Below are 55367 nucleotides of genomic sequence, written 5' to 3'. Positions count from 1 at the left end.
CAAGCGATATCTCGTGGCCTTCGTCGACGCGGACAACCACGCCTCGCTCAAGGGTGTGGAACGGGCGGGGCTCACCCCTTGGTCGATCCGAACAAAGCGGCAGTTCGGCTTCGGGCTCTTTCGGACCGTTCGGTTCGATCCCGTCGCGGCGCCGGCCGCTCCGGGGGTCCTGCCGGCACCGGAAGGCGGGACCGCAACGGTCGGTGATCGGGACGGCGCCGGCTCGACCGGGCAAGGCTGATCGCGACCACCGACGCTCGGCCGAGCCCGTCCTGACCGTTCGGCGCACCTCCGCACATCCATCCCTCGGTACAGAGGCCAACCAGTTTCGTGACGGCAATCGACACCATCCACGCGCTGATCCACAGGATCACGGGTCTCGATTATCCGCACGGCCACTGGTGGGTCGTGACCGATGCCGTGCTCATCTTCATCGTCGCGCCCGTCTGGACCGCGTGGCTGGCGACCCGCGCGATGCTGCGTCGGTACGGCAGGTCGAAGGCGACCCAGTCGGGGGCGGCAAGATCCGCGCAGCCTTCCCGAGCCGTCCCGTCGCTCGGGTGGCGGCTCCGGGGCGGGGGCAGTCTCTCGGGCCGTCGCCTGGAGACGTACGTGCTCGGTGCCACCCTGGGCATCCAGGTTCGCCTGCTCCTCCTATCCATCGCGACGCTGCCGGCGGCCTGGCTCATCCTTGAGATCCCCAAGCACATCATCAACCATACGCTCGCCGGCACCCGGAACGACGGGCATCCCGGCATGACGTTCCTGGGTCTCCCGCTCGGCCGCACGGAACTCCTGTTCGCGCTGTGCGCCAGCTATTTCGCCGTCCTCACCTTGAACGGGCTCGTGAAGTACGCCGCGAACCGTGTGCGCGGACGTGTGAACGAGCGCATCGTGCGCCGCCTGCGCCTGGCCGTCCTGCGGCGCGCGCGCACGGAGCGGACGGACGACCGCCGCACCGTCCTCGCGGCTGTGGCGGTGCAGGAGGTCGAGCCCATCGGCTACTTCGGGGGCAGCCTCGTCGCCGTTCCGATCGTGCAGGGCGGGGTGCTCCTCACGAGCGTCGCCTTCCTCCTGCTCCAGGACGTCGCCCTCGGCCTCGCCGCGCTCATCATGCTTCCGGTGCAGCTCACGATCCTGCCCCGCCTCCAGAAGCGCGTGAACCTGAAGGTCCGGCAGCGCGTCCTCGCGACGCGAACGCTGGGCGCGCTCGTCACCGCACCGATGCGCGGCCCCCCGTCGGGACATCCCTCACGCGCCGCCGAGCCCGGGCCCGCCGCATCGGACCTGCGGCAGGGGATGATGCACGTCGAGGAACTCGAACGGGTGCGCGTCGCGATCAACAACATGAAGGGCGGCATTAAGAGCCTGTACAACTACACCTCCAACCTCACGCCATTCTTCTTCTTCGTGATCGGCGGCTACCTGGTCGTCCAAGGACGTCTCTCCCTGGGGGCGCTGGTCGCGGCGCTCGCGGCCTACAAGGAGATCGCACCCGCGCTTCGGGAGCTGTTCGACTTCGCCCAGGACTGGTCCGACGCGAACGCACGTTTCGCGGAGGTCACGCGGGCCCTCGGGCATCCCGCCGCCGTCGAACCGGGCGGCGCGAGGCCGAACGTGGCGCGAGAGGCCGCCGAGGGGGCGGGATCTGACGCCGTGCGTCCCCACGACCACGAACGGTCCGGCCTCACTCCTCATCAGGTACCGACGGCGGCGCAGATGCCCGGGCGCGCGATGATGACGGCCCTGGTCGCGACGCCGGGCTTCCTGCCGATCGCCTTCCCGATGCGTGCGCGCGCAGAGTTGCGACGCCCGCTCACCAGGGTCGAGAGCGGCAGCCTCGTATCGACAACCCTGCCGACGCTCGTCGTAATGCCCGCCGCGCCATCGCCTACTGCCGGAGAGCGCGCGATCAGCTGGCCGCGATGGGGCCGCCGCTGGCCGCCACGCTGCCCGAGCTGACGCCGGGCTCTGGACGCAACAGCGCGGCCTCTGCCACGGAGAGACCAGCGAAGCGTCAAACGGGGCTCACCGCGGTCACGGCGCGGCTCTGGGCCGAGCACGTGGCCCGGATCCGCACCATCGAGGCACGAACCAGCCGGATCATGGGAGGAGGCTGAGGCTCTCGGCGGGGCTGCCCGTGTTTCCGGTGCTCTCCGCGGCGCTCGTGAAAGACGGTCCGCCTTCAGGTGGCAAAAAGCCGTGGGAAGGGAGACGAACGTGAGCAAGAAACTCATGCGACTGCAGGGTGCGACCGGCGGCCCGAAGCGGCCGGGCAAACGCCGGCGCGTCCGTGCGTTCGTCGCGCGCAAAGCCGCGCGAGATTTCTATCGCTTCATGCTGATGCTGGGTGTTCTCGGGGCGATTTACAGCTGCCTGCAAGTATACGCCTTTCTGGATTAGAGACCCTGTTCCCGCTCGATTACGGATCTTCCGCGACCGATCACCCGAATGAACTCAGCGCCTCAGCGGACGAATACGCCAGTTCCTTCTGCTCCTCTGTACAACCGGCTTCGGAGCGAGGTGCACGGCGTCACGCTCAGGACCTCCGAGGCCTTCCTGCGAGGCCTTGGGACTGTCCTGAGCGGCCCCGTGGTCGTCTCAAGCGATCGCCGCCACGTCTGCAGCTCCCGATCGGAGATCAGGGCCTTACGCGAACATCTTCGCGCAAAACCAGAACTGCCGTGCCACTTCATCTGAGCTGCCAAAGCGAAGATGTTTCGTGCCCAAATCTCATCGGCATCATAGTATGAATAGCAGCAGCCCTATTTCTCCTTCTTGATCTTCATCTTGACTTCTTTTATGCTCTTTTCATTCTCCTCCATGGTCTTGCGCGCTTCCTTGCGCACATCCTCATCCTTGATGTGCTTGAGCGCGATCTCGGACATGTCGACCGCCCCCTGATGGTGGGCCGCCATGCTTCGCAGCCAAGCGAGATCCGGATCGGACTCCATCATCGCGTCCATCATCGCCTTGTTCATCTTGTCCATGGCGGCCATGGACTCCTTCTGCATGGGCGTCATGTTCTTCATGTCCGACCCTTTGCTCATGTCCATGCCTTTCATGTCCGACATCGATCCGCCCTGACCCTGCTGGGCCACGGCTGGAACGAGGCTCGAGGCCGACAGAAGAAGGGCAAGCAGCGCGGTTCGCATCGGGATCATGAGGGCTCTCGCTATCGTGGATGACCAGCGCTAAACCCCGCACGATCGAGAAGGTTCGGCATGTCCCCCGCCAGATGTCGCCTCATGCGTGCCGATCCGGGTGCCTGGTCCGCGTCGACAGTACAGGAGCGGCGCCCAGCAGCTGCCGGATCGCGCCAGGTCGCCAAGCCGCAGCTTGAGGATCAGGTCGGCTGGGCCAACGGGGCTTGGCGGCTGCCGCTCGGCATCCTCTGCGCCAGCCTCGCCGGAGCTGTGCCGGCCGTCGCACAGAGCGTCACGCTCGACCTCGGCGCGGGCGGCGCTTCTGAGAGGGCGCTCCAGCTCGTCGCGCTGATCACGGTCCTGTCCCTGGCCCCATCCGTCCTGGTGGTCGTGACCTGCTACACCCGGATCGTCGTCGTGTTCTCGATCCTGCGCTCGGCCCTGAGCACCCAGGCCACCCCACCGAACGCCGTCCTGGTGGTGCTCGCCCTGTTCCTCACCGCCTTCGTCATGGCGCCGACCGGCCGCGAGGCCTACCGCGCCGGGATCGAGCCCCTGCTTGCCGGCGAGATCACGCAGGGCCAAGCCTTTGAGCGCGCGTCTGCCCCCTTCAAGACCTTCATGTTGAAGAACGTGCGCGAGAAGGATCTGAAGGTCTTCATCGATGTGGCCAAGATGCCCACGCCCGCGGGCCCGGAGCAACTCGGTCTCGAGATCGTCACCCCGGCCTTCATGATCTCGGAGCTGAACCGCGCCTTCGAGATCGGCTTCCTGCTGTTCGTCCCGTTCATGATCATCGACCTGACGGTAGCGTCTGTCCTGATGGCGCTCGGCATGATGATGATGCCGCCATCCACCGTCGCGCTGCCGCTCAAGCTTATCTTCTTCGTGCTCGTGGACGGCTGGGCGCTGCTCACCGGCTCGCTGGTGCAGAGCTACATGGGTTAGGGTGAGCACCCTGAGCCCGCGAGCAGAGCAAGCGCGCACACGCCCTGCTCGCGGGGATGGCCGCGGCCCAGGAGATCGGGCGCGGTCTGTCCTGAGGTGAGCGGGTCCTCACATATTGTGGTTCATCCTGCCGCGGCTCATCCCGCGCATGCCGCCGTGGCCCATACCGCCCATCCGGCTGCCGTGGCCCATGCCGCGCATGCGGCTGCCGTGGCCCATGCCGCGCATGCTGCCGCGGCGCATATGCTCGCGCACCTGGACCAGACCGGTCTCTGGCGCCGCGATACCGGCCTGAGCGGGAAGGGGGGCGGCCGAAGCCGGTGCGAGTGCTGCAAACGTGGTCAGGGTGGCCGCCAGAGCGAGCATCTTCATGGGTCAGGTCCTTGGACGGGGATACCCCGCCTGGGTTCGCTCGGGACGAGCAAGGCGGACAACGTCCCACCCTCCGCTTCGTTCAGATCCGGATCGGGGGAGCTCAGCGGCCCGCATCAGGTCTCGTAGAAAGGCCGCCCCGAGGAGGGCGGCCTTCGAGAGGTCGGTGACCGATCAGTGATGCTCGCTGGCACCGTGCGAGGTCTCGTGACTTCCCTCGTGACTTCCCTCGCGACGCTCCTCGGCATGGCCACCGTGATCGCCGTGGGTGTCCTCCACCACGCGGTGCTCCACGGGCCCGTGGTGGCCGTCGTGAACGCCAACGCCGCCCGGTCCAACCTCGATGACCTGAGCTGAGGCGGCCACCGGCGCCAGGGCGAACGCGGAAGCGACCAGGAAGGCAGCCCCAAACAGGGTCTTGTGCATCGTGTCGAACTCCTCTGCAGTCTTGCGGCAGCAGGAACGCGCAAGCCCTCTAGAGGGATCCGGCCAGAGCGAGTCTGCGGTTAATAACCGTCGCCGTCGTAGGCAGCATAGCCGTATCCGGCGCCGTACGGGTAGGAATAGGCCGGGGCCGCCAGGGCGCCGAATGCGACCCCGCCGATCAGGCCGGCCGCGAGGGCGCCGCCGCCATAGTAACCGTAGTGGCCGTGACCATAGCCGTGATGGCCGCCATAGCCTCCATGCCCGTAGTAGCCGCCGTGACCGCCGTAGCCGTGACCGCCGCCGTAGAAGCCATGGCCGCCATAGCCTCCATGCCCGTAGTAGCCGCCGTGCCCACCGTAGCCGTGGCCGCCGCCGTAGAAGCCATGCCCGCCATAGCCTCTATGACCGTAGTAGCTGCCGTGACCACCGTAGCCGTGGCCGCCGCCGTAGAAGCCGTGACCGCCTCCATGATGGCCGAAGCCCTGCGCAACGGCTGGGCTGGCGCTCACCGTGAGACCTGCGCCGAGGCTCAAAGCGGTCAGGGCCGCAGCGAGAAGCTTCGTTCTGTATCGCGTGCTCATGATCGTCTCCCATCACCGAGCGTGCCCGGCTCTGCCTCGGTCTGACCCCGAACACGGGGTCGCGTGCTTGAATGACGCGCGAGCGGGCCTACCCGATCCATGCCGCCGAGCGTCGCAGCTCCGCACCGCGGAACCGGGCCGAGGCCAGCCGCACGCGATCGGCCGTCGCTGGGTCGACGCGTTCCGAGGGCCTCAGGGTTTGGTCCTGTCCATCGGCACCTTGCTCATGTCCATGGCTTGCATCCCGATGGTGCGGCGGCGCGCGCGCACTTCCATCGCCAGGGTGCGCCCGTCGCGGGTGCCGCGGGTGCTCGCGGTCGAGGCCGCGACGGCCCCGTTCCCCGCGGCTGCAACCGCACCCCCGTCAACCTTGTGGGCGACGGTGCCGGGCGGGTTCTTGTACCAACCCGGATCCCGGTAGTCGCCTCGCGCCAAGCCTTCGCGCACCTTCACGACCGAGAACATGCCGCCCATCTCGACCGAGCCGAACGGCCCCTCGCCGGTCATCATCGGCAGCGTGTTGTCCGGTGTCGGCATCCGCATCTCGGTCATGGCCGCGCCGCCGGTCGACCCCATGGGCATGAAGCCCGGCACGAGCTGCCCGACCTTCTTAGCGATCTCCGTCTGGTCGACGCCGATGTACGTGCGCACCGAGTGGCCCATGGCGTTCATGGTGTGATGCGACTTGTGGCAGTGGATCGCCCAATCGCCGGGCGCGTCGGCCTCGAACTCGAAGGCCCGCATCGCCCCGACCGGCAGGTCAATGGTCACTTCCGGCCAGCGCGCGCTCTCCCGGACCCAGCCGCCGTCAGTGCCGGTCACCTCGAAGCTGTAGCCGTGCATGTGGATCGGGTGGTTCGTCATGGACAGGTTGCCCATGCGCACGCGCACCCGGTCGCCCTTGGCGACCACCAGCGGGTCGATGCCGGGGAATGCCCGCGAGTTCCAGGTCCAGATGTTGAAGTCCGTCATGGTGGCGACCTTCGGCACGTAGGCGCCGGGGTCGATGTCGTAGGCGCCCGTGAGAAAGATGAAGTCGCGGTCGACCCGCATGAAGGCCGGGTCCTTCGGATGCACCACGAAGGAGCCCATCATGCCCATCGCCATCTGGAAGGTCTCGTCGGCGTGGGGGTGGTACATGAAGGTGCCGCTCTTCCGCAGCACGTACTCGTAGGCGAAGGTCTCGCCGGGCTTGATCGTCGGCTGCGAGAGGCCGCCGACCCCGTCCATGCCCGACGGCAGGATCAGGCCGTGCCAGTGCACGGTGGTGTGCTCGGGCAGGCGGTTGGTGACGAAGATGCGGACCTTGTCGCCCTCGACCGCCTCGACGGTCGGCCCCGGCGACTGGCCGTTGTAGCCCCAAAGCCGGGCGATCATGCCGGGAGCGATCTCGCGCTCGACCGGCTCGGCGACGAGGTGGAACTCCTTCCAGCCATCTTCGGTCATGCGCCACGGCAGGGTCCAGCCGTTGAGCGTCACCACCGGATTGTAGTCCGGGCCGGTTCTGGGTGGGAGCGGTGGCTGCGTCGTCGCCTCGGTCATGGTCGCCGCCTCCGGAATGGAGGCAGCCCAGGACCGGCCGCGCACGGCCGTGGTGCCGACCAGGACGGCGCCTGCCGTGCCCAGGAGCTCGCGCCGGTTCATTCACATTCTCCTCTGCACAGCCTCAATGGGAGCAAGTCCCCGGGGCAGCGTCGGATCCAGCGGCACGGCACCGCAACACCGGTCCGTCCGGATAGGGCGCACTGCACCGCATCGCGCGGGTACCCGGCTCGGCGCGCCAGACCTCGTCCAAGCGTACTGAGAAGCGTGCTAGTGGGCGCGTGGAACAGGCCTGAGCGCCGCCCGTTCCGCTTGAGCGAGCGTGCGTTCAGCGCAGCATGAGGATCGAGCCGGAGGAGGTCGGGATGACAGTGCGGAGAGGGCTTGTCCTCGCGGCCGTGGCTTGGCTCGGGACGGGGTCGCTGGTTCTGGCCCAGGCCGGTGGTGCGGGCGGAGCTGGCGGGGGAGCCAGCGGTGCGGCAGGTGGCGGAGCCGGTGGAGGTGCGGGCCTGGGAGGGGGCGGCGCCGGGGCAGGATCCCTGGGTAGCGGCCCAGGCTCGACCGGTGCGGGCTCGGGAAATGGAATGAGGGGCGGTGGCACGGCCGCACCCGGTACGGCCGGAGCAGGCCGCGGCGGAGCGGGGGGCGGGGGGGCCGATACGAGCGGTGCCACCGGTGTGCCCGGTGGGCTCGGCAGCACGTCCGCGCCCGCCGGGCGCTGACGGTGGGAGGGTCTCAAACCGGGCGGCCGATGCTCAGACGGCGTCAGCCGTGCCGCCTGTAGGCCTGGATGACGGTGCTTGGCTGGAGGGGAGACATGATCAGGAGCATGGCTTTGGGGCTTGCTGCGGTGGCCGGTCTGGTGGCTGGAGCGGCGCATGCACAGGATCAGTTGACGCCGGCGGAGGCGCGGGTCGGCGCGTTCCGCAACATCACCGCGACGGGGGAGACGAAACCGCCGGGCGAGCCGCTCGGACCGCGCGAGGGCACCTCACCGCAGTTGCGTGAGGAGCACCATAACATCGACCAGCGCGTGCTCAGAAGCATCTGCACCGGTGCTCCAGGTTGTCAGGACACCTTGCGCTAGGGTGTGAAAGGTGGCTCGGGGGATCTCTGCACAGTGGGGCTGAGTAGAGTTTCTGCCTGAATGCCGTTCTCAGACATCGACTCACGTCATGCAGGCCCGGATAAGGCGACCGACACGGAGCGCTAACCTTAACGCTCCCTCAACCCCGATGTGAGACGCCTCAGTCCGAACCTCACCGGGTTTGCGGACGAGAGTTGAACGATGTCGGCGAGAGCGCATTTCCTGCTCGCTTGCGGCCTGCTGAGCGCGATCGGGCCGGGAGCGGCACAGGCCGCCGACCTCCTACCGGCCGCACCCCTACCCGAACTGCGCGGGACTGTGACACCGGACATCGAGGTCTCGGGCTTCTATCTGCGCGGGGACATCGGCTTCAGCAATCAATCCGTGGAGCGGCTCTCGAACAGTCTGGACGCACTCGGTACGATCGAGAAAGTCAGCCTCGGTTTCGCGGGCGCACCGCTGGCTGGCCTTGGGGCCGGCTACCAGTTCAACCGCTGGTTCCGGGCCGACGTGACGGGCGAGTACCGCAGCGCCGCCACGTTCACCGGCCTGGAGCGCTACCGCGATGCCAGCCTGCCCCTCGGCTACGGCACCGATGAGTACACCGCAACCAAGCGCGACGTGGTGGTCCTCGCCAACGCCTACATCGACCTTGGAACCTACTACGGTCTGACTCCCTTCCTGGGAGCCGGTATCGGTGCGGTCAGCACCAGTATCGACAATTTCAAGGATACGAACGTCGTCACGCAGGGCCTCGCCTACGCGAAGTCCGGCACGAAGGCGAACCTCGCCTGGGCGCTCCATGCGGGCCTGGGCTACACGATCAGTCCGAACCTGAAGCTCGAATTCGCCTACCGCTACCTGAACCTCGGTGACGCGCGGACCGGCACGGTCTACACCTATGCCGGCCAGTGCGGATCGTGCGAGGCTTTGACATTCAAGGCCGTCGAGTCGCACGACGTGAAGCTCGGCCTGCGCTGGCTGTTGGCTGCGCCGGCGATGCCGGTTGAGCAGGTGCCGCTCGTGCGCAAGTACTAGCGGCTTCCTGGGCTGGATTACGACTCAGCCTGCATCCGCGTTGCGCGGCCTGTGACAAGACCACGAACCAAACTTCGCCACGCGCAGACCTGCGTGTGCCAAGATGAAGGAGAACGCGATGAGGCTCTCTGCCATTCCGCTGATACTGACCCTAGCCCTCGCACCCACTGCCGGGTTCGCCCACGGCGAGGCCCCGCATGCCGCGCACGGCGGCCTGATGCAGGAGGCGCAGGAGCTTTGGGTGGAACTCGTCGTGAAGGGCGCTGACGTGGCCGTCTACGTCACGGACGAGGCCCGCAAGCCCGTCCCGGCGACCCAGGTCTCGGGCACCGCTACCGTGCTCGTTGGCGGCCAGAGCTACAAGGTCGAGCTGAGCGCGACGGGAGGCGATGGCGTTCAAGGCAGGCTGCCGGCTCCGGTCACCGGAAGCGTCATGGCCACCGTGGCGTTGAAGGTCGGCGGCAAAGCGGTCTCGGCTCGCTTCACCAGCAAGGCGTGAAGGGACGTGCACAGGTCTGCGGAGAGCCGTTCCGCGATCCGGAGCGCACGAACACCTGACGGTTTGATCGCGCGCCGACCACCCTACTTGTGACTGTGCCCCGCCGGGGGCGTCTGCGCGCTCCCGGCACCCGCAGCTCCAGCCGTATGGCCGTCCGTCGACTGGGCCGCACTCCCAGCGTCGTCCATGTTCATCGCGCCGTGGTCCATGCCGCCGTGGCTGCCCGCCGCCTGAGCCTGCATCCACAGATCGTTGTAGTCGCTGTCCGACATTCCCGGCAGCTTCTGCAGGAAAGCGACCGTGGCCCAGAGCATCGCGTCGCCATCGCTCTCCATCGACGGCATGCCGCTCATCTTGATGCCGTGCTTCAGGATCCAGAACAGCTCGCCTGGTGTATAGCGGCTCGCAACATCCGTCAGACTGGGAGGGCGCGGATACATGCCCTCGGCCAGTTCGCTCTGCTTGGCGCCGGGCGCACCGTGACACGTGGCACAATGCTCGGAGAAGTGCCCGACGGCCATGACGACCTTTGCCTGCTCATCGTAGCCGGCCGGCGGCGCAAGCCCAGCCGCGTGCACCTGGATCGAGCGCACCCGCGCCGTGTCCAGCACCCAGTAGGTCGCGGGCCAATGCGGGTCTGTTGCCGCCACGTTGAACAGACCTGCGTAGATCACTGCGGCGGCGACCACGACAGACAGGACGCCGGCCGACAGCAGGGTGACGAGGACGGTCTTGACGGTTCTCATGCCGTCGTAGAGCGCATCTGGTTCGACCGCCGTCAAGAGCACCGACGGTGCGACCCTTCGTTCGGAGCAGGCGTGATCTCACGGTCAGAATAGGAGCCGGTAAGCGAGGTATGCGACTGCAAGCAGAGCGAGGATCGCCGTAACGCGCGCGATCCTTGAGGAGGCTTTCTTTTGCGGGACCTCTTCGTCGCAGTCGTACCACAGGGGATTGTCGCCATTCATCGGCTTATCTCCGGATCGCCGACGCCGACGACCATGACAGAGCCGGCTCAGTGCTCCGTGTGTCGCGGCGGTGTCCAACGTATCCGCATACCCCTAACGGGATCTCTCGATGCTTGGTGAGCAGTTCACCATCGAGGTGCCCTACCGCTTCGGTGATGCCGGTGAGACGCAGCAGGGCGAGTTCCGCTCGCAGCTCCTCTACAACTTCAACACCGAGGACCTGGCGGTACCGGCCTTCGCCCTGCTGGGGGCGTGTATCAGCCGTTCGGCTATCAGAATGGCGGGACTGAGACGGAACTCAGGTTCCTGGCAACGAAGTCGCTCGGCACGTCCGACGCGAGCGGATCGGATCCCTACTCCTACGTGCCGCGCCGCCTTCACTTCAATGCATCCTGGTTCCACAACTACGATCCGCTGAACGGGCCCGACGCCGAGCGGCGCGACCGCTACAGGGTTGGCGTCGCCTATAGCCAGCCGCTCACAAACGACCTGCTGCTTGTCGCCGACGTGTACCGCGAGACGGACCGGGCGCGCGGCAGAACCACCAACCTTGCGGAGCTCGGCGTACGCTACCAGCTCACGCCGCAGACGGTGCTGACGGGCGGGGCTGGTGTCGGGTTCGGGGGGGATCGCAGCCAGGACTTCCGGGTCACGGTCGGGTTCCAGCGCACCCTGAGCAATCCGGCCGTCTATCCCTACCTCGTCAAACCGACGGAGCGCTTTGGACAGCCCTGATCGGCCATGTCGCAAACGCGCACGCGCTTATACGGCCAAGCTGTGGCAGGATCGGTTCATGCCGATCCGGCCCGAGCACCGCTTCTTCTACCCGATCGACTGGCCGCAGCTCTCGGCCGTGATCCGCTTCCGGCGCGCCGGCGGTCGCTGTGAGGGCTGCAAGCGCCCGCACGGTCGGACCGTGTTCCATCTCGGCGAGGGTCGCTGGTGGGATGTCGAGGTGGGCGCCTGGCGTGACGGGCGAGGCCGCCTCACGCGCGCGGCCGTCGGTGTCGACGATGTGTTCGGGCGCGTGCGCAGGACGCGGGTCGTGCTGGCGACCGCCCATCGCGACCACGACACCAGCAACAATGCGGGAGCCAACCTCACGGCCTTCTGTCAGCGCTGCCATATGATCCATGACCGGCCCGAACACCGGCGACGACGCTGGCTGACCCTGTTCCGGCGCAAAGCGCTCGGGGATCTGTTTCGAGGACCCTATACTTGAAGGGACGCGCCGGCTGCACGTGAACGGGTAGAACACGGCAACCGGCGCGCTCGCGAGCGGGAGCGTGAGGGCGCTCGACCGTCGCGATGGGCGACAGAAGAGGAACGCCGGCAAGAGAATTTGGATCCTCGTCCGTCACTAAGCGTCGTCAGACTCTTGGGCTTTCCGCGGTCGGCCAGCGCGCTTCGGCTTCTCCGCAACGGTCTCCGCGACCGCTCCAGCCTCCGGAGCCGTTTTCCGGCGATGTTGTCCGAGACCGAAGCCTTTGGCGAATGCCGAGCGCCGCTCAGAGTAGCTGGCAGCAACCATGGGGTAATCGTGCGGCAGGCCCCATTTCTCGCGGTAGGTCTCGGGGGTAAGCCCCAGCACTGTGAGGTGACGCTTGAGCGTCTTGTAGGGCTTGCCGTCCTCGAACGAGATCAGCGCCTCGTGCGTGATCGACTTCCGGATCTGCGCGGGGCTCTGTTTCTCAACTGCCGCAGCAGCCGGTGCACCAGCGCCGCCGAGGGCGGCAAGCGCCGCGTGCGTGCGAGCGATCAATGCGGGCAGCTCTGACGCCGGGACGTTGTTGTGTGCCACGTAGGCGGAGACGAGCTCTGCTGCCAAGTTGGTGTAGTCGACGGCCTCGGCCCTGATCGTTCCTGTGTTCTCGTCCACGACGCACCTGTTTCAAAGGAAGAGAGAAACCTCCATTATCGCGGGCAAAGACGCAATCACCGCCCTGACGCAGCATTTCCAGCGCCTCGACGTGCGTGCCGCGCTGGTTGGCATGGATGCCGACGCACTCGGCGTCGTGATAATCGACGGCGATGAACACCGCCTTGAAGTTGGTTTTGGCCAAACGCTCAGTTGCGTAGCGATGGCGTTGCGGATCATGACCCATCCGGGCCCGGAGGCGCAAGCTCGGCCCGTTTGCCTAACGAGCCGTGAACTTCACATACGGTGCGGCAGGTCTCAATGCCACGAAACGCGCTCGAACGTTATTGCGTGACGACGAGCACGCTCTAAGCACGCCGTCCACCCCCTTGCGGAAGGAGAGGTCGCGCCGAGCCTCTCGCGTTAAGCCGAGCACCCCCTCAGGTGAGGCGTTCCTTCGGCGGCAGCCGATCGACCTTCACGGTGCGCGACCGAAGGAACTGCAGGTCCAGGAGACCAACCATGGGACTGCCCCCGTCCCGGGCACCTTGCCCGCTCATGCTGGAGTTGATTGCCCTTCTGGAGTGTGCGCCGTACCCTGTTGAGAATATGCAGCGGAGACAGTTGCTTTGCCAGCTTTGGGCTCTCGAACAGAAGGCCCTCGACACAGGTGCTGAGGCTGGCACCCTCTGTGACATCCGGACAGCACAAAGGCTTGTACACACGGTCACAGGAGCGCCGGGCGAGCGTCCGTGCTGCGTGCAGTGACCGGTTTTCACGGCCTGTCGATCATCGCACCCGGAAGTTTTCCTGATCTTCCGTCGCGCTTGACCGATTTGCAGTCTAACGTACTCCTTGCAACACTGGAAGCATGGCTTTGCTACCCAGGATGGCCGCATCGTCTCGGTGGCCGTGATCGTAGCGGTGGGCGTGAACACCGACGGCCGCAGGGAAGTGCTGGGCATGGATGTCGGCCCGTCCGAGGCCGAGACATTCTGGACAGCCTTCCTCCGTAAGCTGGCGCGCCGGGGCCTGCGTGGTGTCAAGCTGGTGATCTCGGACGCGCATGAGGGCATCAAGGCGTCGGTGGCCAAGGTGATGAACGCGGCTTGGCAGAGTTGGCGCCTTATGGCTCACGAATACCATCAGGAACGCGGCAGCACGCAGGCCGTCGAAGCCGAGGATGCGCTGATCCCGAGAGGCCATGCTCACGTTCTTCTGACCCTCAGACCGCTGAGGTCAAAACACGAGCGAAAAAATCTCTCATCGGCAAGAATCTTGTGCCCGGCAGCCTCCTAGAGCGTGTTATGCACCTGTCATAAGTCGTTCGGCCTGTTTCAGCATGAGACAGACGAAGGCGACCATATGAAGTCCTGCCAGCGTGCTGGCATAACGCTCGTAATCCTTGACCAGGCGCCGACAGCGCGTCGCCCAGGCGAAGGACCGCTCCACCACCCAGCGACGCGGCAGCAGGATAAACCCGCGTTTGGCCTCGGGCGCCTTGACCACCTCCAGGGCGATACCGTGCGCCTGGGCCGCGTCCGCCGCCCGCGCGCCGGTGTAGCCCTGATCGACGAAGCCCATCTCGACGCTTCCGTCCGTCTCCGCTTGCACAGCGCCGGTCAGGCGATCGACCTCGCCGCGATCGTCGGCATCGGCCGGGGTGACATGCAGCGCCACCACGTGGCCTGGCGTGTCCACCGCCAGATGCACCTTCGAACCGCGCTTGCGCTTGGCCCCGTCGTAGCCCGCCCGCTCGCCGCTCTCGGGCGAGGACCGCAGCGTCCGGCTGTCCAGGATCACCGCAGACGGCTCCGGCTTGCGATCCCCTGCCATGCGTAGAACCGCCCGTAGATCCCCGGCCACATCGGTGAAGCACTCCGCAGCCAGCCAGCGCTGCATCTGCTGGTACACCGCCGCCCACGGCGGCAGGTCGTGCGGCATGAACCGCCACGGCGCCCCCGTCTTCACGATGAACCGCAAGCCGTTGAACACCTCGCGCAGGTCGTGGTCACGCTGGCCCGAACTCTCCCGCAGCAGCGCCAGATACGGCGCAACCAGCGCCCATTCCTCATCGGACACGTCAGAGGGATAGCCGGCACGACCTGCGCTCATGCCCAAAAACGCAAACCTCACCCATTCAGTTCATAACAGCCTCTAGCACTACGTGGGCACTTTGAGGTCAGACGGCAGCTGGAAGCAGCTCTGACAGTGTGGACATCGAACGGGCGGGATCAGGGCGGCAAACAGCCGTCCAATGATGGACTGCCGCACGGCGGGCAGGCTCGGTGACGGCGGCGGACCCGGCAAGCGGACCGTCATTTTTTCCCCGCTCCGTCCGACGATGCTCGGACAGACGCAGGTGCTGCAGGTAGGCGTAGGCGATGCACGTCATCAGCGCGTGCCGATGCAGCCCCGTCCAGGAGCGGCCCTCAAAATGGTCGAGGCCGAGTTCCTCCTTCAGCTGCTGGTGGGCCTGCTCGCAGACCCAGCGGGCCTTGATCGTGCCGGCCAGCGCCCGCCGGGTTGTCCGGGGCGGCAGGTTGGACAGGTAGTACTTGCGCTCGCCGGACGCGCGCCACTCGCCCACCAGCCAGACCTCCGCGCCCGGCAGATGGCGGTTGTTGCCCCAGACTGGGCCGTCGCCCACCCGCACCCGGATCATGGCGAACCGGGCCGTGAGCTTGCCCCTCGTGCCCAGGCGCCAGGTCACGCGCCGCCAGGCGAGATCTGCCAGAACCGCCTCGGCGTCCTGCGGCTCCTGGTCCGGCACGGGCTTGCGCGCCCGGCCCGTTGGCGACACCAGCTGCACGTCGGCGGGGTAGACCTTCTGGGTCTTGGCGATGCCGACCGCCCATCTCAGACCACGCGCGTCGAGGCCATGCCGGAAGGCGGCGCTGCTGCCATAGCCCGCGTCGGCGAGCACCACACCGAAGCGCAGGCTCTCAGCCCGCAGGCGGTCGAGTTCGGAGAGCGCGATCTCACCCTTGCTCCGCGGCGCGACCACCGCCTCCGGCACGCCAGCTCGCGCACACCGCTCCGGGACGCTCGTCCACTCATCGGGCAGGAACAGGCGCAAGGCGACCGGCACGGGCACCTCGTCGCGCGCCAGGGTGAGGGAGACCAGCGCCTGGCAGTTCGCCTTCTTGCCGAGCGCCCCGCAGTACTGGCGCGCCACGCCGACCGAGAGCGTGCCCTTCTTCGGCAGCGCCGTGTCGTCGATGACCAGGTACGCGTCCGGCCCACCGACCAGCCGGTCTGCTTCGCGGGCCAACGCGGTCCAGAGTGGGCCGTCGTCCCAGGCCGGGCTGGCAACGAAGTGCTGGAGTTGATCGTGCCCGGAGAGGCCGAGGCGGGCTGCCATCGGCTGCAGGCTCTTGCGCTCACCCGGACCGAGCAGGCCGCGCAGATAGAGCGGCGCCCAGCGTCGGCGCTTCTTGTGCCCCATCGCGGAGAGGAACGGCGTCAGCCACGCATCGAGACCCGGATCGGACAAAGCTTGCGCCATCGTTGCCTCCCGCCGCCGCAACGAAGGATTTAACGCACCGGACCGATCAGAGTGCCCAGGTAGTGCTAGAAGCGTAGCCCTCATGCATTAGTGAAACTCTTGTTCGTGATCAGCTTGCGCCCTGTTGCCAACCGATAGAGAAGCTTGACGGCGCGCGTCGGGGTTGGCCAGCGGACGCGGCGAGCGAGCATGAGGGCGTTGCGCACGGGAGCGGCAACCGTGTTGCGGGTCCGGCGGAGGCGGTGGAACGCTGTTTTCGGCTCTACACGCCTGTAGCAGATCGGCGAGATCCCGAGCCTCTTCACCTTCACGAAGCCGCAGGCTTGCAGGCGGCAATCGAGATCAATCGCGCTGCCATAGAGGTGCCACGCGCTCGTCTCCGCGCTTTGGTCACGGACGTCGAAGTTGGTGAACAGGAGACCGCTCGGCTTGAGAGCACGGTGCAGATCCCGCGCCGTAACGTCGAAGTCGGGAACATGGACGAGTGTGTCGAGTGCCGTAATGCAGTCGTACGCGGAAAACGGCAGAGCACCCATATTGAGGTCGATGAACTCCGCGCGATCACCGTGCCGGTCGAGACGCCAGCGGGCAAAATCCAGCAACGGACGCGACACATCCGCCAACGTCGTGATGTAACCACACCGTGCAAAGAGCTGGCTCGTTACGCCAATACCTGAACCAAAATCCAGATGCTGGCGTCCGTCATTGTTCTCCGCCGCGAAACCCGCGGCCATCACCGCTGCCGGGAAGGCATGCCCCGTGGCCTGCAGATAGGCGTACCACATCAGGTCAAACGACCAGGACTGAATGCTGTTGTAGAAATCCCGGAGGCCGTCTGGGCTGGAACGATCTCCGGCCTTCCACTCCTGAACGCTCAGTTCTTCCCAGTGCAGGCAGCGCTCAGTGCATTCCTCAGGGGACATTTTGTAAAATGCGGACAGGTCGTTGAGGATCGAGGTCCGAACATCCTTCCCGTCTCTTGTCAGGCATTTGCGGAAGACATCCATGCCCTGACCACGCCAAGCCGCCTTGTGCTCGGGGGACCACGCATGGCCATCAGGAGGCGGTAGAAGCGCGGGGTCGACATGAAGGCCCTGCGCGGCCTGGATCGGGATCAGCAGGGTGTCGAGGAACCTTTTGAAGCTAGCCCCACGATTAGCAACGATCGGATACATTTCTGATACCCTTTTGGTTGCGGCGGAGTCTAACTACTTAAGAATTAAATAAAACTCAAGCGATCAATATGTATACAACGTCCGTCAAAATCAGTATATTATGAAAATAAACTTTCATTATGAATACTAACCTATCGTACTATAGCGTGCGGATTTGCTGCTTCCAAGGCCGTTAATTTGTGTGGGGCTGGCATGAGAACCGACGACCTGCTGCAGAGGCTGAGTAATCACACTCCAGGCCGGGGACACGGTCGTGGCGAAGGTCGGGGACGGCATCAATGACGCTCTGGCGCTGGCGGCCGCCGATGTCGGCATCGCGAGGGGGGCGGCACCGACGTCGCGCTGGAGACTGCTGTAGCGCCCTCGGTTTGTGTGTGACGCGATCAAACTGCGGTGATCACCTGCACCTTGATGTAGAGCGACTTACGCTGCCAGGAAGTCGGCCTTCCAGTTCATCACAACGGCCAGGAATGGGGGTCCGCTGGTCCCATCAGACAACACGGGGGCAGCCACATGAGTTCTGGCGCAGCCTCCTGCCCGAAGCCGTTGCCACTGAGCCATGGACGGAACGCTGGAACCGTACCCGGTGTGGGTATGTTAGCCCGGCACGCGCCTGATCTGCCCGAGCGGGCTTGTTCCTCGCACAGGGCTGGTCCGAGCTCCCGAAACAACGCGAGCGAGCCTATGCACCAGATGAGCCACGACATGCAGTCTTGCATCGATGAGTGCCTGCGCTGCTATCAGACCTGCCTCGGCATGGCCTCGAACCACTGCTTACCGACCGGCGGCAAGCACGCCGAGCCGGAGCATCTGCGCCTGATGCTGGCTTGCGCCGAGATCTGCCGGACGTCGGCGCACTTCATGCTGCTCGGCACGGCACACCACAAGCACACCTGCGCCGAGTGCGCCGACGTCTGCGAGGATTGCGCCCGCAGCTGCGAGGACGTGGGCGACATGCAGCACTGCGTCGAGGCCTGCCGGCGGTGCGCGGAAAGCTGCCGCAAGATGGCAGCTTGAGTCCAGTAGCTCGCCGCGCACCCATAATCCACTAGGAGGATCTACATGCGCATTCTGACGACCATATCTGGCGTTCTGCTCGCGTCGACGCTTACAGGTGCTGCCCTTGCCCAGGCGCCTGCCGCGATCAATCGGGCTGGCTCGACGGATCCGGTGGTCACCCGCCTCCCGGACACGACGGGCGGCGACCGCGACGTGGTCATTTCTCGCGGTCCGACCGGTGCGTCCACCATCCAGACCGACTCCGCCGCTGCCGGCAATGCCGAGCAGCTTACGCGCCGGATCCCGCAAGGCGGCGGAGGGAGCGGTCGCTGATCGGCAGTCCCTGGAAGGAACCGCTCAACCCCTGACGCCGAGCGGCGTCAGAGGGCTTTCGGGCGGGATAACATGGTACGCGCAGCAACGCGTCGTCATCTGGAACAGCGGTACCGGATCCTCCGCCGCCCGGGAGAGGCCCGGATCGGAATTCTGGCCGGAACCCACTATTGTGTCCGTAGTCAGATTAGGCGGCGCTGCGGAGTTTCTCGATCCACGCGCCAGCGCGATCAGTGAGCGGGAGTAAGATGACGCAAATGGCCGCCCGCAAGGCCGTCCTCTATCGGATGGTCATGCCACAGCACACCTGTCCCTACGGCCTAAAGGCCAAGGACCTGCTCGAACGGCAGAGCTTCGAGGTCGAGGATCATCTGCTGACCACGCGGGAGGAGACCGACCGCTTCAAGGCCGAGCATCAGGTCAAGAGCACGCCCCAGACCTTCATCAACGGCGAGCGGGTCGGCGGCTTCGACGACCTCCAGCGCCATTTCGACAAGGCCGCGAACGACCCGAACGCCACGACCTACACGCCGGTGATCGCGGTGTTCTCGATGACGGCGCTCATGGCGCTCGCGGCGAGCCACGCCGCCTACGGCACGCCGTTGACGACGCGCGCGGCCGAGTGGTTCATCGCCTTCAGCATGTGCGTGCTCGCCCTCCTGAAGCTGCAGGACGTGGAGAGCTTCTCGTCGATGTTCCTGGGCTACGACCTGCTAGCCCGGCGCTGGGTCCGTTACGCCTATGCCTACCCGTTCCTCGAAGGCATCGCCGGCGTGCTCATGGTGGCCGGCGCCCTGAACTGGCTGTCGATCCCCGTGGCCCTGTTCATCGGTACGGTCGGCGCGGGATCGGTGTTTAAGGCGGTCTACCTGGACAAGCGCGAGATCAAATGCGCCTGCGTCGGTGGGCCGAGCAAGGTGCCGCTCGGCTTCGTCTCGCTCACCGAGAACCTGATGATGGTCGCCATGGCCGTCTGGATGCTGGTACACGCAGCATAAGCAGCCGAGGATTTTAGCCCTGAGCGGGGGAGGCAGCGGGGATGATATCAAGCCCGCCACGACCCCCGTTCCGCACTGCTGAGTACAGATTAGCGACACAGAGCTGGAACAGCGTGACCGAGAACCGTCTGTAACGCACTCAGCGGGCCGCGTTTCCAGGCTGGTTGCGGATTGTGCGCTGGAACTGATCGCACCGTGCTTCTGCAACGGAATCGTTTCCACCCGCTCCGTTGGCCCGAACCTGCCTGCACCGTGACAGCATTTCCTGCTGCGTGCTTCCCTCCACCGCCCTGACGCCGAAGCCCCTCAGACCAGGCTCAAGTGGAGCCACGCCTGCAGCGGGGTCGGGCGGCGGTCGATCTTGGCTCCGGGCCACAACCGGAACTGCGATGAGCATGAGACCGGCGAGAGAGCTGCGTACACAAGAGCGCCATCTCGGCCATTTGCGCCGTGGGGTAGCCTCGAGGAGGTGAGTGGCTTTCGTCGAGCCGATCAGAACCATGTTTGCAACCCTGCGACGAAGCGCACGTCATCGGTCTTGTTGCCGTCCTCTTTCCGGAGGTGGGCAGTCTCGCCAAAGAAGCGCTGATAGGTCACACCAATGTAGGGCGAGAACTTACGGGTGAAATCATACCGAAGGCGCAGACCCGTATCGACGTCCGACAGGCCTGCCCCAACACCACGTGCATAATCGGTCTTCGTATACCAATTTGTCTCGAACTGTGGCTGGAGCACCAAGCGCTGAGTTAAATAAAGATCATAGAAGGCGTTCGTCTTCAGCGCGAAATGGCCCCCATCGCTGGCGTAGACCGTGCCCTCCACGTTCCAGAAGCCGGGCGCCAGACCCTGAACGCCGAACGCCGCCCAAGTCCGGTTACGGGCACTATCGATGTCAGACCGCACACCGACCTGCATATCGAAGTAGGTGGTCAGCGGGCGCGTATAGAGTAGCTCGTGGTCACCGTCGGAAACCCGGCCCTTTCCCTCGGCGTTATAGCGCCCTTCGGACTTCAGCCAGAGCTTGTTGTAGTCATCACCGATCCAGGCTTGACCGTCCCAGCGGAAGTACGATCCGCTGCCGATCCGGCCCTCCAGTTGATTGACGAAGCCGTGGACGTAGGTCCGGTCGTCACTGATAGGGTTGCCGTACGGGGCCGCTCCTCCGAGCGTTTCAGCGCCTAGCTGGGTTGCCCAAAGGCCCGTCGATTGCGCCGAAGCTGATGTGGCCGAGGCGGCCTGCCAGACCAAGGCTGCGAGGACGGCGGGGGCACCCGCACGAATGAAGCGGAACATCTCAAGCTCCACGCGGCAGGACGCGCAAGGTCCGGAACATCCCGGCCTCGAAATGGTAGAGAATGTGACAGTGTAGCGGCCACTGGCCGGTCGCAAGCGGCGTCACGAGTAGAGACAAGCTCTCCGACGGTTTGACGTTGATCGTGTGCAAATAGGGACGGTGCTCGCCCTGGCCATTTTCCAGCTCCATCCACATTCCATGGAGATGGATGGGATGGCTCATCATCGTGTCGTTGATCATGCGCAAGCGGAACCGCTCGCCGAGTGTCACGTCGATCGGACCGACCTCGGTATACTTCTTGCCGTCGAAACCCCACATGAAGCGGTTCATATTGCCCGTCAGGCGCAGCACGATTTCCCGACTGGGCGGTCGCTTGTCCAGCCCCGGCCGGACGGAACGCAGGTCCTTAAGGGTCAGGACCCGCCGATTGAGGTGGTTCAGGCCATCCCCCGGGATCCCCAGCCGGTCTGTCAGGGTCTTGGCGACAAATTGCTGCTCGATCCCGGGCTCCGCCTTCGCTTCTGGGGGGCGCTTGACATGCTTCTGATGGCCGGGGAGCCTGCTCAGGTCTCCGACGATCTCCGCTGAGCGTGCACCGTCGAGCCCGCCGATCCGGGTATGATCACGTGACGACGCGCCGATCTGGTTCGGCTTCATGCCGGGCATGCCCATGTCGGTCATGGTGCGCATGGGGCGGTCATCCATCTCGGGAATAGGTGCTTCCATCCCGTCGCGCGGGGCGAGGGTCGCGCGCGCGAACCCGCTCCGGCCCATGCTTTGGGCAAAGATCGTGTAGGCCTGATCGTCCTTCGGCTGCACGATGACGTCGTAGGTCTCGGCAACCCCGATCCGGAACTCGTCGACCTTCACCGGAACCACATCGTTCCCATGAACGTGGACGACATCCATGGAGAGGCCGGGGATCCGGATATCGTAGTAGGAAACCGCGGATGCATTGATAAAGCGAAGCCTGACCCGCTCGCCAGGCCTGAACAAGGCTGTCCAGTTCGCCGCCGGGGAATGCCCATTCACGAGGTAGGTGTAGGTATACGCCGTCGGCGCCTCGATCCCGGTCGGATCCATGCGCATGTCGGCCCATTGCAGGCGCTCGTCTATCGTCGTGGACAGGCCACTCTGTTCGGCATCGGCGAAGAACGTGCCAAGCAGCCGCCGCTTGAAATTGTACATCTCGGGCTGCTGCTTGAAGTTATTGGCGATGACCTGCGGATCCTCGTCGGTCCAGTCGCTCAGGACCACCACGTAGTCGCGGTCTGCCTGGATCAGCGACCGTCCCCGCGGCTCGATGATGAGCGCGCCGTAAGCTCCCTTCTGTTCCTGGTAGCCCATGTGGCTGTGGTACCAGTATGTCCCACTCTGGACGACCGGGAAGCGGTAGGTGAAGGTTTCGCCGGATGGGATGCCGGGAAATTCCAGGCCTGGCACGCCATCCATGGGATTGGGGAGAATGATGCCGTGCCAATGGAAGCCGGTCATCTCCGGCATCTTGTTGGTGAGATTGATGGTGACGACATCACCTTCGCGCCAGCGAAGCACGGGACCTGGAACACCACCGTTGATGGCATTGGCCCAACTTGGGGTTCCGCTCTTGTTGACGATTTGGCGGCCCACCGTCAGATCGAAATGGTTGCCGCGCAGAACTGTCTGCTCACCCGGGTTGGTCAGAGCCCAAGCGGCGCGGCTTTTTGCTCCGGCAGCCAAGCCGGCAATCCCGCCCGCGAGTCCCAGGACAAACCTACGGCGGTTCAGTCCCGCCACCTGGCTGGGCTTTGCTGATCCATACGAATTCATGGCCGCCTCCCTTTACGGGTAGGGGGTATGATACGGCCTATCGAGTCAAGGCGACCGGAGGGCAGCGGTTCGCCAAAAGCCGATGGTGTCACATTCATGCCGCAAGCGCGGCTCGCGGCCGCGGCTGCTCCCTGCCCCGCACAGGGGAGACCTCACGCCGAGTTCATGGAGGCGGCTGCGGCTTACAGCCAAGCCGTCCTGCTTCTCCCGTTCGCTTGCGAAGGGACGAAGCAGCAGCCTCTGGACTAAAGACTGGCAATCGGCCTTGTCTCAGCTGGTTCGTCCGAGATTGGTCATCAGACGCCCAATCTCGTCGGTGAGATGCTGACGCTCGGCGTCAGACAGGTCGCCGGACATACTCGCCTCCACGCAGGCCCGGAGGTGGTCCCGTAGCATGTCGATCTGCACCCGGCGCAGCGCCGCTATGGCGGCCTCGATTTGGTGGACAATATCGCCGCAATAACGGCCATTCTCGATCATCTGCTGCAGGCCGCGTACTTGGCCCTCGATCCGGCGCAGTCTCGGGATCTGGCCGGTGTGGTCGACCGGGACGCCTCCATGGTATTCTTCGGAATTAGACATCTGCTACGCCCTGACACCTCTCCGCGAGGTAGCGCCGGAGAAGCTCGTCCGGAGCCGTATCCTCGGACGGTAGGTTTAGCTGAAGTCGGCGGTCGGGTATCCTCATCTCAAGCCGCCGCGGGCGTTCCGGGAGGATGGCGATCCGGCCTCCATCGTTGCAGCCGAGCGTGCCGCGGCTTTTACTCGCTGAAGAATACTCTGACCGTCGCCCCGAGGACGTGCGTCGAGTCGCTGCGCTATCGTCCGCCGCCTTCAGCAGACCGAGCCCGCGCGAGTTCGAGGGTCGCGTCGAGAAGCCGGCTTTCTGCTGCGTGCGCGAGATGGTGCGTGCGGAACTCTCTCAACACAGTGTGGCCGAAGCCGACGTCAGTCAGTTCCAGGCATAGCAGATATCTCCTCTCGATCCGCGTGCGGACCGCGTCGGCGGCTTGCCGATCGGTCAGCCCCTCCATGACCTGCGGGAGGGTCGCGAGTGCCAGCCGGACCGGCGCCTCTGCGGGCCGGCCTCCGGCCGGGAACAGATCGGCAAAGCCGCAATCCTCAACGACCCTGTGCAGGTCTTCGTAGAGACGCATACTATGCATTGACGTGGCCGGCCGGCTTTGGACCGGGCTGATTGACAGGATCAGCCAGAACCAGAGGAGTTGGCGATGAGGCGAGGACAGAGGCCGGTCGCGTAGCAGGTGGTGCTGACGCTGCGTCAGATTGAGGTGCAAACCAGTCGCGACAAGAGCATTGCGGTCGCCTGCAAGGAGGCCGAGATCTCCGAGCAGAGCTACTATCGCTGGCGCAAGGAGTATGGCGGCCTACAAGTCGATCAGACACGATAGATGAAGGATCTTGAGCGTGAAAATGCTCGGCTTCGCCGGACAGTAGCCGATTTGTCTTGGAGAAGCATGTGTTCAAGGGCGTAGCAGCAGGAAATTTGTTCTCTATCCGGGGCCCATTATTTAAATTCATTCCGAGCGCACCCCGGTTCGTCGCGTGAACGGTCCTGTGGAGCTCTTGCTTCTCTCCGAGGTCGGCTGGTGCCGCCTCGTGATGGGACCGTACATCTATGTTCGGCCCGATATGGGCATGCCCCAGGGGTCAATTAGCTGTTGGTAGCCAACGTCATTGGCTCGCCGAGGCGGACCTTAGCTAGGAGAGCCGCGAGGTTCCGCCGCAGGACCGGCTCGGGCCAGCGCACAATCGCAAAGCTTATCGCCAACATGGTCCCGCATGAGGTCACGAGAGCCGCGAGGGGGCCGAAGCCCAGGGCCGTCACGAGGAAATGCGTCAGGGCCGCGCCGTTGACGTTGTGGGTTAGGTAGAGCGGGTAGGTCATCAGCCCGGCCGTCCTGACGAGGCGGCAGGTCCGGTCGCCGGCATGCGCGCACAGCCAAGCGTTCCACCGCACGCTGGCCGCCATCGCGAGGATGCAGACCGCGAAGAGCAGACACGGCACGAGCGGCGTCTGAGCGCCGGCCCGGCCCATCTGGCCGAGGAAGTCACGGCTGCTGTCGCTGATCTCGATGAGCCCCGCCCCGAGGCACAGGGCGATCATCGCGAGCCGGCCGGGGGTCACCGCCTTGGTCAGGACCAGCCAAAGGAAGACGCCGAGGCTGAAGAAGCAGCCGTGCCGGAGCAGCGTCAGCTGGGCGAGGCGGCTGCCGGCGACGTCGGCGAGGTTCGGCGCGAGCAGCGTCACCCACCAGAACAGGGCGCTGATCGTGCCGATCGCCGCGCAGACGGCGCCGATTCGCCGAAAGCTCTGCGTGCAAAGAAGCGCGAAAACGAGGGCGTAGAAGCTGATCTCGACCCCGAGCGTCCAGTAGACGCCATCGATCCAAGGCTCGAACGGCCAGAACAGGACGCTGTCGAGATAGGCGTGCAGGATGTACCGGCCCGAGCCCATCCGCCCGATGGCCAGGGAGATCAGCAAGGTCAGTGTGGCGCACAGCCACACGGCCGGGACGAGCCGAAGGATGCGGCTGCGCAGGAACGACGGTGGGGTCGTGTGAGCTGCGGAATACGCGATGACGAAGCCCGAGATGACGAAGAACAGCTCGACGCCGACCCAGCCGAACCAGGTCCAGGCAAACAATCCGGGGTACTGGGCGGCGCCCGCGAAAGCGCGGCCCGCCGTCGAGGACGGGGCCTGCCATGCATAGGCGGCAAGGTGGAACATCATCACCAACGCCGCAGCCAGGAAGCGCGCCACATCGAGGCCGAGCATCTGCGCATGAGACTTGAATTTGTGTTCGCCACCTTGGTGAGGCATCGAAGCTTCCATGATGGGACAGGCAAGGTTTTATACGCTCAGAGACACTGTAATCCGCCGTGCCGATCCTGTGTGACTTATGAGAATTAGACGTTCGTTGAAGGGATTTACATCTTTCGGGGGATGGCTTTCTCGGATCAGAGCAGCATCGCGTTGATCCGGCTGACCGTTAGGGCATGCCGCCGACCTATGTGCCGGGGTCGGTGCGGTTTGGGTATGCGAACGTAAACCGGCCCTGCCGGTCCGTTATGAGTGCGCCTTTAGCAGACCCCAGTCGTCCGAGATGCCATCAGCGAAGGATCGCTTGCCGTGGCATTGCGGACCTTCAGGCAGGGTCCGGCGCTACCGTGAGCACGATGGGCGGCGATTGCGTTTCATCCGTTCCTCGCGGGTAGCAGGTTGCGCGCTCACGCGACAAGCAATATCCAATAAGCAAGTGCAGGTCTGTTGGTCTCGTTCGATTGTGAGACCGGGAATGACTAGCGGAGTTCGGAGCCGGTGGGCACACTTAGTCAGCACTTACGCGCCATGATGACAGAACATCCGCTTAACGCGGTAGCTGCTGCAGAGAGGATAGGGATCCATCGTCGCACGCTGAGCCGCTGGTTGCAGTCCGAGGGCACGAGTTTCAAGCGCATTGCCGACGAAGCTCGGTTCGGCGTCGCGAAGCAGTTGTTGGCGGATACCAATATGAGCTTGGCGGAGATCTCGGCTGCGCTGGGGTTCTCTGAGCCGGCCGCGTTCACGCACGCCTTCCGGCGCTGGACTGGCACTACGCCAAGCTCATGGCGGGAGAAGCTCTTGGAGGTTGAACGGCCTTGTTCCTCGGAACGTACAGACGGTACCCGTCTTCCTCAGCGCCACCGGTCGCGTAACCGAGGGCGCAACCGCGCCGGCCTGATAAACGTGCAGGCGCGATCCGGTAAGGCGTAAGTGCGCCGACCAAGCCGGTACGCTTTGGGTATGCCCTCAGTGAACCGCGTCCGGTCTGGTTCAGGAAGTGGCGTTTCATCGTTCAACACAGACCGACACAACGTGAACCATCCAAACCAGACTGCTGGCTGTTCGCAGACCGATCTGGCGCATTCGATCGCTTGCTCTGCGCCGACCGCATGAGCCACTGCTGACGGCTATTCGACCGTTTTCCCGACAGTCCGGCGGAGCGGGTCGCAGGCCAAGCGAAACTGCCTCGTTTCTGTCGGAAAAACGTGTCAGCTTTTCTATTGCCGGGTAAACGGCATTTTGGCACGATCCCGACATGCTCGTCGGATATGCTCGCGTCTCCACCCTCGACCAGAACCTCGACCTGCAGCGCGACGCGCTGACCCGGGCCGGCTGCGAACGCCTGTTCGAGGAGAAGAAGTCCGGAAAGGCCGGCACCAAGCGACCCGCCTTCGAGGCAGCGCTGGCTTTCCTGCGCCCCGAGGACGTGCTCGTCGTCTGGAAGCTCGATCGCCTCGGCCGCTCCCTCGTCGAGATGATGCGCACCATCGACGGGCTGCGCGTGAAGGAGGTCCACTTCCGCTCGCTCACCGAGCAGTTCGACAGCGCCACCGCACACGGCCGCTTCGCCCTGCAGATGCACGGTGCCATGGCCGAGTATTTCCTCGACCTCAATCGCGAACGCACCATGGAAGGCCTGAAGGCCGCGCTCGCTCGGGGTCGCAAGGGTGGCCGGCCAAAGAAGCTCAGCGAGGCCGATCTGGAGGCGGCCCGGGCCATGCTTGCGGCCGGCACGATCAGCGTGGCCGAGATCGCCAAGCGTATGGGCGTCAACCGCGACACCTTCTACAGCTACTTCCCCCGCGCTCGCGCCAACAGCATCGCGGCCAAGCCGTGAACCCGCGCATCACACGTGTGGCCCCGGCGTGCTGCCGGTCTCGGCCCAATGGATGTAACGACAGGCCGCGTATCCCGCTACGTACCTTCGCTGGCCTCACGGGGCTGCCTCTCACCATCCGGTCGCAGATCATCGAAGCCTCATGACGATCAGCCGCCCTCAGCTCGCTGACGCCCTGCTCACGGCCTCGCACATCGCCGAGCGGAACCTGATCGCGGCATTTATCGCCGATGCGGCGACTGAGCCCGCGCCCAACCCATTCCCGAACACCAGCGTCGGCGCCGTGCGACAGGTCTGGCGGCAGCGCGCCGCGGAGTTCCAGTCGTTCGATGTTCAAGTGGCGGGGCTAACCTGCCTGCTCGCGGCCTTGTCGGACATGAGCGTGAGCGAGGCATTGGTGCAGGAGATCCTACGCGCCGGGCCTCACACGGCAAACGTGTTCCACCAGGGTGCCCACTGCCAGATCGTAGGCGCCGTTCTCTATGGCAAGCCCGGGCATGCGCTGCCGGATGCACCGGCCATGCCGCTCGCGCACCGTGGTCCCAGGCGACGCGTCCGGACCGCCGTGGGGCAGCTCGACCTGTTCATGTGAGCGGTACAGCCATGGCTGGGATGTGCAGCTTTCAGCCGTGGGTATGCACATGTGCTTCCTAGGCATCGCGAGCGCAGCGAAGCCGGCGGCAATATCAATTCGAAACGGTCGTTTCGAGGTGTGGTGCGACCGACGGGGATCGAACCAGTATGGATTGCTCCATGCGCTTGTTAGAGGTCCAGCTAGCTAGGCCCCTAGGCAAGCGCACGCGTCTACCAATTCCGCCACGATCGCGACGGTGAGGTATGCGCGAGAACGGACTTCTTCAAGGTAAAACTCCCCTGAAAGCGCATGCGTACAAAATCGCTCGGGATCGTGTGAGGTAATCCAAACGGGTCGCTTGTTTCCCCAGTCAAAATTGCAGTCCGATCGATATTCCTTGAAAGGAATAATGCGCTCCCCTAAAATGAGCGCAGAGGTAGGGCTGAGTATGACGAAGCAGGCGGATAAGGTCGTCAAAGCGGTTCGAGTGAGCGGCAGCGATGCAGGCCGGATTGTCGGCAAATCACTACGGGATTTGCGTGAACGAGCTGGTCTTACCCAAATCCAGATGGCGTATCGTCTTAACGTCGGCCAAGCGGCAGTTTCAAAAATCGAACACAGGGGCGATGTTCAAATTTCGTCGTTGCAAAAATACGTTGAGGCTCTAGGCGCTGAGCTACGCATCGACGCCGCATTCCCCCCGAGCATAGAGACAAACTCGGATCAGAAAAAGTTAGGCGCTGGCGACGACCAGCTCGTTTTGCCGATATTTCGGGATGAGCGATTTGACGACCTAAGAGATGTGGTCTTGAGCATTAAGCCTCAGTACACATCAAAGATCCTCGAAGGCGAAAAAACCGTGGAGCTGCGTCGAAGATTTCCAGCTACGCCAAAGGGGACTATAGCCTATATTTATTGTACCTCGCCAGTGCGGGCGATTATCGGTCGCGCTGAAATCACGGAAATTATCAAGCTTCCTGTAGATGAAATCTGGCGCGAGTACCATGCCTCAGCGTCAATCAACAAGTCGGATTTCGACTCTTACTTTAGCGGCATCAACGAAGGCTTCGCTTTGAAATTTGCGAACGCCGAAGCTTTCTCTCGACGGCTAGAATTACCGGAGTTGAGAGAGCGGTTTGGCTTTGAACCGCCTCAGTCTTTTCTCTACGCAACGCCGGTGCTTCGAAAGGCCATAAGGGATGAGTACCCAAACGTATCTCATTGATACGAACGTCATCATAGGGCTCGAAGACAATCATACTGTTCAACCAGCCTTTGCAGACCTCATAAAAGGGGCCGCAAAACATAAAGTCGATATCTTCGTTCACGAAGCAGCTCGGGACGACATTTGTCGTGACCGCGATATAGCTCGCCAATCGATTTCACTAAGCAAACTCGAGAAATTTCAGACTCTCGCCAAGGTCCGCGAGCTGGAAAAAGTGGAGCTTGAACATGAATTTGGCCCACTACCGAAAGCAAATGATCTAGTTGATGCAACACTTCTGCATGCTCTCCAAATTGGGGCAGCAGATTTTTTGATTACTCAGGATCGCGGCATTCATGCGCGAGCGCGGCGCCATTCGGCCGAGCTGAGCGGGCGGGTCCTGTTTGTTGCAGATGCCGTGCAACTGCTCAAGACAACGTACGAACCGGTCGAAACACCGATCCGGTACGTCGAAGAAGTTTCAGCTCACACCATACCTTTGAAAGATAAAATATTTGATAGCCTGAGAGAAGATTATCCGCCTTTTGACAAATGGTGGAAAGATAAATGCGTCAAAGAACGCAGAGATTGCTGGGTAGTGTATGACGATGGCTTGGCAGGACTCATCGTAAGAAAAGACGAGACAGGAGCTAATACGGACGCAACGATCAAATCGAAGAAAATTCTTAAAATATGCACTTTTAAAGTGCGCCCTGAAAAACGCGGCGTCAAGCTCGGAGAACTTTTGTTGAAGAAAGTTTTCTGGTTCGCGCAGCTAAATAAGTACGACCTTGCTTATATAACTACGTATGAAACGCAAGTCGCATTGATAGATTTGCTCGAATACTACGGCTTTAAGAATACCGCCACGAAAGATGACGGTGAACGCGTCTATGAAAAACAGTTTTCGCAAAAACGGCTTCCCGCGACACCGGAAGCTTCTCACTTCGATACCGCGAGGTTGAACTATCCGCGATTTGTGACCGAAGAAGGTGTGCGGGCCTTTGGCGTACCTATCAAGGAGGCCTATCACGACACCCTGTATCCTGACCTCCGTAATTCCCCACAGCCTGACCTATTCGAAGTGCTGGGGATGGGCACTGGCCCTAAACGCCCGGGCAACACTATACGCAAAGTTTATTTGTGCCGAGCGCAATCCAATCTCGGAAAGCCGGGATCAATTCTTCTGTTTTACAAAGGAAAATCGAAGAATTTTCCGTCTCAAGCTTTGACTGCGGTCGGTATTTTCGAAGAATTTTCAGTCGCGACTTCCACCAAAGACCTCTTGCATATGACAGGGGGGCGGTCGGTCTATAGCGAGACGGAGCTTATCGATTGGAAGGCGTCCCCGCACCGGCCAGTTAAAGTAATAAACTATCTCCTGGCGGGCTACATAGATCCTACGATCTCGCTTGATGAACTGAGGGAACACGGCGTAATTCCGGGTCACCCGCCCCAATCCATATTTGAAATTGGTGGAGCAGCCTTGCGTCTAATTTTGCCGCGCATGAACTTGGGGTTTCAGACGTGAAACAGCTAACAATCGCCCTGCTCGGCGTTTCTGGAGTTGGAAAATCCACCTTGCTTCGGAGGCTGGCGGAGGTAGCCAATTTTCAGCATTTACAAGCTAGTGCACTCATTCGGAGCGCACGAGAAGCTTTGGAAGCTCGGGAGATAGAACCCGACATGCTTCGACATTCTAACATCGACGAAAATCAAAAATTGCTAATTCTAGGGTTTGAACGCGCTATCGACCCTACCACAGAAATTGTCATCTTAGATGGTCATTCAGTGATTGATACACCGCAGGGGCTCACACCTATCAGCCCGTTGGTGTTCGGTGCACTTGGTGTTGAGCAGCTTATTTTTCTAGCTCAAAGTCCGTCTACGATTGTTCAACGTCGAGAGCTAGACGAAAGCCGAAATCGGCCTGCACGGAGCGTTTTGGAACTTGAGAAGCACCAAGATGCGGCTCTCACAAATTCGCTCAAAATCTGTTTACATCTTAGAATACCGCTCACCGTACTCAGCGATAGCGATCCTCATAAGCTAGCTGCCTTCATCTCAGCCGCGAAATCATCTGACCGCTGACGTCGGCGAATGAAAGAAGCGTAGCAGTTCCAGCGCTCCAGCATTTCTCTACCGGGCCGAGTAAGCTGTGCGCGACACTGCTCAGGTCAGACCGCTGGCACGAGCGGTCCATATATATGATAATGTCCTTTATCAGCTGTATAATTGCCCGAGTGCGGCCGGTGGGTTAGACTGAGGCGATGAACCTGTCCGTGCCCATCCCCGACGACCTCGCCGAGCGCTTGCGGGCCGGTGGCGCGGATATCGAGCGCCGCGCGCTGGAAGCGTTCGCCGCCGAGGAGTACCGCGCCGGGCGGCTGACCCATCCCGAGCTGCGCCGCATGCTGGGTTTTTCCACGCATGCCGCGCTCGACGCCTTCCTCAAGGCGCGGTCGATCTACGAGCCCTACGGCATCGCCGACTTCGAGCGCGAGCGCGCCGATTTGGCTCGGCTCGGCCTCTGACGCGTGCGGGTCGTCGTCGCAGATACCGGCCCGCTCAACTACCTCGTACTGATCGGGCACGTGTCGGTCCTGCCGGTGCTGTTCGAGACCGTATTCGTGCCGGAGGCGGTACGGGCCGAGCTGGACCACCCTGAGACCCCTCCGCCGGTCCGCGCGTGGATCGCCGCGCCGCCGCGCTGGCTCGACATCCGTCCGAGCCCGGTCGGGCCGGATGCCGACCTGCAAGCTTTGGATGAGGGCGAGCGCGAAGCCATCCTGCTGGCGCCGACGCTCGGCGCCGAGCTGATCCTGATGGACGACCGTGCCGGGGTCGCGGCGGCGAGAGGCCGAGGATTGGCCGTGACGGGCACGCTCGGACTGCTCGATCTCGCCGCGCGGCACGGGTTGATCGACCTGGAAGCGGCGTTCGCGCGGCTGCGCGCCACCAGCTTCCGCTGTCGTCCAGACCTGTTCGACACGATCCTGGCGGCGCACAGGACTGTATCATGACCCAGGTCGTATCCCAGATCGCGGGCTTCGCGCTCCCGGCACCGATCACCTCGGCGGGCGAGCGCGCCGCCTACCGCTTCCTGGAGTTCTTCACCGCGCAAATCCGGAACCCGCACACCCGGCGCGCCTAAGAACCTATCCCGGTAGGCGCAGAGACGAGCGGCCTTATCTATCTTCCAGGATGGAGGGCGGTCAGATGGCCAAGCGGGGAGCGATCACGGACGACGGCTTTCGTCTGTCAGACGAGCTTTGGGGACAGACGGAGCCGCTTCTGCCGGCTCGGTCAGTGCATCCTCTGGGCTGCCATCGACCGCGCACACCGGACCGGATGGCGATGGATGCGATCTTCTTCGTGCTGCGCACCGGCTGCCGGTGGAATGCCCTGAACGCCACCGGGATCTGCTCGTCCTCCTCCGCCCATCGCCGTTTTCAAGAATGGACCGAGGCCGGTGTGTTCGAAGCATTCTGGCAGGCAGGGCTTCTGGCCTACGATGGGCTGGACGGGATCGACTGGGCGTGGCTGGCGCTGGACGGGGCGATGGGCAAGGCGCCCCTCGGTGGGGGAAAAAACCGGTCCCAACCCAACGGACCGGGCCAAGTGCGGGACCAAGCGCAGCCTGCTCACCGACGCGCGCGGCACGCCGCTCTCCGTCGTCGTGGCCGGCGCCAACCGCAACGACCACACCGTGATGGGCGAGACGCTGGAGGCGCTTCCCATTGCCCGGCCCCAGCCCAGTGACGCGGATCCCCAGCATCTCTGCCTGGACAAGGGCTATGACTATCAGGAGCCCCGCGACCTAGCCCAGGCTTTCGGATTCACCCTGCATCTGCGCACCCGCGGCGAGGAGATCGCGGGTAAGCGCGAGGCCGGCAAGACGGCACGCCGCTGGGTCGTGGAGCGAGCCCATTCCTGGCTCAACCGCTTCCGCCGCATCCTGATCCGATGGGACAAGAAGCCCGGAAACTACCTTGCCATGCTCCACTTCGCCTGCGCCATCATCACATGGCGACAGACCCTACCGGGATAGGGTCTAAGCCAGGGCCGTATCCGAATTCTGCGGATGGCTCGACGATCGGGGCATCCCCTCGATCATGGCCGTGAACTCGGTCCACATCGCCGCCTACGTTGAGCATCTGGGATGCACCCGTTCCGCCCCGACCGTCAAGCAGCGGTTGGCCGCCATCCGGATGATGTTCGACTGGCTGGCGACGGGCGGCGTCCTGCCGTTCAATCCGGCCACCGCCGTTCGGGGACCGAAGCACGTGGTCAAGCGCGGCAAGACCCCGGTCCTCGCGCCCGACGAGGCCCGCGCCATCCTGGACGGGATCGACATCACCACGCAGGTCGGCCTCCGCGACCGAGCGCTGATCGGGCTGATGGTCTACACCTTCGCCCGCATCGGCGCGGCGACCGCCATGCGGGTCCAGGACGTGTACTTCCAGAACCGCCGTCTGTGGGTCCGCCTGCACGAGAAAGGCGGCAAGGCGGTCGATCTGCCCTGCCACCACAACCTCGACACCTATCTGCGCGCCTATTTGGAGGGCACCGGGATCGCTGCGGACGATGACGGTCCGTTGTTCCGCACCATCGGCCGAGGGACAGGCCAGCTCACCCGCACCCCCCTGCCGACCGCCAACGCCTACGCGATGGTCCAGCGTCGCGCCCAAACCGCGGGTATCAGGACCAAGATCGGCAATCACACGTTCAGAGCGACCGGCATCACCGCCTACCTCAAGAACGGTGGGACCCTGGAGCGCGCCGCCGCCATCGCGAACCACGCCTCGACCCGCACCACTCAGCTCTACGACCGACGGGCGGACGAGGTGAACCTCGACGAGATCGAGCGCATCCTGATCTGAAGCTCGCAGAGTTCGAAACGCGAAGCCGTCCCTAATCGCTGAGGGGGCCGTCGCAAACTTTTTCCGGCCGGTGGACGAGCTATGCCAGGACGCGGCACGGTCCACCTTCCGGTTGTGTGTCTAGGCTCTCAGGCGATCAGAATCCTGCCTCTGGTTGAGTCGAGGCAGGTTCGGCAGAGCGCAATTTGCTCGCAAACCGCACGTAGAAAAACTTTGCGACAGGCCCGCTTCCACGCGCCTCAGCGGCTGAAATCCGCGACCAAGCTTTTCTGTCAGCTTGCTCGGACTCGCCTCGCACTTGCGAATCAGTCCAAATCCGGCTCAGTTGCAGTTTCTCGGCCAATTTGGTGAGATATCTGCAAACGAGGCTCGAGAGGATGAACCAGCACACTGCGATCAAATCGTTCCCGTCACCGCCGACGGTCTCGCCGGCGGCGATGATCGGCGGCCACGCGACGGTGCTTCGCGATCAGCTCCAGGCGATCTCGTCTGGTTTGTTCCCGCCTACTTCGTCGAAGACGCTGCGTCGGTTCTCCTCGACTGAAGCTGCGCGCATCATCGGTGTCACGGTCTCTCGACTTCAGCAACTCGCAACCGAAGGTCTCGGACCCCCGCCCGAGGTCTCACCGAACGGCAGGCGGTCCTATAGCCTCGCCGACATCCACGGCCTACGCACTTACCTCGACGAGAACACGCGCGGGGGTAGACGCTACCAGCCTCACCGTCATGAGGGCGATCACCTCCAGGTTATCGCAGTGGCGAACTTCAAGGGCGGCTCGGGCAAGACGACGACCGCCGCTCACCTTGCTCAGTCGCTCGTGCTTCGCGGCTACCGGGTGCTTGCGATTGATCTCGACCCCCAGGCCAGCCTCTCGGCCCTGCTCGGTGTCCAGCCGGAGCTCGACGTCAATACAGACGAGACGCTCTACGGCGCGATCCGCTACGATGAGGCTCGCCGCCCGCTCAGCGAGATAATCCGGCACACCTACTTCACGGGCCTAGACCTCGTTCCCGCGAACCTCGAGCTGATGGAGTTTGAGCACGAGACGCCCAGGGCGCTGAACAAACGGAGAGCCGGTGAGCCGCTGTTCTTCGACCGCGTCGCGCAGGCGATCGAGACGGTCGAGGCAAGTTACGATGTTGTTGTTATTGATTGCCCGCCCCAGCTCGGCTACCTGACACTTTCAGCCCTGTGCGCCTCGACCTCACTGCTGATCACCGTTCACCCGCAGATGCTCGACGTCGCCTCGATGAGCCAGTTCCTGGCCATGACCGAGGACCTGCTTGGCGTCGTGTCTGAGGCGGGGGGCAACCTGCAGTACGACTGGCTGCGCTATCTCGTTACGCGCTACGAGCAGCAGGACGCGCCTCAGACCCGCATCGTCGGTATGCTCCGCACCCTGTTCGATGATGCCGTACTGACTGCACCCATGCTGAAGTCGTCAGCCGTCTCGGATGCCGGCCTGTCAAAGCAAACCCTCTACGAAATTGGCCGGGACGGCGTCACCCGCTCGACCTACGACCGCGCGCTGGAGGCGTTGGAGTCAGTCAACGGCGAGATCGAAGGGCTGCTCCGGAAGGCGTGGCGTCGGGCATGAACCGGAAGACGAACCTCGACGCGCTGTTCGGATCGAAGCAGGCCCCCAAGGCGGAAAAGTTTGCAGCTGCAAACCGAACGTCCTCAGAGCCCGAGTTTGCAGCTGCAAACCCGCCCTCCCCGGCCTCTGATCCACGCCGCAGCGGCGCCGTCCGCATGATGGGCTCGACGTTGCGCGGGCTCGCCGCACGCGCGGACGCCGCGGCGGAGATTGAGACTGGATCGGTTATCGTTGATCTTGATCCAGGACTCATCGACGACTCCCCCATCGCCGACCGCGTAGCAGACGCGAACGACCGCACCCTCCCCGGCTTGGTCGAGAGCATCCGCGAGAGCGGTCAGCAGGTGCCGGTGTTGGTTCGCCCGCACCCAGAGACCGCTGGCCGCTATCAGATCGCCTACGGCCGCCGCCGGACGCGCGCCGCACTGATACTGAACCGCCCTATACGAGCCGTAGTGCGACCACTTTCCGACGACGAACTCGTCGTCGCCCAGGGCAAGGAGAACTTGGAGCGGCGCGATCTCAGCTACATCGAGCGCGCCTTCTTCGCCCTTCGACTGGAGGACCATGGCTTCCGCCGCGAGACAATCACGGCGGCGATGGGCGTCGGCAAGGGTGATCTCTCGACGCTGATCTCGGTTGCCCGAACGGTGCCGGAGCACGTCGTCGCTGCGATCGGCCCTGCCCCGGCAGCCGGGCGTCCCCGTTGGATGCTCCTCGCCGATCGGATCAAGGCGACTGATGCGGTCGAAGTTGGCAAGCTGATCGGGGATGCCGGATTTCAAGCCAAGCCGACCGACGAGCGCTTCGCCGCAATGCTGGAGGCGCTCAATCCCACGTCTGAGCGGAAGCCGAGAGCGCAGATCTGGAAAGACTCTCAGGGCCGCAAGATCGCGCGCGTTGAGCGCAGCGGCGGCCGCTTTATCCTGTCGATCGACGAGAAGTTGGAGCCGGAACTCGGCGCCGCTCTCCTGGACCGGCTTCCCGAGATCCTTGCCGCCCTAAAGGCGGGCAAGGAGTAACCAGACCCGCAACATGAACCAGGGAGACGACGCACCGGAATAAGAAAAGGCCCCCCGAACCGCGTCCGGAAGGCCCTCTCTCGTCATAAGCACACGCAGAGAACCACACCTCCCGGCTCATCGTCAAACGATTTTGCGCTGTTCGGCGAACGCCTCCGCTTGCCTGGTGCCCGGCAACGACGATGAACCTTCACCTCACGACGCCCTTCGGGCGGCGTCCGCTGACGGCTGCGCAAGTGCAGGCGCAGGCGCAGGCTGCCGCATGCCCTCAAGACGCCACGGTCAACAAATGGACAGTGTTCCGTCATATCGCGCAGGCCAAGGACCACATCGGCGTGTCCGATCGGTCGCTGGCCGTGCTCAATGCGCTGCTCACCTTCCATCCGGAGACCGCCCTCATTGCGGGCGAGGGCGCTGACCTCGTCGTCTTCCCCTCGAACGAGCAACTCGCGTTGCGCGCCCACGGCATGGCCGAGCCGACGCTGCGCCGGCACCTCGCCGCGCTGGTCGAGGCTGGGCTCGTGATCCGGCGGGACAGCCCGAACGGCAAGCGCTATGCCCGGAAAGGGCAGGGCGGGGTGGTCGTGCAGGCCTTCGGCTTCGATCTCAAACCAATCGTCGCGCGCGCGGCAGAGTTCGAGAACCAAGCCGACCTTGTGCAGACCAAGCGGCGTGCACTCCAGGCCACTCGCGAGGCCGTGACCATCCTGCGGCGCGATGCAGTGAAGCTGATACTTGCCGGGGCCGAGGCGGGAGTTGCGGCTGACTGGGAGGAGGCGAGGGCACGCTACGCCGCTATAATGGGCGGTCTCGGCCGTTCGCCTCGGGCGGAGACGCTGGAGGCTGCACGTCAGGCCCTGACGAGGCTGGTGGCTGATGTGAGTAGCCTCCTGGCAACGAAGCCTGAATCAGGAGAATCGAGCGGCAATCCCGTTCATTCTGAGCGGCACAAACAGAATTCAAAACCAGACCTGTCAGATTTTGAACCGGCTGCCGAGTACGGGGAAGAAGGGCAGGGCAGGGGTCGTCCTGAACTGGCGAAGCCGACGGCTTGCGCGTACCCGCTCGGAATGGTGCTCGACGCCTGTCCCGATATCGCGGATTACGCTCGCAATGGGATCCGCTCCTGGCGCGATCTCTCCGATGTCGCGGACCTCGTGCGGTCGATGCTCGGCATCAGCTCAAGCGCATGGCGCGAGGCGCAGAACGTCATGGGGTCGGAGGCGGCCGCCGCCACCGTCGCCGCCATTCTGCAGCGGGCCGAGCACATCAAGAGCCCCGGTGGGTACCTGCGCACGCTGGTGGAGCGGAAGAGGGCAGGGCAGTACAGTCTTGGGCCAGTGCTGCAGGCGCTGAACCGAGCCCGCCTCCCTTCCCCGGCGCGGTGAGGCATACCGCGCCGAGGCGACTTCCTGGTGCCGAGGGCGCCAACTTGGCATGGTTCACTGTATGGTTCCCGTGGCCGACTTGGATGACGTGTGGCTGGGATCGCCCAGGACTAGATGACGAGCGCTCATGCATCGACACCGCCGTGCCGAGCACCGGCCTGAGCGGAATGCGAGCTGCATCTACGTATGAGAAGTACATTATCAAACATAGGCTGAGGGTCTGTCATTGAATGAAATATTAACGGGCGATTGAGGACAATGAGATCCGGATCAACACTCTGGATAGTAAGTAGAAGATTGTCTTCGAGAAACGCGATAGCTTGGTTGCTGTGCTACCGGACATGGAACATGCCGAACGGGTCAGGTGTTTAACCAGGCTGCAAGGTGCGAATTGGTCTCTTTCAGAGAGTCCCAACCAGCGCGTGGTCGCGCGAGAAGAAGTACTTGAGGCCACTTACGAAACGGTAGGCAAGCCAGCGAAAACGTCTAAGTGAGGGATCTCGCCACATGCGGTGGTACCCGCATGCTGAACGAGGATCCATCAGCCTTGGCGACACGCCTGAACCGGCTTGATCTGAGCCTGTCCATAAGGCGCTGATCGAAGCAATCACCCTGATCCCGGCTTGGGCCGACGCCGAGGCTCGCGATGCGGCTTATCCTGCTGCGGCCGTGGCGCCGACATCGCGCACTAGCCCTTGCAGGCGCGCGTCGTCGTGCCGGGTCTTGTACAGGAGCAGCGGTCGCTTGGCGTAGGTTGGGCTGTTGGGGAACACCAGGAGCTGCTCGGTCGGAAGCCGGCCCAGCGCCTCCGCACTGCGCAGCCGCACCGCCTTCGGCGTCAGCGCCACGGTCGTGCGCGCGGACCGACCCGCCGCAGCTGCCTCCGTCGTCCGGCTCTCCTCCAAGAGCGTGTAGTCGCCGAGCGCGCGCGACCAGTGCTCTCGCTCGTCCGGGTCGACGAGCGCTGGATCCGACACGGTCGTGATCTCGGCCGTGTTGAGGAGGGTCCGCGCCTCGGCGTCGCCATAGGTCGCGATCAGCTGCGACCGGTCCTGCCAGAACGTCCACAGGCTCGCATTCGCTCCCGGTAGCTCGCTCGCCGCCACCACGATCTCGCGGAACCGGCCCAACGCGAAAGCCTCGTCTAGGAAAATAACCACACGTTCGCGCGGCCGGTTGCGGCGGATCGCCGTGAAGATCTCGGTCAAGAGCCAGCGGATCAGGGGCGCCAAGCTCTCCAGATCCTCGGTCGGCAGCGTCAGGAACAGGTCGGCCTGACCTGCGCAGAGGTCGGTCAGCGCGAACGAGCTCTGCTCGGTCAGCCGCTGCAGACGGGGATCGTCGCACCAGGAGAAGGCCTGCTGCGCCGTCGAGAGGATCGGGTCGCGCGTCTTCGGCTCAGCCGAGAGCAGGGCGTGCATCTTGACGGCCGGCTCCGCCCGCAGCCCGGCCAGCGCCGACGAGAACGCCTCCGGATCCGCCAGGAGGCGCGACACCGCCACCGGCGTCGGCGTGCCGAGCCTGCGCGCGCCTAGAAAACCCGCCACGATCGCGTCGGCGGCCCGGTTCAGGAAGTAGGCGTCCTCGCTCCCGGAGGCGCCCGGCAAGAGCGCGCGGGCCACGCGCTGCAGGTAGAGGATGTTGCGCGGGTTCGCCCGCAGGAGCGGGTTGAGCGTGTCGGTGCCGCCGACGAGCCCGCACGGATCAAGGCAGCGCACCTGCCGCCCCAGAGCGCGGCGGCGCTCGGCCACGGCGCGGTAGACCTCGCCCTTAGGATCGATCACCACGGCCGGACCGAACCAGGCTTGCGCCTCGGGAGCGGCCAGGTTCGGGATGACGAGGCCGCTGGTCTTGCCGGTGCGCGGCGGGGCGATCGAGAGCAGGTTGGAGCGCACCGCCACCCGGATCGGCCGCCCGGTGTCCGGATCATGACCGAGTTCGAGCCCGGCGCTCATCCGCCGGCGCTCGCGTAAGTTCGCCAAGCGTGCATCGCCGTAGGTGGCGTTCGGGTCGCGCCGGGGCTCGGCCGGGCGGGGCGCTAGCAGGAGGCCGATCACGGCGGCCGTCGAACCGAACAGGGCCCAGGCCTCGGTCGCGCCGCCGCCGGCAAAACCCGGCGCGGTGCCGCCGAACATCGCTTCGTAAGCGATGAGGCCGGACTGGCCCCGGCTTTGCCAGAGGAGCACGAACCAGCGCCCTGGGGTCGGGACCGCGTCCAGCCAAAGGCTGGTATCGTAGCCGTGCCGGATGAGTGCCGCGAGGGGGTAGCCGAACAGCAGGGTGGCGAGCAGCAGCGCGGCGCTCTTGAGCAGGGCGGTCATGAGGGCACCTTCGTGACGAGAGGATCAGGCGGCGGGCGGGAGCAGATCGTCGAGCAAGCCCAGCCTGCGGAAGCTCTCGGCTGCCCAGGCGGCGTGCAGCCGCGACACCCAGCGGCGAAAGCCTCCGAGATCGCGCGTGAGCAGGGCGTAGGGCCGGTAGTCGGCAGCTTTCAGGGCGGCGACGAGCAGCCCCTCGACCGCCGCATCGTCGGCGGTTTCGGGCAGGCCGAGGAGCCGGGCGATGCCGGCAGCATCGTCGGCGCTGTCGGCGATGCGCGTGAAGAGCTCGCCTCCCTCCACGAGGTAGCTGCGCTCGTAGAGGCAGAGTTCGCCCGCGTAGCCGCCGAGCAGGATGCTGATCCGGTCCCTCCGGCCGAGACCTTCCGCGTTGACCAGAACGGCCGGCAGCACCGCGTCGCCGACCAGGACGGGCTTGTAGGTCCGCGCCGGGCCGCTCAGGTCGGGCAGGTGCAGCATGGTGAAAGGGGCGCCAAGCGCGCGTGCCACCCAGGCATGCCCGGCCTCGTGCAGGCAGAGGCTCAGGGTGAGGTCGTTACGGATCGCGCGCAGGCGCTCGGGGTGCGACAGGGCGAAGATCGGGTGCATGGGTCTCTGGTCTCCTCAAAATTTGCGGTTGTGCGAGGGGTTGATCGGATCACTCGGCGGCGGAGAGGCTTCGCTCGATGAAGGCCGGCTCGACCGCGACCTCGCCGTAGCCGAGGCGCGGGAACCAGCGCCGGAGCGCGAAGCCGCCGTCCGATGTGTGCAGAAGGACGAGGCGCGTATTCGCCGCCTCCTGCTCCTGGTGGATTGATCCGTCGGGCAGGCGCCACGAGATGATGAAGCCCTCCCTGAGGCGCACCGGCCGGCCGGTCGGGGTGTGGCGGTCGGCCAGGACAGCGGCTGCGAGGAGGGGGGTGGCCAGCACCGCGGCGCGTGTGAGCGCGCGGCGGCGATAGCGCAGCTGCCGCAGCAGCGCGGCGAGCTGCTGGCACAGGCTGAGCGGCAGGCGCCGGCGCCGCCCCGGCAGCTTCTCGGTGAGGGCGCGCTGGAGCTGAGCCCGGTCGAAGGGCGTCAGGGCCCTGTCGCGCAGGCCCGCAAGCTGGCGGGCCGGATCGGGATCGGCCAGGATCTCAGCGAGGCGCGCCGCACTCGCCCGGCGCAGCCGCGCGTTCGAGGCATCGGCCTGCGCCTTGGCTTGCGCGAAGCGCGCCGCGAGGGTCTTGAGACGCGCGCTCATCCGACCAGCCACTCCGCGGCCGGGCGCACGGCCTCCATGGCGGCGAAGCGGAAGGCGTCGAGCCCGGCCTTGGTGCGGCCGGCGAGCGCGTAGTCCGGCTCTCCATCCTGACCGGCCAAGCGCGCGGCCAAGCCGTCCTCGTCCAGGCTGGGGATCAGTGCAAAGCCCAAAGCCTGCACCAGTGGTAAGGCGCGGCGTTCGAAGCTGAACCGGCGCAGGCTCGTCACCTTGGCACCGGCGGCGAGCTTCTTGACCAAACCCGCATCGACGGGGCCGCGCACCTCGTTGGCGACCACGAACTGGGCGGCCGCGAAGGGCTTGCTGAGCGAGAGGAGCTTGGCCCCATCTGTGTAGGCGCTCGCGTCATTGGCCACGACCACCAAAATCCCGATTTCCTTGCCGCGCCGGGCAAAGACTTCCTGCATCGACCCGAGCGCCTGAACGACGGCGACCGCGCTGTTGGCACCGACGTCGACGATCGCCGGCAGGGTCTCGCGCAGGAGACGGTTGAGGGGGCGGTCGTACTCGGCGAGGGCCGCTTCACCGGCCGTGGCGGCGATCTCCGGTCGGTCCGCCCGCATCGGGTAGAAGCTCACCCGGGCCTCGATCTCCAGGAGGCGCGGCGTCGACTCGATCTCGATGACCGGCGCGTCGGGAACAGCCTCGGCCAGGGCCCGTGTCTTCGTGGACTTGCCCACGCCTCCGGTCTGCTGCAGCACCAGGATGGTTCGGCTCATGTCCTGTTGTCCTTCTTCAGAATGGCCTTGACGCTCTCCAGGGCGGCGCGCCGGAGCGCCTCCTCGGAGATCGGATTGGGGGAAGCCGGAGGAGCGGACGCCCCGCCGGCGGTGAGCTCAGTCGAGAGACGCAGCCGCCGCGGCTCTGCCGGCGCGGCGCCAGGGGGAGCCGCCGGAACCGGCGAGGGCCGCAGATCGCCGCGCCGCGTCCGCCGCTCGGCCGCCTGACGCTGGCGGCCCTGCTGCCGGCGCACACTCGCCACGAGGGCGGACACGCGCCGGCCGGTGATCGGCACGAGGCTGTCGCCGCGGGTCTGCATCACGCCCTGCGCGGCGAGCGCCGCAGCGATCTCGGGCCAGGTGAAGCCCTCGGCCCGCAGCTGCTCCAGCATCGGCAGGAGCGCGCGCACGCTCGCCATGGCGCCGGTGAGGGGGCGCCCGCCGGGAGCGCGGCCGACCGGCCGCTCGCCTTGCAGGCGGCCGAGGTCGCGGCGCAGGCGCTTGAGGTTGATCGCCATGTCGCCTCAGCCCTGCGGCAGGATCCGGTGCATCGCCCCGCCCAGCCAGACAGGACGCTTCACCCTCCGGGGCCAGAGGCGGCCACAGGGGGCCACACAGGACCACCCGGAGGGCCACTGGCGGGGCCACAGAGGGAGGAGGGTCACACCCCACGCACTGAAGCTGCTGGTGGTGTCCTGGGTGGTCCGCGCTGAAGGCTCGCCTACCCGCAGCGGGCAGAGGGAGCACCTTCCCAGGCTGATGAACGCCATGCCATTCTCCTCCGGCCCTGATGGGTGAGACGCGGCCGGGCGGGTCTTTGCGGGACGACCCGACCGCGCCTCGGGGAGCTCCTCGCCCGGCAATTCGGGCGAGGAGCACTCTCGGTCAGACCGGCGCGACCACGATCGCCACCGCGGTGCCCGCATCGGTGATCGTGATGTCGACGGCGTCGTCGACGACGATGGTCACACCCTCGAACGAGCCCCGGGCGCGCAGCACCCGGATGGTGCGGAGGGCCGGCTTCTCAGTCCCGAGCCGCGAGGTGATGCGGACGGGCACGAGCCCGACCGGCGTACCGGGGATGACGGAGCTGCCCTCGAGGAGGTTGAGCGGCACCGGCAGGTTGGCAGCGGTGTCGCGGCTCGCCTGCTCGATGGTGTCGAGCACCAGGGTGCAGACGTGCCGGTGCAGGGCCTCGTTGCCGGAGGTGCCCAAGGCCCTCAGGAAGGCCAGGGTAGAGATCGTGTTCAAACTGTTGTTCCTAGATTCGCACCAAAGGTGGGCAATTGAAGGGGTAGGGATGCCGGAAGGGACTCGCTGGCCCAAACGGCCGGCTAGCACTAAAGGTGGATTATTGGAATGTCACGGCCTTTCCGCGGCCGCCAGCTGGAGTGGTTAACGCAGCCCTGCCGAGCAGCTCGTTGTGAATGGGCGTAGCTTGCCAGACATCACACCATTCCGTAACTCTTGCCACCCAAAGGTGGACGGCGGGTGCTGAAATCGAGTAGGGATGTGATGGGGCAGATCGATCCGCTGGCGCAGCTCACCGATGCCCGGCGCAAGGACACCCCTTGGTACAAGCTCGTCGCAGCCTTACGCGCCCTGGAAGCGAAGAGTTTGGCGGACGAGGAAGGCCGCCCCTGGGTGAAGGTGGCGGCGGCCGCGAGCCGGTTCACGACCAACCAGCTGCGCCAGATGGATCGAACGCTGTCGGCGTTGGAAGCTCTCGCAGCGAACAATCCGCGCCTGTCGCTGGCCCCAATCCTGGCTCTGCCCTTCTCGCATCTGGAACTCATCGTGCGGATTGCCAAGGCCGATCGTGAGACGGCCGAGAAGCTGCTTAGTGATGAGTCGGGCTGGAGCCGCAGGACCTATCGCGATCTGCGTCATCGCTATGACGAGATCCGGTCCAGCATGACAGGACGTGCGTCGTCGAGAAGTGCCGGGCAGCAATCCAGGCACCAGTTCGCGAAAACCTGCTTTGAGCTGCTCGCTGTAGAGCAGAACCTGCGGGATTTATGCGGCTATGATCCCGATACGGACAAGATCAGGCTTCTGAAATGGACAGGGACATTTCAATATGCGAGTCCGGATTTTGTGATCCTGCACAGGGTCAACGGCGAGCGTTTCGTCTACGGAGTGGAATGCTTACTAATCTATGGCGATGTTCATGAGGATGGATCAGTCAGAGAGGTTCTGAAAGCGGCGACTGAGGCAACATTCTTCAAGAAGTACTTTATGTTTGTCCCACCTTGGGCACCGATCGGCGTCCTTGGCCAGCATTTGAGTGCTCTCAAACTTCACACGGTTGGTCGCGTTATGATCGATGCGCGCAAGCTGATCCCGCTCGACAAACCAGACGGGGCTCCTTTACCCAATCGGCAGGATTTACTGTTGGACAATTATTATATCTCTGAGAAGTTCGTTCACCTTCTTCAAAAATCATAAAAGCTTTGAATGTATATGTATTAACACGCTGCATTTACTCCAGTCGACCCACCGCCGAACTGCAGATTGACCTCGCATGCCTGATTTCCTCGATATGACGCTACGCCTTGAGCCTGCGCTGGCTGCGCGCCTGAGCGTCTCAGCAGAGCGCTCTGGCCTGTCACCGACCGAGCTCGTGCTCCGCGCATTGGCCGACCACCTCGACGGTGTCACAGCCTATGGTCGCCTCGGCGACGAGATGGCTTTCATCAAGGACCGACTCGCCGAATTGACCGGGCTCGTCGGCGAGGCTCTGGCCGAGCCCACGCCCGCAGCAGTCGCCGAGATCTGTCGCTACAAGGCGCTCAAGGCCAGCCCGGCGTGACGGCCTCGCTGCACGCGCTCGGCTGCGGGGCATCGGCCGGCACCTACTACACCAACGATCCCTACCGCGAGAGCCGCAACAGGGACGAGTACTACCTGCAGGACGGCGGAGGCCGTTGGTGGACGCACGGTGCCGCCCCCGTACGGCATGGCGCGGCCATCGCGCGGGAGAGCTTCCGTGACCTCTGCGCCGGGCTCGACCCAGCCTCGGGTGCACCACTCGTGCGCGGCGCCGGCGAGGGTCATCGGGCCGGCTGGGACATGACCTTGACCGCGCCCAAGACGGTGTCATTGCTGTGGGCGAGCGGCAGCCCGGAGCAGCGCGCGCAAGTCGAGGCGATGCACGCGGCCGCGGTCGAGGCGGCGCTCGGGTTCCTGCGCGAGGAGGAACTGGTCGAGGTCCGGCTCGGCGCCGGCGGGCACCTGCGCGAGGCGCCCGCCGGCCTGATCGTCGGCCTCTTCGATCACTACACCTCGCGGGCAGGCGACCCCAACTGCCACACGCACTGTGTGTTATTGAATTTATCCCTATGCAATGACAAAAAGCATAGGACCCTCGAGCCGGAACGGCTCTATCGCTGGCAACTCGTGGTGGGCAGTGCTTACAGGGCGGTCCTAGCCGAGCGGCTCTCGCGCGAGCTCGGCCTGTCCCTGCGCTCGGCCGGACAAGGGCAGTTCGAGATCCGCGGCATCCCGGACCCTGTGATCGAGGCCTTCTCGAAGCGCTCCGTTGCGATCGAGGCGCAGATCGGCGGCGACCGTCTCGCCGCCTCGGGCGCGCAGAAGGAGGTCGCCGCGCTCGCCACCCGGGCTGCCAAGACCGACCTGCCGACGGGGCCTGAGCTAGAGGCGCGCTGGCGGGCCGAGCTTGCGGTCCTCGGCCTCGATCCCTGGAGCGCCGCACGGGAGGCGGCGCGCGAGCCAGCCTCGGAGCGCGAGGCCGGGCGTGCACCCGAGCCTGCCTTCGACCTGCCCGAGATCGCCGGCTCGACGCCGGTGGCCCTCGCGGCTTCCGCCCTGTTCCGGCACGAGAACGTGCTCTCCCGCAAGAGCTTGATCGAGCGGGCGCTCGACGAGGCGGCGCTGCAGGGCTTCGGCATCGTCAGCGTGCGGGCTGAGCTGGCGGAGCTGGAGCGAACGGGCCAGCTCGTGCGGCTAATCTTGTCGGAGCGGGACGCCTGCTGGACAACGCCCGGTATCGCGGCGGCCGAGGCCGCGTTGCTGCGCGCTGCTGATCGCTCGGCCGCCGAACACCGGATCCCGGCGCAGGACGTCGAGGCGGTGCTCGCAGCCGAACCGCAGCTCGCCGAGGAGCAGCGCGCTGCGCTGCGGCATGTGACCGGCGAGAGCGCGATCAGCATACTGGAGGCGGGCGCCGGCACGGGCAAGACCACGGTTGCGAGGGCGTTGGTCGCGATGGTCGGGCGCTCCGGAATGCAGGTGATCGGGTTGGCCCCGAGCTGGGTCGCGGCCGACGAGCTCGCGGTCTCGACCGGCATCCCGGCCCAAGCGGTCGCCAAGTGGCGCCACGACCAGGCGCGGGGTTCGGCCCTGGCCCTCGGTCCCGACAACCTGGTGCTGGTCGACGAGGCAGGGATGGTCGGGACGAAGGATCTCTCCGCCGTCTTGACGGCCGCGGCCGCGGGCGGCGCGCGCGTGGTGCTGATGGGCGATCGGCGCCAACTCGCTTCGGTCTCGGGCGCCAGCGCCTTGCGCGCCGTGGTCGACGTGCTCGGCCGCCACGCCACGCTCTCGGAGGTACGGCGGCAGGTCGTGCCCTGGCAGCGCGCGGCCTCCGTGCTGATGGCGCGCGGCAACATCGAGGCGGGCCTACGCGCCTATGCTCGCCAGGGCCGGATCGAGCTCGTCTCCGGCGCGAGTGCGGTACAGGCGCGAGCCCTCGCGCTCTGGTGCGAGGCGCGCGCGCGCCACGGTTCTGATCAGGTTCTCCTTGTGACCCGGCGCAACCGCGATGCGGCCGAACTGAACCGCGGCGCGCGCGCGTTGCTGCGGACGGAAGGCGTGCTGAAGGGCGCTGATGTCGAGATCCTGGCGCGCGACCGCGAGAACAAGCCGCAGCCTCTGGCCTTGGCGGTTGGGGACCGCGTCCGCTTCGGTGAGACGCTGACGCAGCACGGCATCCGCAACGGCACGCGCGCGACGGTCGAGGCGATCGGACCGGACGAGGCCGGCGAGCTCAGGCTCGGTGTCCGCTTGGAAGATGGGCAGCACATCGAGGATGCTCTCGCCGGGTTCGTGCCAGCGCAGACGCGCCGCGGTAAGACGAAGGCGCTGCCGCGGATCAGTCCGGGCTACGCTGGCACCGCCTACTCCGTGCAGGGCAGTACTTGTGAATCAACGATTTACTGCGGATTCACGGCCGGCGACGCACGCGAGCTCTACGTCGGGCTGACCCGCCACCGGCAGGAAGCCTGGCTGGTGGTCGAGCGCGAGCGGCTGGCGGCGGCTGTACGGGTGCGGCAGGCGGATCCGCGCCTCGCGTCGAGCGAGAGTGAGCTGCAGGAACGGCTGTTCGTCGAGGCGCGCCGTTACGCCGAGAAGGTGAACGTCGTCGACCATGTCGAGGACAGGATCACGTTCGTGCGAAGCGGGACGATCCCGCCGTCTAGGCCCGAGCTGCGTCTCGACCTGCAGCGTGGCTTTGCGGCGGCACGAGCTCTGCGCAGCGTGATGCAGGAGATTGGCGCTGCTCCGCAGATCGCGCTCCGGCAGCTGGCTCAGCGTATTCGACGCGCAGAGCGCCGGCTCCCACAGCCGGTCCTTCGGCTGGTCGAGGCCATTCGGAGCACACTGCCGCGCGCTGCCGTGCTGGAGCCGCCGGATCAGTCCCGCTCAGGCCCGGACTACGGACGCTGACGGCATCTGTGGCGTTACGGTCGGCAAGCTGTGAGACGTCAGAGCGCCCGCGACGCACATCGTGCACCGAGCGGATCGTCTCAACCCGGATTTCGGCTGGACCGCGGATGGGCTGCGTCGAGCCATTCAACTCGCGCCGGCAGTCTTCGGGAAGGCTGGGCATACGCCGCACCGTATCCGTCGCTGGCGCGGCTCCTGCCGGCCGCAGAAGCCTACGACACACACCGCGAGGCGTTGGAGCGGCAGTTCCGCATCCGCGAACTGAGGGTGGAGAGAGATTTAGCCGACAAGGCCAGCAGGCGCGCCCGTGCCCGGCTGCCTCAGATCCCTGCGCGCACTGTCGAGGGCTTGGCCGTCCATACTCGGGCACTCGCCTCGACGGCTTGGTACGAGGGCAATACGCCGTACACCGCCCTGCTGCTGAGCGCCGCAGCCATCACGGGCGTAACTCTGCGCCAGTCCGATTTCGACGTTTTTGCCTGGATCGCGGCTTGGGAGCTACCAGCTTATTCGGAAACTTCGAGGAGGTTAGGGATAGTACCTCTGTTCGCATAAGGGCGGCTTACGGAACACCGGTGCGGTGAACGCAGCCCGCGCTATGCTTCCCTGGAATATTTGCCAGCCCCGTCTCGATCGTCGCCTCGAACCGAGAGACCGACCCGCAGCAGTTGAGCGGGCGGCTGGTTCTCGTGCGCGTCACCAGCGCAGCAGGCGCGGCCCTAGCATGGCACCAACGAGCGTGCAGGACGCGATGGTGCCCCCGTACCAGAGCGCTACGAACGGGACCGAGTCGTCCACGCAGTGCAGGGCGTAGCCCATCGCGCTGATACCACCGGCGACGAGGCCCACGAGCGCGCCAGTACGCACCAGGTCGGTTGGTGCAGCGAAGCGGCGCACAGCCCAGACCAGAATGGCGAACGGCACCACCGCGATGATCGGGATCGAGACGAGGCACTCTAGCCACATATGGCCGACCACCATCCGGTCCCAGTGCGCACTCGGCGCGGAGGCCAAGCTCAAGGCCGCGAGTGCCAAGATGCCCGCAAAGGGTAGCAGCGCCGTCAGCACGCGGCCCCCGGATGCGCCGCCCGGGCGCGCAACCCGGGTGAGCAGGCGGACTGCGAGGACGACGATGCCCGCCGTGAAGGCGAGCTTCAGCAGAAGGAAGCCCAGCGCGCCGGGCGCGGCAAGGTCTGGGCGGACGCCGAGCGCCAGGAGCGCGATGCAAAGCGCCGCGCCTGCGCCGAGCGCCGCGGCCAGGCCGATGCCACGGGTGAGCTGGCGACGGTCAGCCGGTCCACTGTTCGTGCTCAGGATCTCGATCAACTGATCCGTTCTCATCGTCCCTTGCCCTGACTGATGGCGGTTGCCATGGCCTTGATGCCGCGGTGCACGCTGACCTTGATGGCGGACTCCGACATGCCGCATCGCTGTGCCGCCTCCGCGACGCTCAACCCATCGAGCTTCACGAACCGGATTGCCCGCCGCATCTTCTCGGGCAAGCCGGCCAGCAGGCGATCGAGGTCATGCGCGCTCTCAGAGCCGGTATGATCGTCCCGCGCCTCGAAATCACCGGCATCCTCGATGGGCACGTCCGCCACGGAGAGGCGGTTGCGCCGCAGGTGGTCGATCAGCTTGTACCGAGCGATGGCCTGCACCCAGGGCGTGAACGGCTCGTCCGTATCGTAGGTATGCTGACGGGTATGGATCGCCAGGAGCGTGTCCTGCACGAGATCCTCCGCCTCCGTCTGGCTCCGCCCGATGCGCGCCAGCTTGCCCCGGTAATAGGCTCGCAGGTGCTGGCTCAGCCGGTCCAGAAGCGTCCGATAGGCGGCTTTGTCCCCGTCCAAGGCGGCCCTCATCAGGCCACTCAACTCTCCCTCGCTCGCAATCATCGGGCACTCCTACCCAACTTCGGCGCGAAGCCGGCGGAGGTTACAATCGGTCGTCGGTCTGACCAGCTCTCCCGGATCGCGAGACAGGGCAGACCGGATGGTCCGCTGGCCGAAGACAGGCGCGCACCGCCAACTGTGTGTTCGGCGTGATCAGGTTTTCGGATCGGCCAACCGGGCGTGAGCTCGAAGAAATCCGTCATGGTTCTCGTCCTGGAATGTCACGGGTTCGCGCGCGCACGACAGGGCGCACGCGCTCGGTCGCCCGTCTTCCTCGGGAGACGCGACGGCGGTCACGGCCGGGGACCGCGCCTAGGCTCGGACGAGGAACTTGGGCGGAAAGGGATCGGGGTGGCCTGACAGGCCTACGCCTCGGATGCCGTCCACGGCGTAGGCAAGCGCGACCGCGACGACCTGAGGTGCGGCGGCGGACGGGACGACCGCGACGAAGCCGCAGCAGATGAGGGGGCAGGAGCGCGCGCCCGGACCCTTGGCACAGCCGTCACAGTCCTCGCAGCCGTCGGGCATCGCGGCGGGAGCCGACATATCCATCGGTGCGGAGGCGATTACGGTTTGCATGTGGGCGGCTTGGACGCCATGCAGCGCAAACCCCGCCATCAGGGCGAGGACCAGCAGACAGAAGCGGACGGAACGGCGCCGGACCCGGAACATCGGCGACGCACTAACAGGCCCCCACAATGCGGGAAAGGCCGCATGCCGCCTCCGGCGCTGGTCTGGGGTGCGGTCCTAAGGTCTTCTCGCTCGGCGGTCGCGCCTGCAACCGAAAGACGGCCGGCCCCGAACTCAGATTGAGAGCCGACCGTTCGGGTTGGGCCTTTATCCTCGCCGCCGGGGACAGAGGCGAACTTTTCGCCACGTAGCCGCGCGGGCCCCGTGGCGCTCGCCGAGTCGGCACCACCCGCACGCGCCCACGGTCAGCGGCATGAGATCCAGCAACACAGTCTCAGATACAAGATGCCTCAAGACCTGCCTCGTCTTCGAGGCCCGGTTCACCCGGGATCTCTTCTGCTTGGTGGCGAGGACGCACGCGATCCCGGACTTCCTGATCTGTCCGGCCTGGAGATACCGGGGCACCCTCGACCGGTCCGGCGTCAGGCTAAGGGAGCTGACGACGAAGGCCGCTTGGGCTGCCTGGCACCGCGACGGCTTCCACGTCTTCACGTCTTCAATCGGCCAAGCCCAACGACGCGGGGAGAGCCGGCCTTGCTCGGACGAGACGTGTCCTGGCCCGAAGCGCCGCAGACGCTGAACCGTCGCATCCCACAGCATGCGCAGGCCCGCAAGGCTTTCGTGAGCGCACTCGCACTGCGCTGCCCATCCGTGCCGCGGAGCCGGCCTTCCTCGTAACCATTCATTCCATCGTCCCGAACTCACGAGGGGAGGTGTCGGACATCGAGATGGAAAGGGGACACCGTGGAAGTCGGGCCATGGCTTCGTAACGGGCCCCGTTTTCCCTTGCAAACAGCTCCCGGGAATTCAGGTACTGCAGCCCGGAGGCAGTCTCACGGCAACCCTGATGCGGAATACCCTTGCTTCTTTCCCACCTGGTATCGCGTTCCCGGTCCATTACCTCGGCGCGATCCAGAAATTCCCGATGCTGGAGCCGCCGGAGGAGTTCACGCTGGCGAAGAGCTGGCGGGACGGCGGCGACCGTGAGGCCGCACATCGTCTCGTGACGTCGCACCTTCGCCTCGTGGCGAAGATATCCATGGGCTACCGCGGCTACGGCCTGCCGATCGGCGAAGTCGTGTCCGAGGGGAATGTCGGCCTGATGCAGGCGGTCAAGCGCTTCGATCCCGACAAGGGCTTCCGGCTCGCCACCTACGCGGTGTGGTGGATCAGGGCGGCGATCCAGGAATACATCCTGCGCTCGTGGTCGCTGGTGAAGATGGGCACCACGGCGAACCAGAAGAAGCTGTTCTTCAACCTCCGAAAGGCCAAGGGCAAAATCTCGGCCCTGGACGAGGGCGACCTGCGTCCCGATCAGGTCAAGCAGCTCGCCACCCGCCTCGGTGTGCCCGAGCAGGACGTGATCGACATGAACCGGCGCCTGTCCGGCGACACGTCGCTCAACGCCCCCCTGCGCGAAGAGGGCGAAGGCGAGTGGCAGGATTGGCTCGTGGACAACGCGCCGAGCCAGGAGACCGTCCTGGCCCGCGAGCAGGAGGGACAGAACCGCCTCTCGGCTCTTCGGGACGCGTTGAGCGTGCTGAACCCGCGCGAGCGCCGCATCTTCGAGGCACGACGCTTGGCCGAGGATCCGATCACGCTGGAAGACCTCTCGGGCGAGTTCGGGGTGTCGCGCGAACGTGTCCGGCAGATCGAGGTGCGCGCCTTCGAGAAGGTGAGCGCGGCTGTGCGAGATGAGATCGCACGCCGCGAGACCGTAGGCGCAGCCAGGAACGGCGGGTGAGCGTCGGCACGGCTGCGCGGATTGCCGGCGGGGCAGGTCGATGTCCGCCTCGCCCTCATCGGATCGGCTCCTGTGGACCTGTCCCTTCCAATGTAACGAAAGGATTTTACCCTCCGAACTCATGGGCAATGGCGCTGAACCGAGAGTGCCTCTCTCCAACACCGGACAAGATCATGAAATTCGCGCTTGCCCTCACCCTCGCAACACTGGTCTCGGCCGGCGCAGCATCGGCCGCGCCGGCCTGGCACGCACGCACGGGCGCCCATCTCCACGCCGCGCGTCCGGCTCCCGCGCTGCACGGCCCTGAGACGACTGGTAGCATCGGCCGGCTGCGGGTTCCGCGTGACCGCCAGGGCCGGGACTTCCGCAGCAGTACGCGCGGCAACGCGCAGTTTCCGGCGCGCCTTCCCGTTCAGCAGAACCTCGGCGGTACTGCGGGCGGCCCTGAGTTTTGAGCACCCCACCTCGCATGCCACTGCTGGCCGCAGCACGTGCTGCGGCCGCCGCCATGCGGGGGCGCCTCCCATTATGGCGCGCTCTCGCGCTGGCGCTGCTTCTCATGGGCGCCGGCGTCGCCGTCGCGTCGTCCTTGAGCCGCGACGCTTCGGACCATTATGCCTTCGAGCTCGTCGAGCGTGAGGTGAAGCAGGGTTACGGCACGACCCTCCTGGTCCGGCTCATCGACGAGCGTACTGGTAAGGTGGTTCCGGACGCGGTCCTGTTCATCAGCCGGATCGACATGTCGCCTGACGGGATGGGCCAGATGACGGCTCCCCTGGAGCTCCAGGCCGATACGCTGCCCGGCTACTACCGTTTCGAGACCGACCTCTCGATGGAGGGCGCCTGGGCGCTCACCCTCGCCGCCAAAATCCCCGGCCTTCCGGACCCGGTTCAACGCAGGCTCGTCCTGCAGGCAGTGCAATGATGCATCAGCACACGCCCTTCCACGACTTCGAGGAGTTCGAGACCGCCCCATCCGGCGGTGGTCGGGCCAAGTGGGTGGTGAGCCTCGTCGTGTTCGTGCTCGTGCTCGTGGCTGCGGCCGGCCTCGGCTACGGCCTCGGTCGCGGGACCTGGACGATCCCAAGCTCGGTCTCCGGCCATGTTCCGGCGGCGCTTGCCGGCTGGTTGCCGCACGGGGGGAGCGATGCCGCCGCGCCGGCGAAGCTCAAGGACTACACCTTCGAGCTCGTCGAGCACCAAGCCAAGCAGGGCGAAGCGGTGCTGACCGTGCGCCTTCAGCAGAAGCCGGCGGGCAAGCCGGTCCCCGACGCGATCGTCTTCGCACGCCGCCTCGACATGGCGCCGGCCGGCATGCCGACCATGACGACAGAGCTGGAGCCGCAGCCGGCGACCGAGCCCGGCCTCTACCGGTTCAAGACCAACCTCACGATGGCGGGCGACTGGCAGCTCTCGCTGGCCGCCAAGGTGCAGGGCGAGACTGGCACCGTGCAGAACCAGGTCGCGCTCAAGGTGGTACCGTGATGGACCAGAGGACGCCTTTCCACATCTCCGAGACCCAGGAACGCGGTGGCAGCCCCGTGCGCCTTGCGGCCCGGATTGCCGGCTTCACGCTCGCGCCGGCCGCGCTCGTCGGCGCGGTGCTGGTCGGCCTGAAGGCGGGCGAGGCCAACTGGCCCTTGCCGGCCTGGGTGCCGGCTCCGGTCTCGGGCCTACTCGTCAGGGACGGGGCGGGTCCGGCGGCGGATGCCGCGATCCTGTACTACCGCGATCCCGACGGGAGGGCCGCCTACACGCTGGCGCCTTCAAAAACGCCCGACGGACGCGACTACCGGCCCGTGCGCGTCAGCGAAGACGTCGACTTCGATCCGAAGCCGGCGGAGGCGGTCGGTGGCCAGAGCGGTATGACACAGACCGGCATGACGCAGACCGGGGCCAAGAAGGTTCTCTACTACCGCAACCCGATGGGGCTGCCGGACACCTCGCCGGCGCCGAAGAAGGACTCGATGGGGATGGACTACATCCCCGTCTACGAGGGCGAGGCCGAGGACGGCAACACCGTCAAGATCTCACCCGGCAAGGTTCAGCGCACCGGCGTCCGCTCGGAGCCGGTCGAGCGCCGCGTCATCAGCCGACCCGTTCGGGTGCCCGGCACCGTCACGCTGGACGAGCGGCGCGTCACCATCGTGGCCACCCGCTCCGACGCCTACGTCGACCACGTCGAGAACGTCACCACCGGAGATCAGGTGCGCAAGGGCCAGCCCCTCGTCGACGTCTACTCCCCCGAGATCAACGCGGCCGCCGCCCAGCTCATCGCCAACCCCGGTTTCGACGGCTCGCGTCGACGTCTGCAGAACCTGAACGTCCCGGCCGAAGTCATCGCTGAGATGGAACGCACCCGGAAGGTGCCGATGGCCATTACCTGGTCATCCCCCCGCGACGGGGTGATCCTGCAACGCACAGCCATCGAGGGCATGAAGGCCGCGGCCGGAGAAACCCTGTTTCGGATCGGCGACATCTCGGTGATGTGGGTCTTGGCCGATGTGCCCGAATACGACCTCGGCAGCATCAAGGTCGGCCAGCCCGTCGCCGTGCACGTGCGCTCGCTGCCCGGACGCACGTTCACCGGCAAGGTCGCGCTGATTTACCCGCAGGTGAACACGCAGACTCGCACCACGCGCGTGCGGATCGAGCTGCCGAACCCGGATGGCGTGCTGCTGGCCGACATGTACGCCGACGTCGAGATCGGGACCGGCGCGACGAAGCCCGTCGTCGCGGTCCCGAACGACGCGATCATCGACACGGGCGCGCGCCAGGTCGTGCTCATCGACAAGGGCGAGGGCCGCTTCGAGCCGCGTGAGGTCAAGATTGGCGCTCGCGGCGAGGGCTACACTGAGATCCGCGATGGCGTGAAAGCCGGCGAGCAGGTCGTGACCGCGGCCAACTTCCTGATCGATGCCGAGAGCAACCTGAAATCCGCTCTCCAGAGCATGGCGACCCCAACGCCGCCGGCTCCGCAGGCGCAGGGCGAGGAGAAGTCGCAATGATCGCCCGCCTCATCGGCTGGTCGGCCCGCAACCTCGTCCTGGTCCTGATCGGCACCGTGTTCGCGGTAGCCGCCGGCCTCTACGCGGTCCGTACCCTGCCGCTCGACGCCAT

The 55367-nt window shown here is 65.3% G+C and carries 58 protein-coding genes, 1 tRNA gene and 4 pseudogenes (2 of these 63 only partly in view); 40 read left to right on the top strand and 23 right to left on the bottom strand.

The genetic code is table 11. From position 1 onward, the window contains the following. The 3 genes from WYO_RS15625 to WYO_RS30955 all read left to right on the top strand — a co-directional run. Positions 1-241, top strand: partial view of a GNAT family N-acetyltransferase gene (locus WYO_RS15625; protein ID WP_007564136.1) — the final stretch only. 530 nt of this gene lie to the left of the window's left edge; the window shows 241 of its 771 coding nt (coding positions 531-771); the start codon falls outside the window, past its left edge; the stop codon is at positions 239-241. Between the two features lie 89 nt (positions 242-330). Further along, positions 331-1962 carry a hypothetical protein gene (locus tag WYO_RS15620; protein WP_007564134.1) on the top strand — a complete coding sequence of 544 codons (1632 nt, stop codon included), beginning with the start codon at positions 331-333 and terminating at the stop codon, positions 1960-1962. 258 nt (positions 1963-2220) lie between these two features. Then, positions 2221-2403 (top strand): hypothetical protein, encoded by a 183-nt coding sequence (locus tag WYO_RS30955; protein WP_128755014.1) that lies wholly within the window; start codon positions 2221-2223, stop codon positions 2401-2403. Between the two features lie 362 nt (positions 2404-2765). Here WYO_RS30955 and WYO_RS15615 read toward each other — a convergent pair whose 3' ends face one another. Further along, complete coding sequence (locus tag WYO_RS15615) at positions 2766-3164, bottom strand: DUF305 domain-containing protein (RefSeq protein ID WP_039903007.1); 399 nt, start codon at positions 3162-3164, stop codon at positions 2766-2768. A gap of 84 nt (positions 3165-3248) precedes the next feature. Here WYO_RS15615 and fliP point away from each other — a divergent pair, with 84 nt between their 5' ends. Continuing rightward, the gene (gene fliP, locus WYO_RS15610; protein ID WP_081496988.1) at positions 3249-4094 is read left to right on the top strand and encodes a flagellar type III secretion system pore protein FliP; all 846 of its coding nucleotides are present in this window, start codon (positions 3249-3251) and stop codon (positions 4092-4094) included. A gap of 108 nt (positions 4095-4202) precedes the next feature. Here the strand turns inward: fliP and WYO_RS15605 are convergent, their stop codons facing one another. Further along, positions 4203-4466: a hypothetical protein gene (locus tag WYO_RS15605; RefSeq protein ID WP_007564127.1), complete on the bottom strand. Its 264-nt coding sequence runs from the start codon at positions 4464-4466 to the stop codon at positions 4203-4205. A 207-nt stretch (positions 4467-4673) separates the two neighbouring features. Between WYO_RS15605 and WYO_RS31585 the strand changes: the two genes are divergently transcribed. Next, entirely contained in the window at positions 4674-4823 is a 150-nt protein-coding gene (locus WYO_RS31585; RefSeq protein WP_165486556.1) for a hypothetical protein, read from the top strand. A 149-nt stretch (positions 4824-4972) separates the two neighbouring features. Here WYO_RS31585 and WYO_RS29975 read toward each other — a convergent pair whose 3' ends face one another. Both WYO_RS29975 and WYO_RS15595 read right to left on the bottom strand, forming a co-directional pair. Continuing rightward, positions 4973-5473: a hypothetical protein gene (locus WYO_RS29975; RefSeq protein ID WP_007564123.1), complete on the bottom strand. Its 501-nt coding sequence runs from the start codon at positions 5471-5473 to the stop codon at positions 4973-4975. Between the two features lie 192 nt (positions 5474-5665). After that, positions 5666-7117 (bottom strand): copper oxidase, encoded by a 1452-nt coding sequence (locus tag WYO_RS15595; protein WP_007564121.1) that lies wholly within the window; start codon positions 7115-7117, stop codon positions 5666-5668. 715 nt (positions 7118-7832) lie between these two features. On the opposite strand from WYO_RS15595, the gene WYO_RS15585 reads away from it, so the two are divergent. From WYO_RS15585 to WYO_RS15575, 3 genes are all read left to right on the top strand, one after another. Continuing rightward, positions 7833-8102, top strand: coding sequence for a hypothetical protein (locus WYO_RS15585; RefSeq protein ID WP_007564119.1), 270 nt, complete (start codon positions 7833-7835; stop codon positions 8100-8102). Positions 8103-8303: 201 nt separating this feature from the next. Then, positions 8304-9140 (top strand): outer membrane beta-barrel protein, encoded by an 837-nt coding sequence (locus WYO_RS15580; protein ID WP_007564117.1) that lies wholly within the window; start codon positions 8304-8306, stop codon positions 9138-9140. A 118-nt stretch (positions 9141-9258) separates the two neighbouring features. Beyond that, complete coding sequence (locus WYO_RS15575; protein ID WP_007564115.1) at positions 9259-9639, top strand: hypothetical protein; 381 nt, start codon at positions 9259-9261, stop codon at positions 9637-9639. A gap of 83 nt (positions 9640-9722) precedes the next feature. Here WYO_RS15575 and WYO_RS15570 read toward each other — a convergent pair whose 3' ends face one another. Then, positions 9723-10421, bottom strand: coding sequence for a cytochrome c (locus WYO_RS15570; protein WP_244424182.1), 699 nt, complete (start codon positions 10419-10421; stop codon positions 9723-9725). Positions 10422-10859: 438 nt separating this feature from the next. On the opposite strand from WYO_RS15570, the gene WYO_RS15565 reads away from it, so the two are divergent. Both WYO_RS15565 and WYO_RS15560 read left to right on the top strand, forming a co-directional pair. Further along, a complete protein-coding gene (locus WYO_RS15565; RefSeq protein ID WP_007564109.1) occupies positions 10860-11342 on the top strand; it encodes a hypothetical protein in 483 nt (160 codons plus the stop codon). A 58-nt stretch (positions 11343-11400) separates the two neighbouring features. Next, positions 11401-11829, top strand: coding sequence for a hypothetical protein (locus WYO_RS15560; RefSeq protein WP_007564107.1), 429 nt, complete (start codon positions 11401-11403; stop codon positions 11827-11829). 138 nt (positions 11830-11967) lie between these two features. On the opposite strand, the gene WYO_RS15555 is transcribed toward WYO_RS15560, so the two are convergent. Next, positions 11968-12486 carry a MucR family transcriptional regulator gene (locus WYO_RS15555; RefSeq protein ID WP_007564105.1) on the bottom strand — a complete coding sequence of 173 codons (519 nt, stop codon included), beginning with the start codon at positions 12484-12486 and terminating at the stop codon, positions 11968-11970. Here WYO_RS15555 and WYO_RS30945 point away from each other — a divergent pair. Both WYO_RS30945 and WYO_RS15550 read left to right on the top strand, forming a co-directional pair. Further along, entirely contained in the window at positions 12473-12820 is a 348-nt protein-coding gene (locus WYO_RS30945; protein ID WP_128755012.1) for a hypothetical protein, read from the top strand. The genes WYO_RS15555 and WYO_RS30945 overlap by 14 nt on opposite strands. A gap of 530 nt (positions 12821-13350) precedes the next feature. Next, positions 13351-13581: pseudogene (locus WYO_RS15550) on the top strand (transposase); the annotation flags it as partial. Between the two features lie 189 nt (positions 13582-13770). On the opposite strand, the gene WYO_RS15545 reads toward WYO_RS15550, so the two are convergent. The 3 genes from WYO_RS15545 to WYO_RS15535 form a co-directional block, all read right to left on the bottom strand. Beyond that, a complete protein-coding gene (locus WYO_RS15545; protein WP_039903003.1) occupies positions 13771-14580 on the bottom strand; it encodes an IS5 family transposase in 810 nt (269 codons plus the stop codon). Between the two features lie 67 nt (positions 14581-14647). Beyond that, positions 14648-15973 (bottom strand): IS701 family transposase, encoded by a 1326-nt coding sequence (locus WYO_RS15540; RefSeq protein WP_007564099.1) that lies wholly within the window; start codon positions 15971-15973, stop codon positions 14648-14650. Between the two features lie 80 nt (positions 15974-16053). Beyond that, positions 16054-17148 (bottom strand): class I SAM-dependent methyltransferase, encoded by a 1095-nt coding sequence (locus WYO_RS15535; RefSeq protein ID WP_007564097.1) that lies wholly within the window; start codon positions 17146-17148, stop codon positions 16054-16056. Positions 17149-17832: 684 nt separating this feature from the next. Between WYO_RS15535 and WYO_RS15530 the strand changes: the two genes are divergently transcribed. The 3 genes from WYO_RS15530 (at position 17833) to WYO_RS15520 (ending at position 19478) form a co-directional block, all read left to right on the top strand. Further along, on the top strand, positions 17833-18165 hold the full coding sequence (locus WYO_RS15530) for a four-helix bundle copper-binding protein (protein ID WP_007564095.1): 333 nt from the start codon (positions 17833-17835) through the stop codon (positions 18163-18165). A 45-nt stretch (positions 18166-18210) separates the two neighbouring features. Then, positions 18211-18480: a hypothetical protein gene (locus WYO_RS15525; RefSeq protein WP_007564092.1), complete on the top strand. Its 270-nt coding sequence runs from the start codon at positions 18211-18213 to the stop codon at positions 18478-18480. Between the two features lie 248 nt (positions 18481-18728). Beyond that, the gene (locus tag WYO_RS15520) at positions 18729-19478 is read left to right on the top strand and encodes a glutaredoxin (protein ID WP_007564090.1); all 750 of its coding nucleotides are present in this window, start codon (positions 18729-18731) and stop codon (positions 19476-19478) included. Between the two features lie 492 nt (positions 19479-19970). Here WYO_RS15520 and WYO_RS15515 read toward each other — a convergent pair whose 3' ends face one another. The 4 genes and pseudogenes from WYO_RS15515 to WYO_RS15500 all read right to left on the bottom strand — a co-directional run. Beyond that, positions 19971-20771 carry a copper resistance protein B gene (locus tag WYO_RS15515; protein ID WP_007564088.1) on the bottom strand — a complete coding sequence of 267 codons (801 nt, stop codon included), beginning with the start codon at positions 20769-20771 and terminating at the stop codon, positions 19971-19973. Position 20772: 1 nt separating this feature from the next. Beyond that, complete coding sequence (locus tag WYO_RS15510; protein WP_007564086.1) at positions 20773-22581, bottom strand: copper resistance system multicopper oxidase; 1809 nt, start codon at positions 22579-22581, stop codon at positions 20773-20775. A gap of 270 nt (positions 22582-22851) precedes the next feature. Continuing rightward, positions 22852-23163: a metal-sensitive transcriptional regulator gene (locus tag WYO_RS15505; RefSeq protein ID WP_007564084.1), complete on the bottom strand. Its 312-nt coding sequence runs from the start codon at positions 23161-23163 to the stop codon at positions 22852-22854. A gap of 239 nt (positions 23164-23402) precedes the next feature. Continuing rightward, positions 23403-23738 (bottom strand): annotated as a pseudogene (locus WYO_RS15500) (IS1182 family transposase); the annotation flags it as partial. Positions 23739-23846: 108 nt separating this feature from the next. Between WYO_RS15500 and WYO_RS29970 the strand changes: the two are divergent. Further along, positions 23847-23990, top strand: a pseudogene (locus WYO_RS29970) (transposase); the annotation flags it as partial. Positions 23991-24256: 266 nt separating this feature from the next. On the opposite strand, the gene WYO_RS15490 reads toward WYO_RS29970, so the two are convergent. Beyond that, a complete protein-coding gene (locus WYO_RS15490; RefSeq protein ID WP_007564080.1) occupies positions 24257-25426 on the bottom strand; it encodes an acyltransferase in 1170 nt (389 codons plus the stop codon). Positions 25427-25954: 528 nt separating this feature from the next. On the opposite strand from WYO_RS15490, the gene WYO_RS29965 reads away from it, so the two are divergent. From WYO_RS29965 to WYO_RS15480, 3 genes are all read left to right on the top strand, one after another. Next, complete coding sequence (locus WYO_RS29965) at positions 25955-26359, top strand: helix-turn-helix transcriptional regulator (RefSeq protein WP_081496987.1); 405 nt, start codon at positions 25955-25957, stop codon at positions 26357-26359. A 325-nt stretch (positions 26360-26684) separates the two neighbouring features. Further along, a complete protein-coding gene (locus WYO_RS15485) occupies positions 26685-27266 on the top strand; it encodes a recombinase family protein (protein WP_007564078.1) in 582 nt (193 codons plus the stop codon). A 142-nt stretch (positions 27267-27408) separates the two neighbouring features. Beyond that, on the top strand, positions 27409-27858 hold the full coding sequence (locus tag WYO_RS15480) for a hypothetical protein (RefSeq protein WP_007564076.1): 450 nt from the start codon (positions 27409-27411) through the stop codon (positions 27856-27858). A 121-nt stretch (positions 27859-27979) separates the two neighbouring features. Here the strand turns inward: WYO_RS15480 and WYO_RS31580 are convergent. Next, positions 27980-28092: transfer RNA gene (locus WYO_RS31580), tRNA-OTHER, on the bottom strand. 190 nt (positions 28093-28282) lie between these two features. On the opposite strand from WYO_RS31580, the gene WYO_RS29960 reads away from it, so the two are divergent. From WYO_RS29960 to repC, 12 genes and pseudogenes are all read left to right on the top strand, one after another. Next, positions 28283-29065 (top strand): helix-turn-helix domain-containing protein, encoded by a 783-nt coding sequence (locus tag WYO_RS29960; RefSeq protein ID WP_127993277.1) that lies wholly within the window; start codon positions 28283-28285, stop codon positions 29063-29065. Next, positions 29040-30575, top strand: coding sequence for a hypothetical protein (locus WYO_RS29955; protein ID WP_007564071.1), 1536 nt, complete (start codon positions 29040-29042; stop codon positions 30573-30575). The genes WYO_RS29960 and WYO_RS29955 overlap by 26 nt, the downstream gene beginning before the upstream one ends. After that, the gene (locus tag WYO_RS29950; protein WP_081496986.1) at positions 30572-31135 is read left to right on the top strand and encodes an AAA family ATPase; all 564 of its coding nucleotides are present in this window, start codon (positions 30572-30574) and stop codon (positions 31133-31135) included. Before WYO_RS29955 ends, WYO_RS29950 begins: the two co-directional genes overlap by 4 nt. A gap of 179 nt (positions 31136-31314) precedes the next feature. Beyond that, the gene (locus WYO_RS15475; RefSeq protein ID WP_007564068.1) at positions 31315-31578 is read left to right on the top strand and encodes a UPF0175 family protein; all 264 of its coding nucleotides are present in this window, start codon (positions 31315-31317) and stop codon (positions 31576-31578) included. 3 nt (positions 31579-31581) lie between these two features. Continuing rightward, the gene (locus WYO_RS15470) at positions 31582-32067 is read left to right on the top strand and encodes a DUF3368 domain-containing protein (RefSeq protein WP_007564066.1); all 486 of its coding nucleotides are present in this window, start codon (positions 31582-31584) and stop codon (positions 32065-32067) included. Next, a complete protein-coding gene (locus WYO_RS32400; protein ID WP_007564064.1) occupies positions 32064-32198 on the top strand; it encodes a hypothetical protein in 135 nt (44 codons plus the stop codon). Before WYO_RS15470 ends, WYO_RS32400 begins: the two co-directional genes overlap by 4 nt. Positions 32199-32263: 65 nt before the next feature. Continuing rightward, a protein-coding gene (locus WYO_RS29045; protein WP_085985798.1) for an IS5 family transposase occupies positions 32264-33095 on the top strand; the annotation gives its coding sequence in 2 pieces (ribosomal slippage) (positions 32264-32632 and positions 32634-33095; 831 coding nt in all). A gap of 22 nt (positions 33096-33117) precedes the next feature. Further along, positions 33118-33264 (top strand): annotated as a pseudogene (locus WYO_RS32395) (integrase); the annotation flags it as partial. Beyond that, the gene (locus tag WYO_RS15460) at positions 33256-33927 is read left to right on the top strand and encodes a tyrosine-type recombinase/integrase (protein ID WP_348270291.1); all 672 of its coding nucleotides are present in this window, start codon (positions 33256-33258) and stop codon (positions 33925-33927) included. The pseudogene WYO_RS32395 and the gene WYO_RS15460, both read left to right, overlap by 9 nt. A gap of 437 nt (positions 33928-34364) precedes the next feature. Continuing rightward, positions 34365-35525 carry a plasmid partitioning protein RepA gene (gene repA / locus WYO_RS15455; protein WP_244424186.1) on the top strand — a complete coding sequence of 387 codons (1161 nt, stop codon included), beginning with the start codon at positions 34365-34367 and terminating at the stop codon, positions 35523-35525. After that, a complete protein-coding gene (repB, locus tag WYO_RS15450; RefSeq protein ID WP_007564054.1) occupies positions 35522-36547 on the top strand; it encodes a plasmid partitioning protein RepB in 1026 nt (341 codons plus the stop codon). The genes repA and repB overlap by 4 nt, the downstream gene beginning before the upstream one ends. A gap of 182 nt (positions 36548-36729) precedes the next feature. Beyond that, positions 36730-37935, top strand: coding sequence for a plasmid replication protein RepC (gene repC / locus WYO_RS15445; protein WP_007564051.1), 1206 nt, complete (start codon positions 36730-36732; stop codon positions 37933-37935). A 653-nt stretch (positions 37936-38588) separates the two neighbouring features. Here repC and WYO_RS15440 read toward each other — a convergent pair. From WYO_RS15440 to WYO_RS15410, 6 genes are all read right to left on the bottom strand, one after another. After that, positions 38589-40256 (bottom strand): type IV secretory system conjugative DNA transfer family protein, encoded by a 1668-nt coding sequence (locus WYO_RS15440; RefSeq protein ID WP_007564049.1) that lies wholly within the window; start codon positions 40254-40256, stop codon positions 38589-38591. A 24-nt stretch (positions 40257-40280) separates the two neighbouring features. Beyond that, positions 40281-40862, bottom strand: a complete 582-nt coding sequence (locus WYO_RS15435; protein WP_007564047.1) for a hypothetical protein — start codon at positions 40860-40862, stop codon at positions 40281-40283. 49 nt (positions 40863-40911) lie between these two features. Beyond that, positions 40912-41496 (bottom strand): hypothetical protein, encoded by a 585-nt coding sequence (locus tag WYO_RS15430; protein ID WP_007564046.1) that lies wholly within the window; start codon positions 41494-41496, stop codon positions 40912-40914. After that, on the bottom strand, positions 41493-42233 hold the full coding sequence (locus WYO_RS15425; RefSeq protein ID WP_007564044.1) for a hypothetical protein: 741 nt from the start codon (positions 42231-42233) through the stop codon (positions 41493-41495). Before WYO_RS15425 ends, WYO_RS15430 begins: the two co-directional genes overlap by 4 nt. Beyond that, positions 42230-42751 carry a hypothetical protein gene (locus WYO_RS15420; protein ID WP_007564043.1) on the bottom strand — a complete coding sequence of 174 codons (522 nt, stop codon included), beginning with the start codon at positions 42749-42751 and terminating at the stop codon, positions 42230-42232. The genes WYO_RS15425 and WYO_RS15420 overlap by 4 nt, the downstream gene beginning before the upstream one ends. Before the next feature lie 367 nt (positions 42752-43118). Then, on the bottom strand, positions 43119-43484 hold the full coding sequence (locus WYO_RS15410; RefSeq protein WP_007564040.1) for a hypothetical protein: 366 nt from the start codon (positions 43482-43484) through the stop codon (positions 43119-43121). 264 nt (positions 43485-43748) lie between these two features. Between WYO_RS15410 and WYO_RS15405 the strand changes: the two genes are divergently transcribed. From WYO_RS15405 to mobF, 3 genes are all read left to right on the top strand, one after another. Then, on the top strand, positions 43749-44681 hold the full coding sequence (locus WYO_RS15405; protein ID WP_007564039.1) for a hypothetical protein: 933 nt from the start codon (positions 43749-43751) through the stop codon (positions 44679-44681). Between the two features lie 76 nt (positions 44682-44757). Then, positions 44758-45045 carry a CopG family transcriptional regulator gene (locus tag WYO_RS15400; protein ID WP_007564038.1) on the top strand — a complete coding sequence of 96 codons (288 nt, stop codon included), beginning with the start codon at positions 44758-44760 and terminating at the stop codon, positions 45043-45045. Next, positions 45042-47921, top strand: coding sequence for a MobF family relaxase (mobF, locus tag WYO_RS15395; protein ID WP_007564036.1), 2880 nt, complete (start codon positions 45042-45044; stop codon positions 47919-47921). Before WYO_RS15400 ends, mobF begins: the two co-directional genes overlap by 4 nt. A gap of 696 nt (positions 47922-48617) precedes the next feature. Here the strand turns inward: mobF and WYO_RS15390 are convergent. Further along, a complete protein-coding gene (locus WYO_RS15390; RefSeq protein WP_007564034.1) occupies positions 48618-49262 on the bottom strand; it encodes a DUF1109 domain-containing protein in 645 nt (214 codons plus the stop codon). After that, entirely contained in the window at positions 49259-49816 is a 558-nt protein-coding gene (locus tag WYO_RS15385; RefSeq protein ID WP_007564033.1) for a sigma-70 family RNA polymerase sigma factor, read from the bottom strand. Before WYO_RS15385 ends, WYO_RS15390 begins: the two co-directional genes overlap by 4 nt. Before the next feature lie 1534 nt (positions 49817-51350). On the opposite strand from WYO_RS15385, the gene rpoH reads away from it, so the two are divergent. The 6 genes from rpoH to WYO_RS15355 form a co-directional block, all read left to right on the top strand. Continuing rightward, positions 51351-52247, top strand: a complete 897-nt coding sequence (gene rpoH / locus WYO_RS15375; protein ID WP_007564031.1) for an RNA polymerase sigma factor RpoH — start codon at positions 51351-51353, stop codon at positions 52245-52247. A 173-nt stretch (positions 52248-52420) separates the two neighbouring features. After that, positions 52421-52702, top strand: coding sequence for a hypothetical protein (locus tag WYO_RS29945; RefSeq protein WP_081496990.1), 282 nt, complete (start codon positions 52421-52423; stop codon positions 52700-52702). Between the two features lie 53 nt (positions 52703-52755). After that, positions 52756-53172, top strand: a complete 417-nt coding sequence (locus tag WYO_RS15370) for a FixH family protein (protein WP_007564030.1) — start codon at positions 52756-52758, stop codon at positions 53170-53172. Next, positions 53172-53732, top strand: coding sequence for a FixH family protein (locus WYO_RS29940; RefSeq protein ID WP_128755010.1), 561 nt, complete (start codon positions 53172-53174; stop codon positions 53730-53732). The genes WYO_RS15370 and WYO_RS29940 overlap by 1 nt, the downstream gene beginning before the upstream one ends. Continuing rightward, complete coding sequence (locus WYO_RS15360) at positions 53732-55255, top strand: efflux RND transporter periplasmic adaptor subunit (RefSeq protein WP_007564027.1); 1524 nt, start codon at positions 53732-53734, stop codon at positions 55253-55255. The genes WYO_RS29940 and WYO_RS15360 overlap by 1 nt, the downstream gene beginning before the upstream one ends. Further along, positions 55252-55367: the 5' portion of an efflux RND transporter permease subunit gene (locus tag WYO_RS15355; protein WP_007564026.1), read on the top strand. The gene runs 3079 nt beyond the window's last position; 116 of the gene's 3195 nt are visible here — the first part of the coding sequence; it begins with the start codon at positions 55252-55254; its stop codon lies off the right edge, out of view. The genes WYO_RS15360 and WYO_RS15355 overlap by 4 nt, the downstream gene beginning before the upstream one ends.

It is taken from the genome of Methylobacterium sp. GXF4 (assembly GCF_000272495.1).
In the GTDB taxonomy this organism is placed as follows: Bacteria; Pseudomonadota; Alphaproteobacteria; order Rhizobiales; family Beijerinckiaceae; genus Methylobacterium; species Methylobacterium brachiatum.
This window is presented reverse-complemented; position numbering and strand designations above follow the sequence as displayed.

Excerpts from the sequence above, each read along its gene's own strand:
- WYO_RS15615 (WP_039903007.1), bottom strand. The coding sequence starts at position 3,164 with ATGATCCCGATGCGAACCGCGCTGCTTGCCCTTCTTCTGTCGGCCTCG.
- fliP (WP_081496988.1), top strand. The coding sequence starts at position 3,249 with ATGCGTGCCGATCCGGGTGCCTGGTCCGCGTCGACAGTACAGGAGCGG.
- WYO_RS15605 (WP_007564127.1), bottom strand. The coding sequence starts at position 4,466 with ATGAAGATGCTCGCTCTGGCGGCCACCCTGACCACGTTTGCAGCACTC.
- WYO_RS29975 (WP_007564123.1), bottom strand. The coding sequence starts at position 5,473 with ATGAGCACGCGATACAGAACGAAGCTTCTCGCTGCGGCCCTGACCGCT.
- WYO_RS15595 (WP_007564121.1), bottom strand. The coding sequence starts at position 7,117 with ATGAACCGGCGCGAGCTCCTGGGCACGGCAGGCGCCGTCCTGGTCGGC.
- WYO_RS15585 (WP_007564119.1), top strand. The coding sequence starts at position 7,833 with ATGATCAGGAGCATGGCTTTGGGGCTTGCTGCGGTGGCCGGTCTGGTG.
- WYO_RS15580 (WP_007564117.1), top strand. The coding sequence starts at position 8,304 with ATGTCGGCGAGAGCGCATTTCCTGCTCGCTTGCGGCCTGCTGAGCGCG.
- WYO_RS15575 (WP_007564115.1), top strand. The coding sequence starts at position 9,259 with ATGAGGCTCTCTGCCATTCCGCTGATACTGACCCTAGCCCTCGCACCC.
- WYO_RS15560 (WP_007564107.1), top strand. The coding sequence starts at position 11,401 with ATGCCGATCCGGCCCGAGCACCGCTTCTTCTACCCGATCGACTGGCCG.
- WYO_RS15545 (WP_039903003.1), bottom strand. The coding sequence starts at position 14,580 with ATGAGCGCAGGTCGTGCCGGCTATCCCTCTGACGTGTCCGATGAGGAA.
- WYO_RS15540 (WP_007564099.1), bottom strand. The coding sequence starts at position 15,973 with ATGGCGCAAGCTTTGTCCGATCCGGGTCTCGATGCGTGGCTGACGCCG.
- WYO_RS15535 (WP_007564097.1), bottom strand. The coding sequence starts at position 17,148 with ATGTATCCGATCGTTGCTAATCGTGGGGCTAGCTTCAAAAGGTTCCTC.
- WYO_RS15530 (WP_007564095.1), top strand. The coding sequence starts at position 17,833 with ATGCACCAGATGAGCCACGACATGCAGTCTTGCATCGATGAGTGCCTG.
- WYO_RS15525 (WP_007564092.1), top strand. The coding sequence starts at position 18,211 with ATGCGCATTCTGACGACCATATCTGGCGTTCTGCTCGCGTCGACGCTT.
- WYO_RS15520 (WP_007564090.1), top strand. The coding sequence starts at position 18,729 with ATGACGCAAATGGCCGCCCGCAAGGCCGTCCTCTATCGGATGGTCATG.
- WYO_RS15515 (WP_007564088.1), bottom strand. The coding sequence starts at position 20,771 with ATGTTCCGCTTCATTCGTGCGGGTGCCCCCGCCGTCCTCGCAGCCTTG.
- WYO_RS15510 (WP_007564086.1), bottom strand. The coding sequence starts at position 22,581 with ATGAATTCGTATGGATCAGCAAAGCCCAGCCAGGTGGCGGGACTGAAC.
- WYO_RS15505 (WP_007564084.1), bottom strand. The coding sequence starts at position 23,163 with ATGTCTAATTCCGAAGAATACCATGGAGGCGTCCCGGTCGACCACACC.
- WYO_RS15490 (WP_007564080.1), bottom strand. The coding sequence starts at position 25,426 with ATGCCTCACCAAGGTGGCGAACACAAATTCAAGTCTCATGCGCAGATG.
- WYO_RS29965 (WP_081496987.1), top strand. The coding sequence starts at position 25,955 with ATGATGACAGAACATCCGCTTAACGCGGTAGCTGCTGCAGAGAGGATA.
- WYO_RS15485 (WP_007564078.1), top strand. The coding sequence starts at position 26,685 with ATGCTCGTCGGATATGCTCGCGTCTCCACCCTCGACCAGAACCTCGAC.
- WYO_RS15480 (WP_007564076.1), top strand. The coding sequence starts at position 27,409 with ATGACGATCAGCCGCCCTCAGCTCGCTGACGCCCTGCTCACGGCCTCG.
- WYO_RS29955 (WP_007564071.1), top strand. The coding sequence starts at position 29,040 with ATGAGTACCCAAACGTATCTCATTGATACGAACGTCATCATAGGGCTC.
- WYO_RS15475 (WP_007564068.1), top strand. The coding sequence starts at position 31,315 with ATGAACCTGTCCGTGCCCATCCCCGACGACCTCGCCGAGCGCTTGCGG.
- WYO_RS32400 (WP_007564064.1), top strand. The coding sequence starts at position 32,064 with ATGACCCAGGTCGTATCCCAGATCGCGGGCTTCGCGCTCCCGGCACCG.
- WYO_RS15460 (WP_348270291.1), top strand. The coding sequence starts at position 33,256 with ATGATGTTCGACTGGCTGGCGACGGGCGGCGTCCTGCCGTTCAATCCG.
- repA (WP_244424186.1), top strand. The coding sequence starts at position 34,365 with ATGATCGGCGGCCACGCGACGGTGCTTCGCGATCAGCTCCAGGCGATC.
- repB (WP_007564054.1), top strand. The coding sequence starts at position 35,522 with ATGAACCGGAAGACGAACCTCGACGCGCTGTTCGGATCGAAGCAGGCC.
- repC (WP_007564051.1), top strand. The coding sequence starts at position 36,730 with ATGAACCTTCACCTCACGACGCCCTTCGGGCGGCGTCCGCTGACGGCT.
- WYO_RS15440 (WP_007564049.1), bottom strand. The coding sequence starts at position 40,256 with ATGACCGCCCTGCTCAAGAGCGCCGCGCTGCTGCTCGCCACCCTGCTG.
- WYO_RS15435 (WP_007564047.1), bottom strand. The coding sequence starts at position 40,862 with ATGCACCCGATCTTCGCCCTGTCGCACCCCGAGCGCCTGCGCGCGATC.
- WYO_RS15430 (WP_007564046.1), bottom strand. The coding sequence starts at position 41,496 with ATGAGCGCGCGTCTCAAGACCCTCGCGGCGCGCTTCGCGCAAGCCAAG.
- WYO_RS15425 (WP_007564044.1), bottom strand. The coding sequence starts at position 42,233 with ATGAGCCGAACCATCCTGGTGCTGCAGCAGACCGGAGGCGTGGGCAAG.
- WYO_RS15420 (WP_007564043.1), bottom strand. The coding sequence starts at position 42,751 with ATGGCGATCAACCTCAAGCGCCTGCGCCGCGACCTCGGCCGCCTGCAA.
- WYO_RS15405 (WP_007564039.1), top strand. The coding sequence starts at position 43,749 with ATGGGGCAGATCGATCCGCTGGCGCAGCTCACCGATGCCCGGCGCAAG.
- WYO_RS15400 (WP_007564038.1), top strand. The coding sequence starts at position 44,758 with ATGCCTGATTTCCTCGATATGACGCTACGCCTTGAGCCTGCGCTGGCT.
- WYO_RS15390 (WP_007564034.1), bottom strand. The coding sequence starts at position 49,262 with ATGAGAACGGATCAGTTGATCGAGATCCTGAGCACGAACAGTGGACCG.
- WYO_RS15385 (WP_007564033.1), bottom strand. The coding sequence starts at position 49,816 with ATGATTGCGAGCGAGGGAGAGTTGAGTGGCCTGATGAGGGCCGCCTTG.
- rpoH (WP_007564031.1), top strand. The coding sequence starts at position 51,351 with ATGCGGAATACCCTTGCTTCTTTCCCACCTGGTATCGCGTTCCCGGTC.
- WYO_RS29945 (WP_081496990.1), top strand. The coding sequence starts at position 52,421 with ATGAAATTCGCGCTTGCCCTCACCCTCGCAACACTGGTCTCGGCCGGC.
- WYO_RS15370 (WP_007564030.1), top strand. The coding sequence starts at position 52,756 with ATGCGGGGGCGCCTCCCATTATGGCGCGCTCTCGCGCTGGCGCTGCTT.
- WYO_RS29940 (WP_128755010.1), top strand. The coding sequence starts at position 53,172 with ATGCATCAGCACACGCCCTTCCACGACTTCGAGGAGTTCGAGACCGCC.
- WYO_RS15360 (WP_007564027.1), top strand. The coding sequence starts at position 53,732 with ATGGACCAGAGGACGCCTTTCCACATCTCCGAGACCCAGGAACGCGGT.